This is a genomic window from Enterococcus sp. AZ120 (assembly GCF_050546165.1).
GTDB classification, from domain to species: Bacteria; Bacillota; Bacilli; order Lactobacillales; family Enterococcaceae; genus Enterococcus; species Enterococcus faecalis.
In genome coordinates, this window is the sequence record NZ_CP172950.1 from 1755242 (window position 1) to 1812912 (window position 57671).

Below are 57671 nucleotides of genomic sequence, written 5' to 3' on the forward strand. Positions count from 1 at the left end.
CACCAATCAATGTTCCATAAAACAATGTATAATGCAAGTTGTTAGATCGACAAATATTATCGATATACACTAATATTTCAACAGCCTTCGCCTGAACCTCTTTTAACGTAAGTTTTTGCATGATATTACTCTCCTACTTATATAATAATCAATTGTATAGTAGAAAAAATGAGCATCATTGCTCATTTCCTCTAATCAAATCATTTTCCATGTCAGTGCGATACTGAATCTTACCCAAGTACAACCAAAAAATAACTGTTGCAAAACGTCTTGTTAAAATGACTTCTGTTATTAGTAATCCAGAAATTAAAATTACCAACACAATTTGGTTATCTAATACAAAATCCATATAATCTTTAATTCGAACGTTAAATAATAATTTAGCAGAATTAAACATTTTAGATAACAGAAAGATTAGAAATATAATTGTGCCTGAAATTCCTGTAGCTGCTAATAAATAGAAGAAAAAACTATGCGGTGTTTGAGCAGTTTTAGCAATATGCGTTTGTGGTAATTTATCTTTGGCTATATCTACGAAGCCTTTTGGAGAAGTCCCAAAAATAGGATTCAATTTCATTAAGTCTATCGCACTTTTCCAAAGAGCAAATCGACTATTTGAAATATCGCCTTTCCCTTCAACATCTGGTCTCTTAGTGGTAATTTTCTCATTTTCAAGAATTTCGTTTTCTTTATTATCTAAAGCTTTTGGTACTTCAATATTCACTGAATTTGCAGCAACGATATACCCTTTTTCTATTAACTGTAAGCCCCCGAAAACAATAGCGCCACAGAAAAAAGAAACTAGTACAGCTTGTACAGCTTTTTTTATAATCGTTTTAGAAGTATTTTTTTGAAAGAGCCAATTTGTAAAGAACATACCGAAGATCACCATTGAAATCAACTGGATGACTCCTGATCTTGATCCAGACAACGCTACATAACTAAATTGCAGAAAAATTACCATGGCACAGGCCGTTTTTAACCATTTATTATTGGTATTAATAAAATTCCGAACTGCAACCAAAATACAAACTAAAGAAATGGTACATGCATAATTAGGCTCCACAAAAACACCATATAATCGGTTTTCAAAAAAACCGATTCTCATTCCGTAATACAAAGACTCCACTGGTTTTGAAAAGCTGATTCGCGCAAAAAATAAGTATAACCCAACGATTACTAATGCGGTCCAAACAATTAAAAGTACATACTCAAAAGCTTTAAAAACAGATTTATCATTCGAACGCCCTACTTCGTAAACGGAAAAGAAAAAGATACATTGCCAAATGATCAACTTAATGTTCTCTGAAAAAGCATACGTATGATTAATAAATGTTGTTAAAAATAAAATTCCTATAAAAGCAATTAGCCAGTATTCTATTCTTCTTTGTTTTTTTTCTATAAAAATTGGCAAGAAGTGACATATGAAGTAAACACCTGACAATAGCATAATTATCAAGGTAAATAATGAATCTATTTTTGTAGGTAAAGTCGAATAAATGCTAACCATTCGACAAATTAGAACTAACTCAAAAAAAACAATATATGGTATAGCTATCCTTTTTTCTATTTTTTGCATCTGCTGTGATAAATTAATAATCATCATATCCTCCAATTATTTAAAACAACTTTTAGATTACAACTTGTTAATCTATTGTTTTTTCTATATATTTTCTTTTCAATTTAATTGGTATTTTATAAAAAGGAAGACCAAACATAAGTAAAATCATTGATAGTTTACGACTTTTTGTAAAAACTTTATTTTTCATAATAAAAATAAAGTTTTTCCGAAGATAGCGAACAATTTGTTTCGTTTCTTTTTTCTTCGGAGCATTACTAATCAAAATTTTATCTAACACTAAAAAATTTGCAAAACAAACTCTTTGATGGGCAGCTTCTTCTATAACTGCTCCCTTGCCTTTCAATTTAAGTTCATTTTTCTCCCAAGCTTCTATAAACTCAAATTGTTTATCTGAAAACGTTTCTGTATTAATGCTACCCATTCGATGATAATAGTAATATTTTTGCGTTGAATCAATAGAGACTTTCTGACATTTAGATAACAAATCTACTATAATAAATGAATCTTCATGATACTTTCCTTTAGGATATCTTAAATCCTCAAAGAGTTTTCGTTTATATAATTTATTTACAGCATGTACGGAAATAATGTTTCCTTGTAAAATTAACAATAATGCTTCTTCTCTAGAAAAAGTTCCCTGTATTAAACTTTTTACAACAGGTTCTTTCCCCTCATAGACATCATAAATACCACAGATTGATAAATCGGCATCTTCTTTTACGATATTTGTATATAATAACTCATACATATCATCCGCAATGTAATCATCACTATCTACGAAACCTAAATACTCACCTGTCGCTATCTCAATTCCAGCATTGCGAGCATCGCTTAGCCCACCATTTTCTTTATGGATAACTTTTACCCGTTGATCTTGTTCAGCAAACTGATCACACATTGCTCCAGAACTGTCTGGAGAGCCATCGTCCACCAGAATTAATTCAAAGTCAGTAAACGTTTGAGCTAAAATAGAGCGTACACATTTTTCTAAATATTTTTCTACATTGTATACAGGAACAATAATACTAATTTTGGGCATATCAATTTCCGCTACCTTCTAAAATTTTAATTGTATGTTTTAATGGTTCTTCCATACTGTCGTACAGTGGCCGCCAACCTAATGCATAGATTTTTTGATTGTCTAGTAGTGCTTTTGTTGCTTTAGAAAACCCTTGTTTTTCTTGGGCGGTGGCTTCTCCATGAATCACTTTTGTTCCAGCCACATTGGCTAATGTTTCCGCAAAAGTACGTAACGTAATATCGCAATGTTCGTTTGAAACATTGTAAGCTTCCCCTTTTTGCCCTTTAACTAATAAAAACAGAAGAGCAGATACAATATCTGCAACATATGCATAAGAATATAGTTGGGTCCCTGCACTTTTTAACACAATGTTTTCTTTATGGACTGCATTCATAATAAATTGAGAAGAAGCTTTACTATCCGAAAGTAACATCGTAGGCCCGAAAGTACGACTAATTCTTGGAATAACAACATCAATACCATATTTCTGAATATAGGCTTGACATAATGATTCACTTGCTCTTTTTCCTTCGGGATAACCGGCCCGTAGCGTGTTACAGTCAATATAGCCGCAATAGTCTTCCGTAAATTTATCAAGATCTCCACGATTTTCTCCATAGATTTCAACAGTTGATAAAAATAACACTTTTTCACTATTCGCTTTGACCGCATAATCTAAAATATGCTGCGTACCAGCAATATTGGTCATAATCGTTCCAATTGGATCACTGGCATATGATTTAGGATGTGTATTACTAGCACAATGCAACACATAGTCACAAGCTTCTGCTATCTGAATTTCTTCTGTGACATCTCCGATAACTATATGGAATAACGGATCTTCTAGATAACTAGTAAATCGCTCTTCTAAACGCGACAATGTTCGTCCCATCGCCCAGATCGAAATATTCGCATTTCTCGTTTTATTTTGGTACATAAGCACATCAATTAAAAAGGTCCCAATCATGCCTGAAGCACCAGTTATAAAAACAGATTTATTAGTTACTTTCGTCCAATCTGGTGTCTTCTCTAAAACTCGTTCAACGTCTGATAAATAATTATCGTCTGTAAATAACATGGTATCCCCTCCACTACTCTTCTTTCATTTTCAAGAAGCCTTTAAATAACTGTAAGTCATCTTGTGTGGTTAACTTAATGTTTTTATCTGAGCCTAAAGCAAAATACAATGTTTCGCCTAAATCCACCATCATAGTATTCGTATATGACGATTCAGAAATACCAATATTCTCACGGAATGCTTTTTCGTAAGCCCAAGTTAATTTTTCAAATTTATAGGCTTGTGGCGTTGACACGCGACGTAATGTTTCACGATTAATATATTGTCGAGTTGTTTCCTCAGTTTCTTTTACAAAAATTTGTTCATTATATGGCAACGAAGTCACTGCATTGCCGTATTCTTGACACTTAACAATTACATCAGATAAAACTAATTCATCAACTAATGGACGAATTCCGTCATGGATAACAATAGTATCTTCTGGGTTTGAATGTTCTTTTAAGAAATTAACCCCATTGTTAATTGATTCTTGACCAGAATTTCCCCCTGGGATAATCCATTGTAATTTGTCAATATGGTACTCTTTTGCATAGGCATCTAGTGTTTGTTCCCAACCTTTTTTACACACAACTAAGATTCGATCAATGAGTGGATGCTTTTGAAAAGATTCCAATGTGTAGATAATTATCGGTTTTTCCTCTACCATAATAAATTGTTTAGGAATCTCCTGCCCCATTCGTTTACCGACCCCACCGGCAATAATTAAAGCTGTAATCATTTGATACAAAATCCTTTCTTTAACTAGTCAACAACTAGTTTTATTTCAATTTTGTTTAACTTATATATTCATCAACACAGCCAAAACTGCATTCAATCTTTTACATTTTCTCATAACTAACAGTAAGTTTCAATAATTTATCGTAGACCTTAATCGAACTGTAAATATTGTCCTTTTCAAAAATAATATTTATTAAATAAAGGACACCTAACTAAATCGTTAGAGTGTCCTTTTTAAGTTACTTAACTAATTCACTTTTTGTACATAACGTTTATTCGAAGTGATATACCCTTGTGATGTTTTTAATCTTGGATAACCATTTTTACTATATTCAATTCCTTGCACTCTAATAGTAGTTCCTTTTTTTACTGGAGATCCAGGTGTTTTAAATTCTAAATCAGTATAATAACGATCATTGACAAGCATTACAATTTTTACTGGATTTTCTGTATAGTAGTTGTCAATATTACTGATTGCTGCTGAAACGATATCTTTTCTTGCCGTTAAATATCCTTTTCTTGTTACCAAGCGGGGATATCCATTAGATGAATATTCAATTCCTTGCACTTCTACTAGTGTGTTCTTTTTCACTGCGGCACCTTTGCTTGTAAAGTCAGCGTTGTTATAAAATGTTTCATCTTTCATTACTACTACTCGACCTGGATTAGCTGTGTAATACTTATCAATATTACTGATTGCTGCTAAAACGATATCTTTTCTCGCTGTCAAATATCCTTGAGGTGTTACCAAACGAGGGTACCCAGTTGATGAATATTCAATTCCTTGCACTTCTACTAGTGTATTCTTTTTCACTGCGGCACCTTTGCTTGTAAAATCGGCGTTGTTATAAAATGTTTCATCTTTCATTACTACTACTCGACCTGGATTAGCTGTGTAATACTTATCAATATTACTGATTGCTGCTAAAACGATATCTTTTCTCGCTGTCAAATATCCTTGAGGTGTTACCAAACGAGGGTACCCAGTTGATGAATATTCAATTCCTTGCACTTCTACTAGTGTATTCTTTTTCACTGCGGCACCTTTGCTTGTAAAGTCGGCATTGTTATAAAATGTTTCATCTTTCATTACTACTACTCGACCTGGATTAGCTGTGTAATACTTATCAATATTACTGATTGCCGCTAAAACGATATCTTTTCTTGCCGTTAAATATCCTTGAGGTGTTACCAAACGGGGGTACCCAGTTGATGAGTACTCAATCCCTTGCACTTCTACTAGTGTATTCTTTTTCACTGCGGCACCTTTGCTTGTAAAGTCGGCGTTGTTATAAAATGTTTCATCTTTCATTACTACTACTCGACCTGGATTAGTTGTGTAATACTTACTTAAGTCAGGCCCACTACTATTACCCATATTTAAAAAATTACTATAGGTCATGGAAATATCAAACGGACGCCCTTCATAATTAGCTAAACCAGGGAAATACATTTGCGAAGACCATTGCCAAGCACCATGGTCATTATTCCACTGCATGGAACTATCTGGAGTATATGGATATTGCGCTACCCATACTCTGTCTCTTCCGAAGGCGGAGGTGTCGATATAGCCATTTGTTAACCACCATTTGCCAACATACAACGCATCATTTTTATACCCTAGTGCCTTTAATTGCTGGTTAAACGCAACAGAATTAGCATGGGCGTTTCGCCCATTGTTTGTAAGCGTTGGATCTTCCGCATCATTAAACATTATGGTATTTTTATCTAAGCCAGAGTTAGCCGCCGCCTGAGCAAAATATCTTGCTTCATCTTGTGCTGTCGCAGCAGAGACATACATACTATAGTGATATGCTGAAACTTTTAAGCCCGCAGCTTTGGCATTTCTAATTTGGCCCGCAGCATATGGATTAACATACCAAGTTCCTTCTGTCAATTTAACCGAGACACCTGTTACACCATAGCTTTTAATTTTTTGATATTCAGCTACTGAAATGTCTCCATTCCAACTAGAAACGTCAATAAAATTCTTGCCAGGCAAATTAGGATCATTCGCATAGACGTTCGCAACTGTTGCTCGCGCTACCCTAGAAGAAATGCCGTTTTTCATAGCATATGTTCCTTTTTTATGGTTCGTTCCTTCACGTGCTGCTTCTTGATAATCCGCTTCATCTTGGTCAATGGTCTTTTTTTCTACTTCAGAGCTTTGTGAGGCTTCTGTTTTACTATCTGTTGTGTTTGTTTCTGAAACAGAAGAATGTTCTTCCGTTGTACTATTTGTTGAAGAATCAAGAGACTCTTCTTTTGTGCTTGAAGTAGAACTATCTCTTTCAGAGGTATTTTCTTCTGTAACAGAAGATGTATCCTCCGTTGAATTAGTCGTTGTTTCTGACGTAGCTTGAGTGACCAAGCCAGTCTCCCCCGTTGTTTCTGTTTTTACAAGCTCTTCTCCTGATGCAATCACACTAAAACTATTTAATAATACGGTACAAATTAACATACCTGAAATGATTTTTTTCATGAAACTCTCCTTATATATTAATAATATGTATCTTTCTTAAACACTTGCCATTCGCTCTCGAAAATGTGTATCCTATAACCTTCAACTAATTGTTTTCACATTTTAAAACTAACACCAATTATTATCTCATACCTTTATTTCAAATTCAATTACGCTTTTTTAACATTCCTATATCAATTTTTTACTTTTAAATGGTAAAAAGATGAAAACAGATCTTTAATCGATTGTTTTCATCTTTTATTTATTTTTTAAGATATTCTGTGTACGATTTTTTAGTATCAACAATTAGTGCTTCATGATGGGGTTGGCGATCTTCCTCTGGTGGCAATTGCATATAATCCCCAAAAACCTCTGTTAAGTAGCGATTGTAGCCCACTGGTATTGGCATTTTTGTATCTTCAAACGGAACAAAAATAGCAGATTTAAAATCTTCCAAATGATAAATATTACCCATGTAACGTGGTCCGACACATAATTCTGTAACATAAGGAGTGGAGCCGAAGGAATACTTAGTCATTCTTTTTTCAGCAAAGCGCCAAATATGATAGCGAACCTTTTTCGATGGAAAGATATTCAATAATACCCGACTCCCCGTTGCTAAAATGCCACCATGTTTTTCTGGTACCACTTGTGAACAGAATAAAGCATAAATTAATGCCCAAATTTTTTGTTTCTTCCTTTGAAAATTTCCTTTTGGCGCACCATCTAAAGGAAAAATATCGATAGGAATACCATGAGGAATCGCTAATCCATCTTGATAGGTTTTAATAAACGTTGTCTGTGCATCCCTAATTGTCATAAATGAATTATGATCATTATAAGTTTTTGAAGCAACTAACAATGGATAACGTTCTGTATCCGCATATTTAGGCCAAAGCACTTTTAATTTTTCATAATCTGGTCTTGGCATAAAGAAATCTAAGTCATCATCCCATGGAATAAAACCTTGACTGCGGATTGCTCCAATACAACCGCCTCCACAAAAATAACAGGTTAGATTATGTTCTTCACAAAAAGCCACAAAATATTTTGACATGCGTAAAACGACTTGTTGAATTTCTACTAATTGCGTCTGTGTTGTTTGTTCCACTTTTCCTTTTCCTCCCTATTCATTCTTTGCATATTTAAATGTTGTATAGAATAAAAAACGCATTAAGTAGAATGAACTTTTAATAACTGAAAACTGTTCATTTTGACGCAAAATTTTCCAAACCCAACTGATTGTATTCCATTTGTTAGAAGATGTAGAGGTGGTTAGCTTACGATAAATGGCTAATTTTTCGTTAATAAAATAGACCGTATTTATTTCTTTCAAAATGTTTAACCAAGTAGCATAGTCTTCATGTTTTAAATCCGGCATTAAATGGCGTTTAAGCAGATTAGATTCGACTACGACTGTTAAGCAGCCGATAGTATTTGTTTTTAAAAGATCTTGATAGGTTTGTGGTCCCTCACTAAAATTACGCTCATGAGTAATGTTGCCATTTTCATTACATACAAAATAAGAACTACATGTAAATAAAAGTTTTTTTTCTTCCATCCACTTGATTTGAACTTCTAATTTATTAGGAAGCCATAAATCATCACTATCTAAAAAGGCAATATATTGTCCCTTTGAAGCTTCAATTCCTTTATTTCTGGTCTTTGCAATGCCCATGTTCTGTTCATTTTTCAGTAAAAAGATTCTTGAATCTTTTTCCATAAAGGCAAGTGCAATATCAATAGAATCATCTTTACTTCCATCATCAATGAGTAATAATTCCCAATTCTGATAGGTTTGTTCCAGAACGCTTTCAATAGATTTTGATAAAAATTTGCCAGCATTGTACATGGGCATAATAATTGAAACAAGTGCTGTTTCCATTTGTTCACTCCTCGTTGCATTTTATGTAAGAATGTAACAGTTTATATTATCGCATAGCTCTTTTATTATTTCAACGTTCCTTGTTTCCAAAAAAAGTTTGAGACATAAGCTTAAATAACTTATGTCTCAAACTTTTAACGGTAAATTCTAATAGCATTCTCTTTACAATAATCCATCGTCAATTCTTCACGTTCTTCAGACTCATCCAATCCTCTTGATGATACTTTATCAAAGAGAATTTTGATGGTTTGAAGCAGAATTTTCATATCCAACAGTAATGAATAATTCTTGATGTACAGTAAATCAAAGTTCAATTTACTATTGTAGTCAGAAGCATACTTCCCATAAACTTGGGCATAGCCGGTAATCCCCGCACGTACATTGTGACGTAAATAGTAATTCGGGTTTTCCTGATTAAATTGATCAACAAAGAATGGTCGTTCAGGACGTGGTCCGACAATGGACATATCCCCGCGAATAACATTGATTAGTTGTGGCAACTCATCAATACGTAAAGCGCGCAAGTATTTACCAACTGTAGTGACGCGACTGTCGTTACTTGTAGATAAGACTGGACCTGATTTTGCTTCCGCTGTTGCCGACATCGTTCTAAATTTTAAAATCGAGAACTCACGTTGATCTAATGTAATCCGAGTTTGTTTGTAAATCACTGGTCCCGGTGAAGTTGCTTTGACTAAAATCGCTGCAATAAGCATTAAGGGTGAGGTAATCACAAATAGGCAAACAGAGACTAAAATATCGAATAAACGTTTAATAAAATTCTCTTCTGGTTGGATTTCAAAATTTGAGACTTCGATAATACTTTCATCTTCAAAGTTCATCATGTTTGGTTTTAACATAATTAGATTTTCAAAACTTGTATCTAAAAAGATTTTTTTCTTGTGTTTGACAATTAATTGATACAATTTTACTTTTTCGTTCTCATCAACATTACTTGAAATATAAACAATATCGATTTCATCGATAATTTTTTTTAAGTTTTCATAGTAATTGCTGACAACAACGCTCGTTACTTTATGCTTGTTATTTTTATCAGACATAAAGTTTTGAATTGACCGCATAACTTGATTTTCTTTACCTAGTAAAACAACTTTTCGCTCATTGCTGACCTTTAAGTAAAGATAATAAACAAGAATTCGCCAAAGACTTAGAACAATAATTCCGATTATAAAGGAATATCCTAAAACAGAACGCGGGAACGTAAACCAACGTCCGGCAAATGTCACAATCATAATCGTTAAAGTCATTAAAATTTGACCAATCACCGTGACAAAAATGATGTCACTAATTTTGCGATTATAAAAAATATACGCACCTAACAACAAATTCAAAAAGATAAAAAAGATTGAAATGTAAATTGCAGATTTTTCATAAGCCACAAAGTTAAATGAAGGAATTTCTCGGCCAAATTTCACCATAAACCCTAAGATGATTGATAAATTATAGAGCAAAACGTCTGCTAAAATAATTACAATTCGTCTTGCATTACTCCATTCACTTTTTGATGTCATTAAAAACTTCCTCTCTTCACTTCCAGTAATTACATTATTTGTAATAACATGCAACCCCTATATTACCATAATGTCAGCGGACAAGAAAGTTCTATAGGATGAAAATTATCTGCGATGTCTTTGGACACGACTTAATTCTTCAGGTTGGTCCCAGCCCTCTTCGTCAACAGGTGCTATCGGGCGCTCTTCATTGCTAACAGGACTTGTTTGTTTCACTCGTTTTCTTCTTTTAGGTGTCGTTGGTCTTTCATGTCTTCCTCGTTTTTTCTCTGGCCGGAAGTAGAAGGCTAGCCCAAGGAAACTATAAACTATCGGCATCCAATGAGGCGCTAATAAAATATCTTCCATAAATGAATGAATCCAGATTAAAAGGAAGCCTAAAAGTAAACTAACTTGCAAACGATCCAATGTTTTTTTACGGAAACCAATCAATAAAATCATACTGACTAAAAAACCAAATAAAATCAGATAGCCGATGACACCAAAATTACTTAACGTAAATAGAAAAGCATTATGTGTCCCCAGCGGTTTCCATGAGGCCACAAAAGGCTCCATACCGACTTTAATATGTTGAGGATCAGATAACCATTTAGCAAAAAACTCATGCCAAATTCGTTCTCTTCCTGTAAATAAATCAACAGTATCCGATTCCGCACATAAGTAAAATAACAATGGTCCCAATGCAGCTACTCCGACAAAACCAAACAGCCAAACTTTCGAACGTTGCAAGAAACGTTTTGGTAAAAGATTATCCACCAGAATAAAACCAACTAAAATGGCAAAAGAGGTTTTTGATTGACTGACCCATGTACCTAAAACACCACCAATGTATACAGGTAAAAGCAGCAGGTTAAAAACCTTATTTCTATATGCTTTGATCAAACTACTGGCCATCATTGTTGAAAACATCAACGTTGCACCAATCGTATTGGTATTAATCCAAATACTTTCTAGTTTATTTGATTCTTTAAAAATTTCGTCTGCTGGAATCAACTGAGGCAACTCCACGGACATCCGATACAAAGTCGCACTCAAAGCAACTAAAGAGACAATTAATAAAAATGTTTGATCCAAACGATCAAAGACACAAACTTTAAAACAAAGGACCAACAAAATAATTAAAGGAATCATTGTATCTGTTTGCATTGTGCTATGACGGATTGATTCCGTAAAGTGAAACAAGAGCCAGGTGGCTAGTGCCAACGCTACGGTCAGCCAGTCAATAAATTTTAATTTTGTACAATTTAATAGCAGTACAAGTATTACTGCTATTAATAATAAAATTGAACTATTGGCATACATATATTTTGTGACTGGCGCATCAATTCCTACGACCCACATCGTATACGAGCCGATCATTGTTACTAATAAAATAAGTCGACCGATTCTATTCAATACTTTTCCCATATTCAAACCTCATTCCATGAATGAATCACTAGTCGTTTATTCGATAAATATATGCCCCGTTCTGATCAGGTCCATATAATTTTTCAAAATGAATCGTTGGTGTGTCTAACGGTTCTAATGGTTTATAAACGACCGCATATTTAATCCCATATTCTTTTAATTTTTCTGGAGATAAACGAGCAATAATCGCATCTTTTTGCATCAACTCTAAAACAGGGGTCTGATTTCCTACTTCAACATTGATGTGCGCATAGCGATTATAAATAAATGTGTCTTTTCCTTTTGGATCTAATGGTTTCCAAGCCTCTAAGTCAGGTGTAAAAGCAACACCGTTAAATGTATGCACACCTAACATTGGCAAATAGCCATACATCAAGCGTTCGCCCACCCACAATTGGTTGGGGTCTTTTTTGTTAATTTCTTCCACTTCTACCGCTAATTTTTTTCCATAGACAGCAGAAACGCCACGAGAAATTGGATTTACAAAGGCTCCAGAAACCATAATGATTCCTAATAAGACAAGGACAAATAACGTGCGCCAACGTTTAAATAAAGCAACAATTAAAACGGTAGCGACAACTAAGACACCAATGATGTCCATTCGTGTAACATATAACCGTAAATTGCCCGTATATAAAACAAAGAAATACAGAACAACATTTAATCCTAGCGCCCCTAACCAGGCCATCATTGGAATTTTTGCTTGGCGATTCCATAAATAATCGATGAACCATAAACTCAATAACACAGCGGCAAACCCGAAGGATAACATCGCCCGTTGTTCTGGCACATAAGACCACAATGTCAACTTAGCAAAAATTGTTGGAAATTGAACGCTCATCCAAACTAAGTTAAATAAACAATACACGAATAAGACAAAACCGTAAATGTTTTCTTTGATTTTTTTATAAAAAATAAATGGTGAGAGCGGCAAAATAACAAAAAATAATTGATAAAAACTACTGATTTCCGAATTATTTGAATATGGAACATCTTGAAACGGCATTTTCCAATTTGTTAAAAATAACAAAATATCGCGTTTAGGCATATCGCCACCTAAACTTACCCGTTTTCCTGGATAAGCGGTATCCATTACTGCTTTTAAGGAATCCAATGAGCCATATAGCGATCCGCCAACAATAATCGCCGTCATCAAGAGTGCCCCACCTATCAGGACCCCATCCCACTTATCCAACTTAATTTTTTTACGAAATTCTAAAAAGAATAAAATTAAAAATAATAAAATCAAATAACCAAGTGGTACTTGTAACGCAGGATAAATAACTAAAACAAATCCTGAGGCCATAATAACAGCCGTTATCGCACAAATGACACGACGTCGAACACTACTATGATAATAGAAATAATTATAAATTCCCACTAAAAAACCTAAGCCAAAAAATACTAAATCTCCAACTGGCGAGACAAACCACCATTGAAGGGCCGAAGAGAACGGAATCCAAACACTTGCTAACAAAGCTAAATATTTATTCCGCCGTGTGACGATCAAACCAATTTCAAAAGAAAATAAAATTAAGCCAATTAATTTAAGATTCCAATACCATGATAAGCCATATTCTTTGCCTAATAGTACATAGCCCCACGTAAAAGGTTTCGCTAACGTGGCCAAATTCCACGCTGGTGAATTATAGCCTACCACCATGTCTTGCCCATTTAACGTAATCACATCATTATGTGTTTTCAAACCTGTTTGTGTTTGTGAGAGGCTAAAGGGGGTTTGAACGAGCCATTCATCCGAGCGAACACCTCTTGGTTCACCAGCAATTAATGAACTTTTTTGGCCATCCGCATATTCAGAAACATACGCATCCCACATGTTTAATGAACTACCATGGACTTTAAAGGCGACCAGTAAAATAAAAATGACTGCCGCTAGCAGATAGCGCCAGCGTAACAAATGATCAACCAAGCGAGCGCTCTGCTCAGCTTGGTTGCGTAATGGTTGTTTTTCTTTTCTTGTAGTTAGTTGTTGTTCCATCTTTTCGCTCCATTTCGTCATCCGCAATTGCATCTAGTCAATTCGTAATGAAAAGTTGGGAATATCCCTTGTCAGATTAGGATTATAAAATGGATCATTTTCAATTAAAGGTCCCCATTTTTCTTCCATCATCACTTTTTCTTGTTCAAAACGTTTTTTCTTTTTGCCTTTATCATCATATCCACGAGTTTGAGATTCAAAATGATAAAGCTCTGCTTCATGAAGCCAGACATTGTCACGTCCTAAAGCTTGGACTTTCAAGCATAAATCAACATCATTGAAAGCTACGGTAAACGCTTCTTCAAAACCACCAACTGCATCAAAATCTGCTTTTTTCATAAGTAAGCATGCGGCAGTTACTGCTGAATAATTAACATTAATAGCTAACCGACCAAAATAGCCTAAGTCACCATGGGGATAACCATAATGACCATGTCCAGCGACACCACCTAATCCTAAAATAACGCCTGCGTGTTGGACCGTATTATTTGGATACAATAATTTCGCACCTACACAGCCAATCCGTTCTTGCTGAGCAAATGAAACCATCAAGGTTAACCAATTCTCTGTAATCACTTCGGTATCATTATTTAAAAATAATAAATACTCTCCGTGCGCTTTTTTCGCTGCACGATTGTTAATAGTTGAGAAATTGAATGGAATATCGATTGATTCAACGAAAAAGCGGCCAGGTAATTGTTGTTCAAATTCTGCATATAATTCGTGCATTTTTGGATCTGTACTTCCATTATCAGCCATAATAATCTCGTAATTTTGGTAGGTTGTTTTTTCAATAATCGATGAAACACAACGTTGTACGTCTTTATAGCCATTTTTAGTTGGAATAATAATTGAGACTAACTTGTCGGATTTAATGTCATAATAAACATCGTATAAGCCATTCGCCGCCCCATGCGTTGCATGACCATTAATTCCTCGACGAACGAGCGCATCTTGCACGGCTCTTAGCCCCGCTTCAAAAGCATAACCTTTGGAGCCCTGATCCACTGCTGTTGAGGTTGGCAGCATCCGCCAATAGTAAAGAACTTTTGGAATATGTTTGATGCGTTCTTTTGTCGTTTTTTCAGTAAATCTTAAGACTAAATCGTAGTCTTGAGAACCTTCGTAACCTTTTCGAAAGCCGCCAATTTCTTCTAGAATACTCCGACGATACACGCCTAAATGCGAAATGTAATTGGTTCCTAAAAGTAAATCAGGTGACCAATCTGGTTTAAAGGCTGGATCAGAACGATTTCCATCCATGTCAATCTTATCTTCATCACTATAAATTAAATCCAGTTCTGGGTTTTCATTCAGCACTTTAACCACTTCATAAAAAGCATTGATCGCTAATTCATCATCGTTGTCTAGTAAGGCGACAAATTCTCCGGTAGCAATCGCTAAAGCAGAGTTGGTTGCTTCGGAAATATGACCATTTTGTTCACGAAAGACGACCCGAATTCGCTCATCCAATTGCTGGTACTCTGTTAAAATCTTTTTGACATTAGGATCTGTTGAGGCGTCATCGGCCATACATAATTCCCAGTTAGTATAGACTTGATTCAAAATAGAATCAATGCACAACCGAAGCCATTTTTCTTCAACATTATACACTGGCATCGCAATGGAAATTTTAGGCTGATAATGAAATGTTGCGATTTCTTGTGTCATCGCTTCTATGTCTAGTACTTCATTTCTAGCTAACCAGTTAGGATACGAAGCTTGATTTCTTAGTTTCTCAATTTTCGCTCGTTGAATGGTATGAGAAATACCATTTTTAGCCATATACTTAAATCCTTTTTTGGCTTTTATCCAAAGACGAGTCACTTTATCTTCTGTCCCTGGAATCACTGGATATTTTTTATTCAAGGGAAAATCCACCGTTACAACATGTGCTGATGATTGAAAATGAAAAGGGAGTACTTTTTTTTGTTTAATTCCTTCAAGTGTAACAACAAAGCCAGCTTCAATCGCAGGCTCTGTTTGATAAATTTGATTAACATCTTCACGTAAAACGCGCTGAATGTTATAAGCGGACACTTGGTTTTCATTATTAATTGTGAAAGTTGGGCTTTCTTTAGTGATTGTATCCAACGCCCAACCTGTAATGGTTAAATTATTTGTTGTTTTGTCGCGATAGATACTATCAAAGATCACCTTAATGTCTTCATTCATGTGCATTCTCCTTATAGATGTTTCGGATTTCGGTAGGGATCAACTAAAGCTTCCGCGGTCCATTTTTCCGCAAGTTCTTTATAAGATCCTTTTTTATCATGGTTTTGCATTTTTTCGTCTGCTTTCAAAATTGCATAGGACACATATACATTTCGTTTACCAGCGCTAGCAAATTGTAACGATAAATCGACACCCATCCACTCTTTTCCTAAGTTTTCGTTAATTCCTTCTAAATTTAGGTAAAGTTGTTTGTTGAATAGTAAGCAGTCTTCAGTTGCTGCTTGAATATTTCTTGGTAAAGCAATTCTGTAATAGTAACCTAAGCTTTTACCAGGGGTGCCTTTTTCGGGATAAAGTAATCGACCTTTGTCTGTATCAACTGATACTCCCACCGTTTCCACGCGATAGCGTGCGTCAACTACGCGGCCAGTCACTAAACCAGAGGTCTCTTGTTGACCAATGTTCATTAACTCTTTTAACCAATCATTTTTCGTTGGTACCAATCCAGCATTTAATAAAGCCACATATTCTCCCTTAGCAGCTTGAATCATGCCATGACGAGTTTCTGTTGAAACATAACGAAGACGGTCATTTTGGATATTTATTTGATTCTCGAAGCGTGCAGGCAATAGAATTTCATAATTTGTATAGGCAGTTTTTTCTAATAATTGACGTAAGTAACTACTCATATTCTCTGTATCATTCGTAATAATCAATGATACCATCGGCACATGATCATAAAGATAGTTAATTTTATAGGAACCATAAAATTCGGCAATCTCTACTTGTGCTTTTAAGCCACGGCGTTCCGTTGCCGCTTGGACCGCTTTTTGACCAGCTACATAGGCGTAACCTTTGCTTTCAGGGTTTAGAGCAGTCGATGATTCAATGGCACGCCAATGATACATCATACCAGGAATATGCTTGATTTTCGTTGCTTGTTCCGTTGCTCGCAATACGAAATCATAGTCTTGAGCGCCGTTATATGCTGAATTCAATCCGCCTACTTTTTCTAATAAATCACGTTTCACAACAACAAAGTGTGTAATGTAATTATGGTTTAAAATCAGTTCTGGATTCCAGTCCGATTTGTAAAACGCGTTGAAGCGACGACCATTTTCTGTAATTTTATCTTCATCAGTATAAAGAAAATCAATCGTTGGGTCTGTATTTAAAGCTTTGACCACTTCATATAATGCTTGTGGCGCTAATTCATCATCGTTATCCATGAAACCAACAAAATCGCCAGTAGCAATCGACAAAGCTGAGTTAGTGGCTTCTGAAATATGTCCGTTTTCTTCGCGATAAATAACTTTGATTCGTTGATCTAGTTCTTTATATTTTTCTAGCATGGGCTTAATATGTTCGCTTGGCGATGCATCATCTGCTAAACATAACTCCCAATTTTCATAGTACTGATTTTGTAAAGAAGAGACACATGCTGCAAGCCATTTTTCTTCGACATTATAAACAGGCACAGCGACAGAAATTTTAGGCTGAAATTGGAACGTTTTAATTTCCGCTAAAACTGCCTCCACGTCAACAGGGGCTTCTGCTTTTTCTTGTCGTTTAAAGTACCACTTCACTGAGCCCATCAAACCACGTGTCTGAATCGAACGCCATGCTCGATCAAATTTCGTACCTGGTTGAACCATGTTTGGACGCTCTACCACGTATTGAACCTTCTGACCTGATTTGGTGTCAATGTTTAGCGTGTAGGCTGGTAAATCTTCTGGATCTTTAATCGTAATGACAAAACCATAATCTTGATCGCCTTCTAATTCAAACATATCAATAACATCCCGACGGTATTCTGTTTCCACCGTATAAGTGACTGATTCACTAGCTTCTGCAATGCTGAATCTTAGCGGATAATTTGTTTGTTTGTCATACGCCCACCCTCTGATAACAGAAACGTTATTTTCTACATCGCGAGCAATATCGTCGATGGTTAAATTAATCATTTTATCAAATTTAGTTAACGTGATTCGTTTATATTTTCCAGTAGGCATAGGGGCAGTCTCCGTCTGTTTATTCATTTCTTCTAAAAATTGATTTCTTTCATCTAACAGTGCATGAATAAAGGTATTTTCACGTTCTGAATAGTTGCCTTCAAAGAAATAATCAATGGCTACTGTCAGGTCTTTGCCTGCCATTTGTGCATCGGTTACTTCGATTACAGGGACTTGCGTATCTAAGAAATAATAGACATTCTCTTGTACCAGAAAAGCATTCGTGGCTGCGACTGGGACTGTCTCCCCGTCTATCGTCATGGATAATTTGATAATTGTCCCCGTTAAACTTGGGAATAATTTTATCAGTTGGACGTCTTCTGGTATCTTCAGTTGGAACTGTTTTGTTTCAGGTTTTTGTAAATCAACTGGTTGATCCAACTCAGTCTCTTTTTCTTCGCCGCAATTAATTAAAATATGAACGTTTTTTTCATTGTATGAATTTACTGGTGTCACTCGCTCTGGCTGTTCTACTGGTTCAGCAGTCAAGGCAAAAAAGTACTGATACACTTCGCCAAAGGGACGCGCTTTAAAAGCTGCTTGTACTTCTACAGGTAACGCTTCATACGTCGTAGGAATTTCGTTGTAGCCAACTTGATTAAATGTAAAATCTTCTTTGGCAATGTATAAACCAACTTCTGCAAAAACTTTTTCAAATCCTTCTTGTAAATAGAATGATTTATGCGTAGCATCCAACAGCCCAGTTTCATTCCACGTTAAACGATTATTAAATAAATCAATTAAGACAGAATTATGCGCCAAATTAGGGAAAGTGATTAAGATTTGACCACCTGGTTTTAAAAACGGTTTGACTTTTGCTAAGGCGCTTTGAGGATTCATTAAATGTTCCAACACATCTGCAAAAACGATATAATCAAACGTCTTACCAGCAAAGTATTCGACCCAATCATTTTCATCAATATTGCCATAAAAGGCATCTGTTGAAAATTGACTGACATGATCATAAAGTTCTTTGTCTAATTCAACAATTGAGACCCGGCACTTTTTTTCTTCCATCAAATAGCTAGTCATTCGCCCATTACCTGGACCAAATTCCAAGACATCACTATTTTCTTTGATTTGTGCTACGATTTTCCCAACACTGGTACTCTCGTCTGTTTCCATTTCAAAATCATACTTCATCTTTTGTCGTATCCTTCCATTTATGATCTAAGATGACAATTCCTTCTCCGGCATAACGACCGGTAATAAACATCGTCACGTATTTTGTTTTGTAGACTAATGGGACTGTTGCATGTTCCTCAAAGAAAGCAATATCAAAATAATATTCACCTGTTAATAATGACATTTTTTCATATTCTAAATAAAAAACATTCCGTCCTTTTTTCCAAGGAATTTGCACGCCATCTAACAACGTATTTAAGCCACAGACATAATGATTGTCCACTGTTCGAATAGCGACCCCACAAACAGGCTTCTTAATTTGGTCGTTTTTGACAGTATATTCAATTTTTACAATCACTTTTTCATCTTGCGTTACCATTTCTAAGGGTTCATAATCCGCGTTTAAAAGTTCCGCATGATCCACTTCAATAATATCTGGTGTTGGGGTTTCATCTTTCATGGTCGCTTCGCGGTCAACCGTTTTAATTGATTTCTTTTTCAAAAAGTTTTCGTAGTTGGTCGTCACGTCCATCGTATCTCCATATTCAACGACTTTCCCGTGTTGCAACCAAAAAGTTCTGTCACAAAAACGACGAATGGAGTTTACATCGTGAGAAACAAATAAAATTGTTTTACCAGAATTTTTAATTTCTGTAAATTTTTCCATACATTTTAATTGAAACTCTAAATCCCCGACAGCCAACGCTTCATCGACAATTAAAATATCGGGATCCACGTTAATGGCTACCGCAAAAGCCAAGCGGACAAACATACCACTAGAGTACGTTTTAACTGGTTGATACAAATGATCGCCGATGTCAGCAAAATCAATGACATCTTGGACACGCTCTTCCATCTCTTCTCGGGAAAAACCCAAGACCATTCCATTTAAGAAAATATTTTCATATCCTGAATATTCAGGGTTAAAACCTGAACCTAATTCAAGCAACGCTGAAATTTTCCCATTAATCACCATGGACCCGGAGGTTGGCGTTAATACTCCTGTAATAATTTTTAACATGGTTGATTTTCCAGAACCATTTTCGCCGACAAAGCCAATCATCTCGCCTTTTTTAATTTGCATCGTGACATCGTCTAACGCATAAAACAAATCGTGGTAAGATTTTTTAGTTGGACTAAGCGCTTCTTTAAACCGATCGGACGGCTTTTTATACATGTTGTATGTTTTGGTAATATGTTGGATATCGATTGCATATTCTGACATGTCGTTCTCTCCTTATAGTACATCTGAAAAATGTGGTTTTAAGCGTCTAAACACGGTTGAGCCAATTAATAGTAAAACAATAGTAACTCCCCAGAAATATAAGCTATATTGCCAATGTTCCCAGAACCATGCACCGCCTAAATAAGATTCGCGGTATCCTTGAACAATATAATATAATGGATTGATTTTTAAGATTGTCGCAATCATTCCAGTTGGTTGCCATAAAATTGGCAATGTCCACATAACTGTTTGCATAATGATATTGATAAATTGCATAATATCAGGTAAAAATGGTTGTGTTGAAGCAGTAATCCACGTAATTGCTGTTAAAAAGACTAATAAACAAGCTAAGTAGTAAATTAATTGCAAACTGTACAGACTTGGGTAATAACCGTTAGCTGTAGTAATTACAAAACCAATTAGAATGAAAAACAAGTGGGTGTACAAGTTCGATAAAATTTTAGACGTTGGTAAAATTTGTACATTAAACACGACTTTTTTAACTAAATAACTATATTCACGAAACACATTCGTGGCTGATAATAACGAATCTGAAAAGAAGAACCAAGGTACCATCCCTGTTACTAAATAGACAATGAACGGCATATTGTCGCCAGCTCTAGAACGAAGGCCTACAGAAAAGACAAACCAATACGTCAAAACAGTTACTAATGGCGTTAAAAACGCCCAGACAATTCCTAGTGCTGAACCAGCATACTTGGCCTTAAAATCATTAAATGAAAATTGTAATAACAATTTTTTGTTCTGAAAAATATTCTTGAAAATTGAAAATGTTTCTTTAAACATATACTTATTCCTTCCGTAATAAACTATTTTTATCTAAAATTTTTGGATACAAAAATGCCATTTTAAACAACATTTCTATTTTATCGATAAACGCCTAGCTTTTCAATAGTAGACCCCTTTTTATAAAGAAAAATTTAACTGATTTCACTATATTAAAAAATCTTGTCCAATTTTTAGGAGATTATGCTACAATAATGGAGGTCTTGCATTTTTTTGCACGGAAACTATTTTTGAGAGAAGGGAAATTATGGTTCTTTTTATTATTTACGTATTTCTGTCTTCTGCTGGTCTGGTCTTATTTAAACTAGGTTCTAGCAGTTTGAACATCCAACTCCAACAAACAATCTTTTCAATGAATATCTCACTTATATCTTTATTGGGTTTATTTTGTTATTTAATTAGTTTTATTTTATGGATGTTAATTATTAGTCGTTCCGATGTTTCTTACATTGTTCCTTTAGGCGTTGCCTGTACAAACATCGCTATTTTAATTGCTTCAAATCTTATTCTAAAAGAGACAATCACAACGAATGCCCTTATCGGTGCTGTGGTTATTATTGTCGGCATTGTGATTATGAATCTTAAATAAAACAACAAAGACCTTAAACTCCAACTTAAGGTCTTTGTTGTTTTATTTAATATAGATTTTTAAGCCAATAAAACTGTCTCAGTTCACTTAATTTAATGATAATATAACTAAAAACAATTAACAAAAAAACTTGTACAACATATGTTTTAAAGTTATCGTACGTTAACTTTTGAATCCCTAATTGACTAGCTGCATAAAATAGTAAATATTTTATCGGATTTTGCGCTAAATAAATAATAATACTAGATTTTCTTAAAAAGTCACTTCCAGGAATACGTATATTTTCTAAATTAAAACTTAAAATAACCACTAACACAGCAACTATTGGTAACGTAAAATAATTTTGTGCATCATAAAAAACACCTAATTGTTGCGCAAATTTCACTTCCTTTAGTCCTACATAAGAAAAAATAACAATACCTAAAACTAAGAATAAATTATTTAAAGGCTTTTCAAATACATAGTTTGCTAAAAAATAGCCTATAATCACATAACAAATCGTAGAAATCATCGAAAAAGATATAGAACCATAAAAAGGCACTTGTTTAATCCATTCAATGTCAAAGTACCACTTACCATAAGTAGAAGTAAATACTCCTATCAGAAAGCTAACAATTCCAATTGTTAATAATACTTTCTCACCAAAATAACTTCGGATGTAATAAATAATAAATACACTCATTACTAATGCGATTAAATACCAAGAAACACCTATTCTGGGGACATAGCCTAATAATATGCTCAGTATAAATGATATTTTTCCTCTTAAATCCATTTCCCCTTTAACAAAATTCATAATAGATACGATAAAGAAGGGAATGTAAAAGATCAACCACGAAAGATATACTTTTAAGATTCTTTTTATATAATTGAATAGTATTTTTTTATCTTTTTTTTTTTCTCTAAAAGAAATTTTTTTAAACAAAAAATATCCAGATACTATGAAAAAAAAACGGAACAGAAAAGCGGGCTAATATTTTCAAATCACTACCCAAAATAGATTTAGAGGGAAAGGTATGAATTCCAACTACACTTAATGCAGCAATAAATTTGAAGGCATCCAATACATCATTGTTTTTAGTCATTTTTCCCCTCTCTATTCTCCCATTTTTCTTCAGATTTCATGATAGATAATTCTTGCAATAATGTTTTAATGCGATTTTCGTGTTTTGAAATCAACACAGAATTTTTAATTTCCATGATTAACAGGACAATCACCGCAGCTGATAATAAGAAGTTTGATGTTGTTTCAAACCCAAAGGCCATTGCTAACCATTCTGCCACATGCGGGAAAACAGCAAAAATAATTAAGACAATTGAGATTAATAACCAAATCAAAGCATTTTTTAGGAGAAAAATATTTTTATTAATCCCTCGAATAATGTATAAGAAAAAGCCAATTGCAAATAAAAATAAAGCTAGCCATAACACGGTTGGTAGCATTAATCTCCCTCCTTCATAAAGGCAGCAATCAGAATTGCTGAGCCGACTTCCAGCATATACTTCACAGAAGCCAAGGCACGAATCGAAGAAACACCACCAAGCCGTTCCATCATATTGACAGGTCTTTCAACAATCACAAAACGTTTTTTAATTAAGTGAACAATCGATTCTGGCTCAGGATAATTTGTCGGATAACGCTTTGCAAAAAAAGCAATCACTTTCCGATTTCCCGCTCGATAACCAGAAGTCACATCATAAATTGTTTTACCAGAAGCCATTCGAATACAAAAGGATAACAAATGAATACCAAAACGGCGCATTTTCGTACTTTGAAAAGCCGCTTCGTTTCCAGGAATGAAACGAGAGCCAATCGAAAAATCACATTTACCCTCTGCTAATGGTTCCAGTAAAATAGGTAAACTATTGATATCATGTTGACCATCACCATCAAACTGAACCGCCACATCATACTCATTTTCTAAGGCATATTTATAGCCAGTCTGTACCGCCCCGCCAATACCTAAATTCAACACTAAATGAATGGCATTAATTTGGTTGACTTCTAAAATTTGTTTGGTTCCATCTGTCGAGCCATCATTAATTACCACATAATCCAATTCATGTTGAAAATGCGTAACTTCCTGTTTAAATGTTTCAATGGAAGCAATCGTCCGCAAAATGTTTTCTTCCTCATTGTAAGCAGGAATGATTAAAAGTACCTTCATAAAGAGAAACACCTTTCCACTTTTTCTCTAACAAAACCCCTCACTTACACAAAACAATTTATTGTTGAACATTTTCTAACATTTGTGCTAAGGCTTCTTGCCAAGTAGGAATTTTAAAGCCTAACGCTTCTGTTTTACTTAAATCCATGACAGAATATTGTGGTCTTTGCGCCTTTTGTGGAAATTGAGTTGAATCCACTGGCAGTACTTCCACTTCAGTATCTTTTAAAATTTCTTTAGCAAACTGATACCAGCTACAGCTGTTTTCATTAGACAAATGATAAACACCAAATGGCGCTTTTTCTGCAATAACAAATGCCATAAATTCGGCTAACGTTCTTGTCCAAGTTGGGCGGCCAAACTGATCGTCCACTACCGTTAGTTGGTCTCTTGTTTCCGCTAATTTTTGCATGGTAAAGACAAAGTTATGACCGTATTGACCAAATACCCATGATGTTCGAATAATATAATAGTCGTCCAGGATTTCTTGGACCGCTTGTTCACCTAATAACTTCGTCCGACCATACTCATTTAAAGGATTCGGTTGATCATCAATCGCATAGACGCCTTCTTTTTTAGTTCCATCAAAAATATAATCTGTACTTACGTAAACAAGTGTCGCCCCCACTGCTTTAGCAGCTTCTGCAACATGACGTGTGCCATCTACATTCACTTTTTCATCTAATTCCTTGCCTTCGTCTTCTGCTTTATCAACAGCTGTATAAGCAGCACAATGATAAATGACGCTTGGTTGAATTTCTTTCACTTTTGCCAACGTACTATCCGCATCAGTAATATCTAATTCTGTGGAATCCGTTGAAACATACTCAATTCCTTGTTCGTCTAATAGGTGACGTAATTCTGTGCCCAATTGGCCATTTCCACCAGTAATTAAAATCATTTTTTTCGCTCCTTCTTGAAAAAAAGGCAGGGCAAAGTAGCTTTTGTACTTTGCCATCGCCTTTCGACTGTTATCTCACATGTCAGAAAAAATTACTGACCATTTTGTGCATATTTTGCTTCAACAGCTTCTTTATCTGCACGCCACCAGTCTTCATTTTCTGTATACCACTTGATTGTTTCTGCCAAGCCTTCACGGAAATTCGTGAATTCTGGTTCCCAACCTAATTCTTCGCGTAATCTGGTTGAATCAATCGCATAACGTAAGTCATGTCCTGCACGATCGTTGACATGCTCATAGGCATCAACAGGTTGTCCCATTAATTCTAAAATTAATTCCATCACTGTTTTATTGTCTTCTTCACCATCGGCTCCAATTAAATACGTTTCGCCAATTTGTCCTTTTGTTAAAATTGCCCAAACAGCCGAAGAATGGTCGTTTGTATGAATCCAGTCACGAACATTTTTACCAGCACCATAAAGTTTTGGTGTAATGCCACTTAAGACATTGGTAATTTGACGAGGAATAAATTTTTCAATATGTTGATATGGACCATAGTTATTTGAACAGTTTGAAATTGTTGCTTGTAAGTTGAAAGAACGAACCCACGCTTTGACTAACAAGTCAGATCCTGCTTTTGTTGAAGAATAAGGACTTGAAGGATTGTAAGGCGTTTCGGCAGTGAATTTTTCCCCTTCGCCTTCTCCATGTCCTGGTAAATCTTCTCTTAAAGGTAAATCGCCATAAACTTCATCAGTCGATACATGGTGGTAACGAACATTGTTTTTACGGCAAGCTTCGATCAATGTGTACGTCCCAATCAGATTGGTTTGTACAAATGGGAATGGGTCGTTTAATGAGTTGTCGTTATGCGATTCAGCAGCATAGTGAACGACCGCATCTGTTTCAGCGACTAAACGATTAACTAATTCAGCATCAGCGATATCTCCTACGACTAATTCCACACGATCACTTGGTAGACCTTCAAGATTTTTTTCATTTCCTGCATACGTTAATTTATCTAATACAGTTACATGAACTTCTGGATGATTCTTTACAACATAATGAACAAAATTTGAGCCGATAAAACCAGCTCCACCTGTTACGATGATTTTTTTCATAATTGAAACTCTCCTACTTTTTTCTTAAATTTCGCCATAGATAAACGGATTTTCCGCTTCAAATTCTTTTAAGGTTGGATGTTTTTGATCCTTTTCTGACGTAATCGCTTTTTCTGGCGCAATTGGCCAATCAATAGCTAACGCTGGATCGTTAAAAGCAATACCGCCGTCTGCTGCCGCATTGTAGTAATTGTCACACTTGTACATAAAGTTCACGTTCGGTGTCAAAGTGACAAAACCATGAGCAAAACCTTTTGGTACTAAAAGCTGACGGTGATTATGTTCTGATAAAATATAGCCTTCCCATTGACCATAGGTTGGACTCCCTTTACGAATATCAACAATCACATCTAATACCGCACCTGTTACAACGCGAATTAGTTTTGTTTGCGCAGCTTCGCCTTTTTGAAAATGCAATCCACGCAAGACACCTGCTTCTGTTGATAATGAATGATTATCTTGGACAAAATCAAAGTCTAATCCATGTTCTGCAAATTTAGCTTTGGAATAACTTTCTGTAAAAAAGCCACGATGATCACCGAAAACATCCATTTCGATAATTTTGACATCTTGTAATTTTGTATCAATAACTTTCACGTTTCTTCGCTCCTATTCTGCTGCTAAACGTAGCAAGTATTGGCCGTAGCCATTTTTCTTCAATGGTTGTGCCAATTCTACCAATTGTTCTTTTGTAATATAGCCCATTCGATAAGCAATTTCTTCCAAACAAGCGACTTTTAAATTTTGACGTTTTTCAATTGTTTCAATAAATGTTGACGCTTCTAATAAGGATTCGTGTGTGCCTGTATCTAACCAAGCAAAGCCACGGCCCATTACCTCAACAGAAAGTTTATTTTTTTCAAGGTAGACTTTATTAACGTCTGTTATTTCTAATTCCCCACGTTCTGACGGTTTGATCCCTTTCGCAATTTCAACCACTTCATTGTCGTAAAAATACAAACCTGTCACTGCGTAATTTGACTTCGGTTGTGCTGGTTTTTCTTCAATAGAAAGCGCCCGCATCTCTTCATCAAATTCTACCACGCCGAAACGCTCTGGATCATTTACATGGTAACCAAAGACTGTTGCCCCTGACTCTTTAGAAGCCGCTCGTTGCAACATTTTTGATAAGCCGCCACCATAATAAATATTGTCCCCTAAAACTAAGCAGACACTGTCATCACCAATAAATTCTTCACCAATAATAAATGCTTGCGCCAAACCATCTGGGCTTTCTTGTACCGCGTATTCGATATGAATGCCTAAATCATGGCCATCGCCGAATAAGCTTTCAAAACGTGGTGTATCTTCTGGTGTAGAGATAATCAAAATTTCATTAATTCCCGCCAACATTAACGTTGACATTGGGTAATAAATCATTGGTTTGTCGTAAATTGGCATTAATTGTTTTGATGTTGCTTTTGTTAACGGATATAAGCGTGTCCCGCTTCCGCCTGCTAAAATAATTCCTTTCATGAACAATCTCCTTAAATACTTCTATTTTTAGTTTCTATAAAACCAAATATCCTTCCCTATTATCGCATTAAGCATAGGGTTTGTCATGTTTTTTACGTAAATTTTACAAATCTGTAAAAGTTTAGCGCTGTTCCTTTAAACGCTGATGTAAAGCTTTTAATAAATTCACACGCCAATTTAATTTTTGTTGGAAACTTGTTTTGGTAATAATAGGGCTGACATTCGCTCCATGTCTTCGGTAAAGCACTAATGGTTCTTTAATGAGACCCGTTTGCTTTTTCCGTGCAGCTAATAAGCCAATCCACATATCATGCATAGGAACTTCTGGCGGAATGGGTAAAATGACGTTTTTCATCTCTTGACGAAAGGCCATACCTGCCCCAATATAGCCACTTTTTATCGCATTTCGCCAAAACCCTGGTTTGACTTTTCGAAACTTAAAATAAGAGGGATTGGTAACTTGTAAATCCGCATCAACAATTTTCAAGTCACTAATAACTACTTGGATGTCAGGGTGCGTTTCAAAATATTCTGTCACCGTCGTTACTTTATTTGGCAACCAAACGTCATCTTGATCTGCTAAAAATATTACTTCGCCTTTCGTATGCGTAAGCGCAAATGCAAAATTAGCAATCACTCCTTGCCCTGGACCTTGTAACAATTGAATTTGGGGATAATTCGCTGCATACGTTCTCAAAATTTCCAACGTATGATCAGTAGAACCATCATCTGAAATAATTAGTTCATCTTCTTCACTGACTTGTAAAAGAATACTATCTAATTGTTCCGCGAGATATTTTTCTCCATTATATGTCGCAATACAAACTGAGATCATAGATTATCCTTTCATTAACTTGAGAAATTCTGCCAATGTTTGCCGCCAAATTTGGCGATTTTTGACAGTTAAAAATTGCTTACTACTGCGTAAAAATAAATGGCGTCGATGATGGGAAAACTTTTCTTGATCATATCGACGATAAAATAACGTTTCTGCTTCAATAATAGAGCGATAACGTTGAGGACTCATTGTACGATAATCTAAAACAGACAATTCTTGTTTTAGGTGGATTGGTAAGACTTCAATCTTTTTATTGGCTTGATTCAATTGATAAAAGAACCAATGATCTAAATAGTCCAAAGGAAATTCTTCCGAAAATCCTTCCAACCAGCGCAGTGTTTCTGCCGTAATGACTGTACCAGAATTGATAGCCATCAACGGTTGGTTGGCTATCCCTGCTGTTGGCTTTGCTCCTTTAAGTCCAACATATTGATCACTATAAACTGGCGAAATTTGTTGTCCATTTGCTTCTACAATTGGAACATAGACTGCCACAGTCGGATCTAACGGCATGATGATCAACGTATCAAAATAAGAAGCTGGCACTTCTGTGTCTTGGTCAAGGAGCAACAATAATTCACATTGATTCGTTTGACTAAAAGCAATCGCTTCATTATAAGCGGTCGCTAGGCCTGGATTATCAGGATTATGTCGATAAGTAACATTTTGTTGTAAAAATAATGCATCTTCTTGAGGAAGTGGGCTGTTGTCATAAATAAATAAGTGCAATTCGGGGTGATTTACCACTTCTTTTAATAACAAATAATTCGGCGTATCAGCCATTTTCATTTGATATAAGACGATGACTACCGCTAATCTTTGACTCATTAAAAGAACCTCCAGCCCCATTTGTTAAAAAATTTCCCCATTGATTGCATAAAGATTTTAAACAATTTTCGACTTTTATGGGCGCCCTTTTCATACATGTGAACAACCGTTTCAAAAGGCGTATAGAGAATCCGATAGCCTGCTTTGCCAAAACGTAAACATAAATCGTTGTCTTCAAAGTACATGAAGAAACGTTCATCGAACCCACCAATTTCAACGAATTTTTCACGATCAATCAACATAAAACAGCCTGAGCCCATTTTAATATCCGTTGTTTCTGTATCCGACAAATCGCGACATTCATAAATACTCAAACGTTTATCAAAAATTTTCTTTACAAATTGAAAGGGAATAAAACGTAACATATAATCGAAAACATCTAATTTTTGACGAACTAAATATTGCGTCGTGCCATCTTCATTTAACACTTTAGGGCTAACGACTGCAATGTTCTTATCTATTTTGATACGGTCTAATAGACGATCAAGCACGTCTTTAGTAACCAAAACATCGGGATTAAAAATAATTGCATACTTTGTCGAAGCATTGAATAACACTTGATTATGACCATGACCAAACCCTTGATTTTCTTCAGCGCGATGGATAGTAATAAATGGTTCATATGTTGTTAATTTTTCAAGATACGCTGTTTCAGAATGATTGTCATAGATATGAATATCATAGATACTATCAGTACCCAGTTCGGCTTTTAATTGGTCTAGTACATTAAAAATGTAACGACTATTATAAGTGACAATCGAGATTGTTACCATTTCTTGCATGCTCATTTCTCCTTACTACTGAAACATCGTCTTAAAAAAAAAGCATATGTTTCACACATATACTTTTTTAAGTTTAATGGAATTATATCATAGGTTTACGCTCTCGCAAAGCAACCTAAAGATTTCTTTACTTTCTCTTAGAATGCTTGCCAAGTCGCTTTTTCATTTGCTCCTGACGATATTCACGATTCCCTAAAATCCGTAACAAATACATCAACGGTTGATGTCCTTCGCCAACTAGACCGATTAGTTCAATGAATAGTTCTAAGCCAATTAAACAAAAGACAATTAATAAAATTGATGCTACTGTACTTGAATAGCTGAACAATAAAGAGACAAAGGAAAAAACTAACGCTAATGCATAAATAGTCATGACCGCCCCTTTATGGGTAAAACCTAAAGATAACAAGCGGTGATGCAAATGCATTTTATCTGCTGAGGAAATGGGCTTCTTGTTCAATAGCCGTCGAATAATTGCATAAACCGTATCCGTAATTGGCACACCTAAAATCACCATTGGCGTAATTACCGTAATAAACGTAGCATTTTTCAATCCCTGTAACGACATTACTGCAATCATAAACCCGAGGAATAACGCCCCGGTATCTCCTAGAAATATTTTAGCCGGATAAAAATTGTATGGGAAAAATCCCGCAATGCTCGCAACTAAAATAAAAATAACAATTGGGATATAGACCGTTTTAGCATGTAGGAAAAAATACCCTGTAATACCAATCGTGGTTAATCCAATAATGGATACGCCTGATGCTAAACCATCCAAACCATCAATTAAATTTACTGCATTCGTAATCGCTAAAATCCACAATAAAGTTAGTGGTAAACTAAACCAGCGCAAATCAATCATTCCAACAACTGGCAACGTCACAAAATCTATCCGAATTCCAGCAACAAAATAAATAACTAATGCTGCTAACAAAATACCGATTGTTTTTTTCATTGGAGTAATCTCTTTAATATCATCAATGAGGCCTGTCAAAACAACCATTCCACCAGCCAAAATAATCGGCCAAATATAATCTTGTGGGATAATCGAACGAAAAATCAATAAACATGAACTAGCAAAAGCAATGTAGATTGCAAGTCCTCCTGCTGTAGGCATATTTTTGGTATTGATTCGTCGCTCTCCTGGTGCATCGTAGGCGCCAATCCGAAACGCTAGAAGCTTAACAAGTGGTGTTAATAGCAAAGATAAGATAAATGTCATAAATAAACGTATCAAAACTTCATAAATAAATAGTGACATAGTCGAACCCACTTTCTTCTCGTTCAGGGTATATTATACCGTAAACTGAAGCATTTACAAGCTGAAACATGTGTTCTGGCAACGGTTTAGACTTTTTTAAAGAAATCCATTTATTTTTTCTTTTTAAACCATCTAAACAAGCGTTGTTCAAAACTTGGTTGTTTTTTTTCTTTATCTCCAGATAAGTATTCATCGACGACAGCGTTGACAATTGCTCCTAAAATAATAATCGTGGCAGCAAAATTCAGCCATAACATCAAGATGATAAAACTCCCAATGATTTGATAACTTGCGATTCTAGAACTAAAATATTTTACGTACAAACCAAAAATTTGTGATAATAGCATCCAACCGACTGTCGAAAAAATAGCCCCTGGCAAAATAGAACGTAACGATAATTTCCGATTAGGAACGACCGCATAAATCAAACACATAATCACTAATAAAACAACGGTCGTTAACGGCCATTTTAACGCTTGGAAAGTATCGATCACAGACGTTGAGTAATGGAAAATTGGTTGCAGTAATTCAATAATGTACTGACCCAGACCTAAAATTACTACTACACCAACAATCGCTACCATAAATAATAAAATAACTAAAAATGAGACCACTCTTACGAGAATAAAATTTTTCCTTTGTTCGACACCAAAAGCTTTATTCATCGCATTTTGTAGTGCATTAATACTTTGACTGGCACTCCAAAATGCTGCTAAAGCGGAAACAGAAAGCAACCCGCCTGAACGTTGAGTCAGTAGTGAACGAATCGCTGGTTCTAAGTTCTTATAAACATCTTTCGGAATCGCCTCTGCAATATAAGGCAACACAGAATTAGGGTCGATTCTTAAATAAGGTAAGACATTACCTACCGCAATCAGTAATGGAAACAGCGAGAGTAATAAATAATAGGCAACAACCACTGAGCTGTTGCCTATTTCGGCTGTGACCATGTGACTTTGCGTTGTCTCAATAAAACGCATCAAAGATTGATTCTTTTTGATGTTGTCGAGAAACTTCATCACACACTCTCCTTATTAATAAGTCAATTCTTCGCCTTGTGACGTTAAGATTCTTGGACCTTCTTTCGTAATCGCTAATGAATGTTCATATTGACAGCTTAGACCGCCATCTTCAGTATAAGCAGTCCAACCATTTGGGTCCATTTTCATGCGCCAAGTTCCTGTGTTAACCATTGGCTCAATGGTAATAACCATTCCCTCTTTTAAACGTAGTCCTTTACCTGCTTCACCATAGTGAGGAATCATTGGACTTTCATGGATAGTTGGGCCAATGCCGTGACCTACAAAATCGCGAACTACCCCGTAGCCTTCTCCTTCTACATAGGTTTGAATTGCATGACCAATGTCGCCAATTCTATTTCCTACTTGTGCTTGTTCAATCCCAAGATATAGCGCTTTTTTGGTTACTTCCATCAAGCGGTCAATTTCAGGTGTTGATTCACCCACGACATAAGACCAGCATGAATCAGAGATTGCGCCCTTTAAGTCGACACACATATCTACTTTGATTAGGTCGCCATCTTTTAATACTTTTTTACGAGGAAATCCGTGGCAAATTTCATCGTTGATACTACAACAAGTAGCATATTTGTAACCTTCATAGCCAATTTGAGCCGCCACGCCACCATGACTTTCAATAAAGTCTCTCACAAATACTTCAATATCCCAGCTTGTAATGCCAGGTTTAATAAACGTTCGTAAATGACGGTGAACATCCGCTAATAATTCTCCTGATTCATCCATCATTTCAATTTCTCGTGGTGATTTTAATGTAATCATACTATCTCTCCTAAACTTGTTTCATTCAAATTATTTTATCACATTTTTGGCAAAAAAGATTGTTCAAACACCAATTTTCAAAAAGTCCCTTAATAAAAGTACTCGCTAGTCTTTTATAAGAAATGCGCATCTGCTATAATAAGTGACAGAATTGTACGAGGGGGAAGAAAGTTTATGACGTTAGCTAAAATTGTGTATGCAAGCATGACTGGGAATACAGAAGAAATTGCCGACATTGTTGCAGAAGCATTTGAAGATTTAGAATTAGAGGTTGAAATTGATGAGTGTACGCAAGTCGATGCCGCTGATTTTGAAGAGGCCGATATCTGTGTAGTAGCTACATATACGTATGGCGATGGCGATTTACCTGATGAAATTGTCGACTTTTATGAAGACTTACAAGAGATTGATTTATCAGGAAAAATCTTCGGCGTTTGTGGTTCAGGAGACACGTTTTATGATGATTTTTGTAAATCGGTGGACGACTTCGAAGCAGTCTTTACTCAAATTGGGGCAAAAAAAGGCGCCGACAGCGTTAAAGTTGATTTAGCCGCTGAAGAAGACGACATCCAACGTTTAGAAGAATTTGCGAAAAAATTAGCAACTGCCGCAGAATAACTACGTTGAAATAAATAAAAAAACACCAGAGAAAAATGGGAACTAGCCATTTTTCTCTGGTGTTTTGATATTCCTAATTTAAAAATAAAATACTGTAATTTAAAGCTGCCGCAAAAGTAACCCAAAGAATATAAGGAATCATCAACCAGCCACGCGTTATTAATTTATAACGCAAGTAGTCCCACTGTTGAACTATTAATAATAGCCATAACAATGAGATATCAATCACAGATAATAAATTATTTTGTAAAGAAAAAAAGAAAAATGTCCAGAAAAAGTTCGCAATAAATTGTAAAATAAATAGCGTAATCATGCGTTTTTTCTGTTGTTTATTTGGATGAACTAAGATGAAATAAAAAGTAATGCCCATAAAAATATACAACACCAACCACACCGGTCCAAATAACCAGCCTGGCGGAGCAAAACTTGGTAATCTCAACGCTTGATAATATTCTCTCGCATTTACTGAAAATAAGCCCGATAAGAGCCCTAGTCCGGTAATTCCTACAATACTTAGCCATAAACGTTTATCTTTCACTCGGTTCATGTTTTTTGCCCCTTTCTATTTCTCTTCTTTACTGTAGCATGGTTGCGAATAATCTACCATTAATACACTTAACAAAAAAAGACCGTTCTTTTAAGAAACAGTCTTTTGCTGTAACCTCACAGAAGTTATCAGCATGAGGTTACACTTTTTTTTTTAATTTTTATAGGTCAATATCAATTGGTTCATCTCGTTCAAGAATTGCTTCAATACTATCTTTCATTAAATGAATGATTTGTTCTTCTGAAGGATGGATAATTCCAGAAGTCATCAATGCAGCCACACCAGTAGCGACCACCCATGTTCCCATGTGTAAAGAGTCAATTTGAACATCGTTTAAATTAGCATACTCAGGATCAGCTTTTACCGCTTCAGTAAAATAGTGATAAGAGAATTCTTGCATTTTTTTGCCGCCGCCATATTCTTCTAAATAAAGCGCACGGTATAACTTACTTTCACTTGTCGCAAAATGAATATAGTTTAAAGCCAAATCAACAATTGTATTCCCGGTATGTTTTACTGGAAAGACTTCTTTCGCTAAGTATTTATGAATTTTTTGGAATAAAGCATCGCGTAAATCATCCATGTTTTTAAATTCCAAATAAATCGGTTGGGTGGAACATTTCATTTTATTAGCAATATTACGTGCAGTGAACTTCGAAAATCCTTCAGTGGCGACTACTTCATAGGCAGCTGTTAAAATCTGCTCTTTCGTAATGGTTTTTTTTCTTGCCATAATTCCCTATCCCCTTTATTCATTCATATACAACGCTTCCAAATAAATGCTTATGGTTATTGTAACACGATTTTTCTATTATGCAAAATTAGAACAACTCTTTGTACAAAAGTTCACTGAGCGGGAGCACGACAACTTTTACCCCAACTTAAAATAACAGTTGATAAAGGCTTTATTTCGTTGAGTTCCCTGCTCTTCCGTGTTATGATATGAGCAGTCATTACCCATCAAAATGAAGGAGGAATCACGAATGACCTTAGAGAATTTTAATGAAAATCTAAAGAAATATGCACGTTTAATTGCTGAAACGGGTGTCAATGTTCAGGACAATCATACGGTTGTTTTACAAATCAGTGTTGATCAAGCGCCCCTTGCCCGCTTAATTACGGAAGAAGCTTATCGCTTAGGTGCGGCCGAAGTAATTGTTCAATGGAGCGACGAAACCATTCAACGTGAATTTTTAGCTCATGCTGCAACTGATCGTATTGAAAATGTTCCTCAATATAAAATTGATCAAACCGATGATTGGATTGCCAAAGGCGCAAGCCGAATTAGCGTGGTTTCTTCTAATCCTGATGCATTAGCTGGCGTGGATGCACAACGTGTAGCAGCTTTCCAAGCGGCTAATGGGAAAGCATTGGTCAATCTACGAAAAGCAACGCAAGCCAACAAAGTAAGTTGGACTGTTGTAGCTGCTGCTAGTGAAGGCTGGGCAGCTAAAGTCTTTCCAGAATTAGCAACAAGTGAAGAACAAGTTGATGCACTTTGGAATGAAATTTTCAAAACAACACGAATTTATGAAGAAAACCCAGTCATTGCTTGGGATATCCATGATAAAAAATTACAAGAAAAAGCGGCTGAATTAAACGAACAACAATTTACTGCTTTACACTACACAGCTCCTGGGACAGATTTAACGATTGGTTTGCCTAAAAACCATTTATGGGAAGGCGCTGGTAGTTATAACGCTCGTGGGGAAGAATTCATGGCTAATATGCCAACAGAAGAAGTTTTCACCGCCCCAGATAGTCGCCGCGTTGATGGTTATGTTTCTAGTACAAAACCACTAAGTTATGCTGGCACAATCATTTCGGGAATGAAATTTACATTTAAAGACGGAAAAGTTGTTGACTTCTCAGCTGAACAAGGCGAAGAAGCATTGAAAAATCTCTTAGCTATTGATGAAGGTGCCAAACACCTAGGGGAAGTTGCTTTAGTACCAGACCCTTCACCAATTTCACAATCCGGTTTGATTTTTTATAATACATTGTTTGATGAAAATGCCTCTAATCATTTAGCCTTTGGTTCGGCCTATGCCTTCAACTTACAAGGCGGCACGGAGATGAGCGAAGAAGAATTAGCTGAAGCTGGTTTAAATCGTAGCCAAACACATGTGGACTTTATGGTAGGATCTGACAAAATGAATATTGACGGCATTAAGGAAGACGGGACGATTGTTCCAGTTTTTAGAAATGGCGATTGGGCATAGTCCTACCAAATGTTGAAACCAAAGTTTTTAGCTCCAAAAAATAAGAAGAAACTGCTTTTATTCAGTAGATTCTTTTAAAATTTAGAAAGTGAGGCCTAAGTTGCAGCGATTTAGGCCTCACTTTCTTATGCTAAAAAATCAATTGCATTCGAAGGACCTTTAACGTTATAATCAAATTGAAAGCGGATTCTTTTACACGATATAAGTTTACTTTTAAATAAAAGAATTTTTTTCAAAAAAGTAGAATTGGAGAATTAACATGGGATTATTTGATGGATTATTAGGGAATGCAACACAAAATAACAATGAAACAGCTGAAAAAGAATTACGGGATGTTTTAATCCCTAACGAAAAAGTAGATATGGCCTTCACTTTAGTAAGAGATTTAATTGTCTTTACAGATAAACGCTTAATTTTAGTCGATAAACAAGGAATTACAGGTAAAAAAGTTGATTATAAATCGATTCCCTACAAATCTATTTCACGCTTTTCTGTTGAAACTAGTGGACATTTCGACCTAGATGCAGAACTAAAGATATGGATTTCAAGTGCTGAGTTACCTTCAGTAAGTCTTCAATTTAGAAAAGATAAAGATATTGTTGCTATTCAACAAGCTTTAGCAGCTGCTGTGTTATCTTGAATCCACAAAAAAAGACAGGAAAGCGACCAACTTTCCTGTCTTTTTAATTTTAGATAAAATAAAAAAGGCTTCTCAGCCTTGATACGTTCCTTATTCAATCAGACACATGGCGGCACTTGCTTAGTGCTGCTTCCTTCCGGATCTGACACAATTCACTAGCCCGCCATTGTCCTAGCCTTTCGGCAAAACCTAGTATAACGTATTTTTATTCTTTTGACTAGTCTTTCTTTTGATTTTTTAAAAGTTTCTCTTCTTTTTTCTTTGCCCGTAACTTTTTAAAGAACTGAACTAGCAATAAGCGACACTCTTCTTCTAAAACGCCTGCTTCGACATAGGCCACATGATTGAAGCGTTCATCTTCTAATAAATTCATCAATGTGCCAGCAGTGCCTGCTTTAGGATCAGTTGCGCCATAATAAACTTCTGGAATTCGTGCTAAAAGCATCGCCCCACTACACATTGGACAAGGTTCTAAAGTTACAAATAATTGGGTTTCTTCTAGACGCCAATTTTCTATCCCGCGACACGCTTCCTGGATTGCATACATTTCTGCATGCGCCGTTGCTTCTTGCCGTGCTTCTCTCAGATTATGCCCGCGGCCAATAATTTCCCCTTGCCGAACTATCACAGCTCCAATAGGCACCTCAGCCAAACCTTCTGCTTTTTTCGCTTCTGCAATGGCTTCTCGCATAAAAAATTCTTTTTCTTCTTGTGTTAACGTTGTTTCTTTTTTTCCCAATTAATTTCCACCTTTCGGCTTTTTCCCACTAAACTTCTGTCTTGCTTCATGGTACAATAAATCAGTGAGGTGTGTCTATGATTATTGAAAATTTATCTCAGCTTTATCCCAAAGGCTATTTATCAAAAACAATTGGTTCCGAAGCCACCTATTCAATTCCTGTTGACGACCAATTTTTCATTGTGAATAAAGCTTTCTTAAGTATTAAAGAACAGCATTTGTTGGAAGCGCTTTTCCCGATTTCTGAAAACCCAACAATTACTGGTAACCATCCTTGGTTCAGTTACTTATTTCAACAGGCAAAATTACCTGCCGAAGGGACCTTTCGTATGTTGCAAATTCAAACGAATGTCACAAAAGAATTACAAGCTGAATGGCAATTTAATTTAACAAAGATGTTTCCTGATACAGTTGATTGTTTCAGTCCAAGTAATAATATGTATATTTTAGTTGAAGAACAGTCAAAAAATACCTTTCAACAAGAAGAAATTCAAGGGATCTTTTTAACATTAGATACAGACTTTGATTGCACTAGTGCTGTATTTGTTGGCAATTTTTATTCCTCTGAAGACATTCTCCGGCGTTGTTTCCATGAAGAACAACGTATTTTTTCAGAAGAACTTAATTCCTCTAGTCGGACGACTGTTTTTAGTTTAACTGATGTTGCCCTCCACTATTTTACCAAAGAAGCCATGAGCCAAAATGTACTTGTTGAGTATTATCGTCGTTTATTAAATAAAGACACCGATATTCAGCCAATCATCAGCGCTTTGTGGAAAAATCAAGGCAATATCAGCTCCACTGCAAAAGATTTATTTATGCATCGAAATACTTTACACTATCGGTTGGAAAAGTTTTTTGAACAAACTGGCTTATCTTTAAAAAAAATGGATGATTTAATCTTTTGTTATTTGTTATTAAGAAAGTAGTACGTCCATTTTTTTCTCGTATGTTTTTTATTCCCAATTAGAAAGTAGGCGTTCCAATGAAAATTACCGCATATGTCGCTAGTGCATTTAGTAAAAACCACGAAGGTGGCAACAAAGCAGGCGTTGTTTTTATGACACAGCTCTTAACGAGAACCCAAAAAATGGCCATCGCCAAAGAACTAGGATTTGCAGAAACTGCTTTTATTTCAGACTCAAAGATTGCTGATTTCCGCCTTGAATATTTTACACCAAAAGAAGAAGTCGACTTATGTGGTCACGCGACAATTGGCGCTTTCACCATCATGAAGCACTTAAATAAATTATTGCAAACAGAATATACAATCGAAACGAACAGCGGTTTGCTCGCAATCACGGCGAACGGTGAACAACTATTTATGGAACAAACTGTCCCAACTTTTTATGATACGCTCACTTTAGAAGAATTGAGCGGCTGCTTTGATTTAAACGCAGTGGCAACTGCTTTTCCTATCCAGATTGTGTCAACGGGCCTAAAAGATATTTTGGTTCCCATTAAAAATGCGCAATTATTACAGGATTTACAACCAAACTTTGAAAAAATTAAGTTACTTAGTCAAAAGTATGGAGTTATTGGGATGCATCTTTTTGCTTTGTCTGAAGAAAATATCATTTGTAGGAATTTTGCACCCCTTTATGACATCGATGAAGAAGCCGCTACTGGTACATCAAATGGTGCGTTAGCTTGTTATCTGTACCATCACCAAATTTTACAAAAAACCAATTACACCTTTGCCCAAGGTTATACCTTAAACGCTCCTTCAGAAGTCTTAGTGCGTTTGAACACTACATCCCAAAAGACAATTGATCAAGTTCTAGTTGGTGGCAGAGGCTATTATGTTGAAACAAAAGAATTATTTTTATAAAAAAAAGATGGCCTAGGCCATCTTTTTTACTTCATTGCATCTTCAATAAATGTGAAAAAGCGTTCTTTTAAAGAATCTGTATTGTCTTTAACTTTTTCGCCATATTCAGCTAATTTTGAACCGCCATCTTTCACACGATCAACAACATTTAAAACAGAATCTAATTCATCATCGGATAAATCATCGACAATCGATAATAATTTTTGGTTTCCATCAAATTTATCGTCTACAAACTTTTTAACTTTATAACGATTGGAAACATGAGATACCTTCTTAATAATTTTTTCAGAAGCGATGACTGCAACAGAGACACTTGCAACTGCAGCAATGCTTAAACCGATACCAATTTTTGTTGATGCTTTCATTTCCTTCAGCTCCTCTGTTATTTTCTACTTTAATCATAACATATTATTACTTTTATGCGTAATAGAAAGACCTTTACTAGCACTTAGTCTCGTCGGTTATTGCCACCAAATAAAATAACCAAACGTAAAAGTTGTAAAAAGGTCGAAAGCGCCGCTGCTACGTAGGTAAGTGCAGCTGCAAAAAGAACTTTTCTGGCCATTGGGACTTCTTCTTCTGTTAATAACCCACCTTCAGAAAGAATACTTAACGCACGTCTAGACGCATTAAACTCCACCGGTAAAGTCACCAATTGAAAAATCAAGGCTAATGAAAAAGCCAAAATTCCAATGTTGATTAATGTTTGATTCCAACTAAATAAAACACCAATCAAAATTAGTGGAAAGGAAATGGTTGAACCGATGTTGGCAACTGGAACAATAGCTGCACGAAGACGTAAAGGCACATAGTTCGTATGATCTTGTACCGCATGTCCGCATTCATGAGCCGCCACGCCAATAGCCGCGACCGATGTCGATTGAGCAGTGGCTTCGGATAAGCTCAACATTTTGTTTCCAGAATTATAATTGTCGGTTAAATCACCAGCGATTTGCTGAACTCCAACATCATTAATTTGTTCTTTTTGTAAAATATATTGTGCTGCCTGCGTGCCTGTAACATGTTTACTGCTTCGTACTTGATCATATTTACGAAAGGTACTGTTAACATATGCGGAGGCCGCACCAGAAATCGCAATTCCGATAATTACCAATATATAGGTTGGATCGATTCCAAAATAAAAGGGCATCATTGTCCTCTACCTCCATCTTTTTTTCTTTATTGTAGCATGATAGTGAAAAAAAGGGAGCGACAAACGTTGTCTTTTGTTTAAAAAAATGATGAATTTTTCAAGAAAGTGCCGAAACTAACAAAATTGTCACTCAATTAACGGAAAAAAATATGGCAAATTTCCTAAAAAAAAGGCATACTATTCCTTGAGGTGAGGAAAATGAAAACATTACTAAAAATATTAATTCCCATAGTCATTTTAGCCGGTGGTAGCTGGGGCGTTTATAATTACTATTACGGTGGAGAAGCCTATTATACACAAATCACAACATCTGGTGAAAAGAAAGATGAAAAAACAAATTCTGGTGAAGCAATGACCATTTATTACTATCAACAACCTGCGTTTAATAAAAACGGTGAAGAAAAAACCGTGGAATTAAACGAATCCCGTGATCAACCTTTGCGTATGAAAGCCTATCTAAAATTGAAAGTTAATCCCCGTAAAGGCGTGATCAGCTGGAATGAAGTGACAGAAAAAGAAGTCCCTGAAAAAGCTTTAGAAAAATTAAAATAAAGAAAAAACCGTTGGCAAGCGACCAACGGTTTTTTCTTTATAATTGATTACTAATTTTTTCGATATTTTTTAGCATAATGGACACTGTGCCATCTGGATTATTAACAAATTCAATTAAATCGCCATTGCGGTAAACATCTAACGGAACAATTAATTCAATACCGTTATCCATTTTTAACTTCTGTTTGCCAAATTTCTTTTCAGAAATTTCGCGAGATTCTCTGACTGGCGGTGTTTTGTCGACAAACTTCGACTCATTCACTTCTTCTTGGTAAGCTAATTTAGCTGATACATTTTCTTTAAATACTTGCTCAGCAATCTGCTCATTGTCAATCGTTCCCGTTTCCTCAATGCTATCATATACCGCTTCTTTTACAGAAGCCATTAGTTCAAACTCATCTTCGTTAAATTTCTTTCCAATGCGTTTGACTGCTTTTTTAATTTCTTTGATATTTTCTTCCATGGAAGGTGCCGCTTGCGTCTCAATCACTTTTTCAGAGAAATACCAGATTTTTTCTCCTGAAAATTCATATCTTTTCTCTAGTAATTCAAACGCTAATGTATCTAAGTCAACTGTAATTCCTTCATCTGGTTTTTGTGATTTTGAAGACAAAATTGCTCGATTGATAATCAGTTTGTTATAAACGGATTCTTCTTCATAGTCGACGTAATGCGTGTAACTTTCTTTATAGTTTAATTTAATCATTGCGACATGTAACACCGTATCTAATTCATATAAAATGAACAAAATATCAGCACTAGGCGCATCTTCGCTTCCTGAATAAACATCATACCAATGTTGGGTAACTTCTTGGCTTTTCTTTACAAAATCACTAGGAATCCCACGTAACGTGTCAACAAAGGAACTATTTTCCGCCAATGTTCCAGTCTTTGTTTGTGCAGTCGAAAGTTTTGAAATTTTTGCAGTTAAATACGTTCGAATATACTCAGTCGTTAAATCTAGTTCCTTTTCAGAAAAAACCGGCGTCCCAGTTTCTCGATCAATAATGTGTAAAATTGCTTTTTTTAAATAAATATCCATTTTTACGCTCTCCTTTTCTCAACCTTTTTAGTCTAACTGAAAGAGAGAAAAAAGCCAATAGTTTCTATAAAAAGAAGAAGAATTCGTAGACAAATGTCTACGAATTCTTCTTAACTTCAAAAAGCGATTACCCTTCTTCGCTGTATAACATCCCTGTTGCTTCATCAACTGGATCGACTTTATTAAAGATGCCTTTCTTTCTGAAAATATAAGTTAAGCCCATTGGTACGATAATGGCAATCACCATTGCGCCTAAAAACGGCAAGTAATATTGTGGCACAATAGATAAAATTCCTGGCAAGCCACCGACGCCGATACTTGTCGCACGAACGCCCATTAAAGTGGCAAACATTCCGGCCATTGCTGAACCAATCATGCCCGCAACAAATGGATAAACATATTTTAAGTTGATCCCAAACATCGCTGGTTCAGTCACACCTAGGTAACAAGAAATCATTGCTGGAATCGAAACTTGTTCTTCTTTTTTGTTTCCACGATGCATAAAGATAACCGCTAAAACTGCTGAACCTTGTGCAATATTTGATAAAGCAATCATTGGCCATAAGTTGGTTGACTGAAAGTCAGCAATCAACTGTAAATCAATAGCATTACTCATATGATGCAACCCAGTGATAACTAATGGTGCGTACATAAAGCCAAAGACGGCGCCAAATAACCAATTAAATGTTGACGTTAATCCTGCATTCACAATATCAGAAACCCAACTACCAATCGTCCAACCGATTGGTCCTAAAATGACATGTGCAGCCAATACTGTCGGTACTAAAGCAAACAATGGGACAAAAATCATTGAAATTGCTTGAGGAATCACTTTTCTAAAGAAAATTTCAAGATAGGCAAGCAAGAAGCCGGCTAACATAGCTGGGATAACTTGCGCTTGATAACCAATCATGTTAACTTGAGCAAACCCAAAATCCCAGAAAGGAATTTCTGCTGCTTTAGTCGTCGCAACTGAATAAGCATTCAGAAGTTGTGGTGAGACTAATGTAATCCCTAGGACAATCCCCAAGATTTGTGTGGTTCCCATTTTCTTCGTAATACTCCACGTAATCCCAACTGGCAAGAAGTGGAAAATTGCTTCGCCGATTAACCATAAGAATGAATTGACTCCATTCCAAAATTGAGAAACTTCCACGATTGTTTGACCATCAAGAAAGCCAAATGGAACCCCTTCCAAAATATTGCGGAACCCTAAAATCAATCCCCCGATAACAAGTGCAGGAATCAATGGTGTAAAAATCTCAGCTAAAACAGAAACAACTCGTTGAACAGGACTCAAATTACTTTTGGCAGCTGCTTTCCCTTCTTCTTTTGAAACCCCTTCTAAACCGGAAATTGCAGAAAAATCATTATAAAATTGTGGGACTTCATTCCCAATAATTACTTGAAACTGTCCAGCATTTGTAAAGGTTCCTTTTACAGAAGGAATATCTTCAATCACAGGTACATCCGCTTTTTTTGGATCTTTTAATACAAAACGCATTCGAGTTGCACAATGAGAAACAGCTGAAATATTTTCTTTGCCTCCTACTGCTTTCAACAACTGTTGTGCATCGCTTTGAAACTTACCCATTTTACATTCTCCTCTCAAACTTGTATATACAATTAAGTTGTATATACATCATACTCGATTATTCTTTTTTTGGCAAGCGCTTTCTTTCGAAAAAATAATTTTATTTTTTTACAAATCCCTTGTCTTTTCTTAAAGAGTCAAACAGAACGCTTTTTTAGCTGCTTCTTTATTGCTATACTACAGAGGGAAAAAACGAAAAGGAGTATGAAAAATGTTTTTTAAAGAAATTCATCATGTGGCAATCAATGCCTCAAATTATCAAGCAACTAAAAATTTTTATGTCGAAAAGTTGGGCTTTGAAGTTCTTCGCGAAAATCATCGTCCCGAAAAAAACGATATTAAATTAGATTTAAAATTAGGCAGCCAAGAATTGGAAATTTTTATTTCTGATCAATTTCCCGCTCGCCCCTCTTATCCTGAAGCTTTAGGATTACGTCATTTAGCTTTTAAAGTTGAACATATTGAAGAAGTGATTGCTTTTTTAAATGAGCAAGGAATTGAAACAGAACCGCTACGAGTAGATGATTTTACGGGTGAAAAAATGACCTTCTTTTTTGATCCAGATGGACTACCTTTAGAACTTCATGAATAATAAATAAAGGAGAGAAACAAAATGAAAGATACCTTTCGCTTAGAAAACCAGACGATTTATTTTGGTACAGAACGGGCAATTTCAGCCAGCCCTCAAACGATTTGGCGCTACCTGACTGAGACAGACAAGCTAAAACAATGGTTTCCAGAATTAGAAATTGGTGAATTAGGTGTTAACGGGTTTTGGCGGTTTATTCTGCCCGATTTTGAAGAAACAATGCCTTTCACTGATTATGCAGAGGAAAAATATCTGGGCGTGACTTGGGATACTGGTATCATCTATTTTGACTTAAAAGAACAAGCACCTCATCAGACCCTGTTAGTCTTTTCAGAATCTCTCCCAGAAAATTTTACAACACCTCGCCATAAAGATATCGCTGGTTGGTCAATTGTTCTCAATCGCTTGAAGCAAGTAGTTGAAACTCCTGATGCAGCACCAGAAAAAATAGATTTTCCGCAAATAGAAAATCATTACTTGGAAAAATTAACGAATTTAGAAAATTAAAAAGTGTGGCACAACGGGTAAATCACCCTCTGTGCCACACTTTTTAAAAACGTAAAATACGCTGATAAACAAATAAACCTAAATCAATTAAGCAAACAACAAAAATTGCCAATAATACAAAAGAGACCCGCAACTCTGCGGCGTACATCCCTCGTAAACTAATTGTTGCCAAACATAACCCAAAAATCGTTGCCATTGTCACTTGTAACACGGTTCCTGGTTTTAGGGCATAAACAAAAATGCCAATCAAACTAGAAACAATGAGGTGTGTCAGTGGCAATTGAAGCCAATTGACAACAAACAGACTAAGGAAACATCCTAAAAGAGTCCCCCAAAAACGTGTCTTAATACGCGTGTTCATTTCTGCTTTCACTGGATGCAAGAGTAGAAAAACATTCATCGGAATCCAAATTATTTTAATGCCTCCTACACTCCACATTAAAATAAAACTCAGCGTGATGGTGAAACTCATACGAATAGCTAAACGAAATCGTTGCACCCTTTCGTCAGGACTTTCTAAAAATTGTTTGAAACTTGTAATCCCAAAAAAAGTCTGTTGTAAGTCGTGCCAGAAATTAATAACTGCCAATTTTTGTTGCTTCATATTTAATTGAATGCTTTTAAAAAAACGAACATGGCCCCTACTCTTTAAGCTAGTTAGCTGACGTAATCCTGTTTGCCACCAAGCGTTTAATGTTAAAGCCAATAAAAAAAGACCAATTAAAAAGGCCACAACTTGAGATTGCATCAAAAATGTATTTCCTTTAACCTGGATTAACTGACAAAACGTAAACATCATCAAATAACTATGATACCGCATCGGTGTCGCAGATGAATAAAATAAATAAACAATTAAAAATGTCACACTACTATTTAAAATAATAGACCAGCTAAAGGAACTACTAGCTATAAATGCTAAAAAACTGATCACAAATTGCCTGATACTCATTTTGAGCAGCGCTACAAACGAATAATCTTTTTTATAGTTAATTTTAAACATAATAGTAAATACAGGCACCATAATTAAATAGCTTGGGGAAAATAAAAAATCCAATGTATAAAAACTAACCAAAAAAAAGGCGATGACTGGGAAAATAGCCCAAACATACGCAAAAAATTGCTGACTTTTTGTACTAAAAAAATAAATAACAATCACTCCAATATCGATTCCTTATCCATTGTAACATGCTTGTCAATTCCCTCTTCAAATTGAATATACCAATTCGTTAAAAATAAATAAAAAAGCGAATAAATACGCTTTCATTTCTTGTTTTTTGTGCTATAATCAGCCTATATGATATATCATTTAAAACAAAGGAGCTACTTTCATGAATATTCAAGCGATTGATACGCGACACGGAACTGCCAACCAACATAGTTTTTCAAATGGAAATTGTCTACCCTATACTGGCGTGCCATTTGGGATGAACTTTTACGCCCCGCAAACAACTGACCAAAAAGGCAGCTGGTGGTTTCATCCAGAAGATCGAACATTTCAAGGCTATCGAGTAACGCATCAACCAAGTCCTTGGATGGGTGATTTTAGCCATTTATTAATGACCCCTGTCAGTGGTTCATTGTCGGAACTTTCTTTATTCCATGCCCAAAGTTCTTATCGTCCAGAAGAAAGCCTTTTTTCTCCTGTCGAAATTAACTTAACTCAATTACGCTATCAAATAACTTCTCAATTAATCCCAAGCATGTATGGTGGTATCTTAACCATTGATTATCAACAAAAAGATAATCACTTACTACTAACTCTGCCTGGACGTTATCAAGTAAAACAATTAAATGACCATCAAGTGGCTGTAAAAGTCATCAACTATTCTGGTTGTGAAGATCCAGATTTTAGTTTTTATTTCGTGCTTCATTTTGAACAGCCTTTAACCAAATGGTTTGCCCCTTCTTCAGGTGAAGATGGCAAAATCCTTCTTTCTTTTGGAAATATTGCTCAACAAGTTGTTCATTTTAGTAGTTCATTTATTTCTGAAAAACAAGCGCAGTTAAATTTAGCGCGAGAAATCTCTTTGCGTTCTACTGAGATGCTACAACAAGGAATCGCAGATTGGCATAATTATTTCGATCGCCTTAAAGTAACGCATGAAAATCCTGAACATACTAAAACGTTTTATCATACACTGTATCGAACATTTCTATTTCCGCAAACCTTTTATGAATTGGACGAAAATCAGCAGCCGATTCATTATGATACGTTCTCGCAAACGGTTCGTCCTGGTGTACTATATACCAATAATGGCTTTTGGGATACTTATAAAACGGTCTACCCATTGTTCTCACTAATTGCTCAAGAAAAATACGAAGAGATGCTAGAAGGCTTTTTAAATAGTTACAACGAAACAGGTTTCTTGCCAAAATGGTTATCTCCAGATGAGCGTGGTTTAATGCCCGGCACCTTGATTGACGCTGTCATTGCTGATGCCGCCGTGAAAAAGATTTGTCCTGACTTGATGCCTCAGTTCCTAGAAGCGATGAAAAAAGGCGCTACACAACAAAGCGAACGAGAAAATTATGGACGTCAAGGAACTCTGGATTATCTAAAATATGGCTATGTTCCTTCAACCTATCATGAATCTGTCAATCATACCTTAGACTATGCGTACAGTGATTTCTGTATTTCGCAAGTTGCAAAAACATTGAATGATTCAGAGACCGCAACGTTTTATCGTCAACAAGCCTTGAATTATCAACAACTTTTTAATCCTGAAACTGGCTTTATGCAAGCCAAGGATACTGAAGGCAATTTCCGTCCTGACTTTTTAGATATTCGTTGGGGCAAAGATTACGCCGAAGGAAGTGCTTGGCAATCAAGTTTTGCGGTTTATCAAGATTTTGCAGGTTTGATTAAGCTATATGGTAGCGAGTTAGCTTTCGAAAAAAAATTAATTCAGCTATGCAATCAAGCGCCTAACTTTAACGTTGAAGGCTATGGTTTTGAAATTCATGAAATGAGTGAAATGGCGGCAATTGATTTTGGTCAATTAGCCATCTCAAATCAACCAAGTTTCCATTATCCGTTTCTATTCAGCTACATCGGCAAACCAGAGATGGCTCAACCACTTTTAAAACAACTAATGCAAACATTTGATGCTTCACCAACTGGCTATCCAGGTGATGAAGACAATGGTAGCATGTCTGCTTGGTATATTTTTAATAGCTTAGGCTTTTATCCCGTCACACCAGGAACTGGTGAATATGTAATCGGGATGCCTTTAGTCCAGACGGCGGAAGTAAAACTATCAAATGGTAAACAGTTAACCATTCAGACATCACCAAACAAAGTCCAACAACAATTTATTCATGAAATTCAGTTAAACCAAGAAAAACATACTGCGCCTTATTTTACTCATCAAGAACTATTAAATGGCGGGACTTTAGATTATCAATTAGGGATCGTCCCGAATCCACAAAACACAGCAGAACGACCGTTTTCATTAAGTACGGAAAAATAATAAAAAGAAAGATGTTCATAAAAATTGAACATCTTTCTTTTTATTCTTCGACACCTGCGTAATTTGATTGGTATTGCTCTCGAAATTCTTTTGGCGTAATTCCATTTAATTTTTTAAACATTTTTGAAAAATAGTTGGTATTGTTAAATCCTACTTTTTCTGAAATTTCGTTGATTGTATCATCCGTGTACAATAATAATTTCTGGGCATGCTTGGTACGCACTTGATTCAAATATTGAGAAAAACTCCGCTTGGTTTCTTTTTTAAAAATTTGGCCTAAATAACTAGGGTTCAAATGAAGCTCATCCGCCACCGTTTTTAAGTTTAATTCTTCTAAATAGCCTTGTTCAATTCTTTCTACAGCTTGGCTAACACTTTCTGAATATTTTTTTATTTTAGGTTTATTTTTCACTTCTGCCAAGACTTGCTGCATTAACGCATACAGTGTATTAAGATTGTTGCTGGCTCGAATTTCTTCCACGATTTTTTCATAGTTTTCTTCTAACACAGTTGGATACTGACGGGAAATATCTGAAAAAAGTAAGAAGACTACATAGCGTACATATTCTGGCGTAGCGTGTTGTTGACTTAACTGATTGAAAATAGCATCTAATTCCCGTTGAATGGTCTGCATATCCCCAATCATCAAGGCTTGGTTAAACGCTAGGAAAGTAAAATCTTCTGCCGAACGATTCATTTGTTCTTTTTGATTATTTGGCAGAAATTCTTGATAAAACGTTTCAATTGCTTGCAACTGTTTTACTTTCTCATAACTTTCATAAACCGTTTCCCATTCATTGACAGATTCCCCTACAAAAATCTGACCTTGACCAGCTAGAATCGCTTCAATTTCACGAATAAATAAGAACGCTTCTTGTCTGGCCCCTTTATAGATAAGTAACAATTGGTGGTACGTACTCATCCAACTTTCAATGAATAACAGTTGGCCTTTTTTCATAAATAGTTCCTTGATTGTTTCTAAAAATGACATCTCAGCTTCAACCAATAAAACGGTAAAATCACCTGGTTTTATAGTCGCAAATTGCTGCATTAACTCTTCGTATTCCCCTTCGCTGATTTCATCATTAAGCCAACGCATCAAGCCATTTTCTAGATATAGACGCACGCGGGCATGGGATTTTTTTTGTTGGTCCAATTCTATTTTAATTCTCTGGATATTGGCTAATAGTTCTTGTTTATTGACTGGTTTCAAAAGATAATCTTGGACCTGCAAAGCCATGCCTTTTTTGACGTAATCAAACTCTTGATAACCTGATAAAATTAAACTAATAAATTGATGTCCTTTTTTCTTTGCTTGCTCAATTAATTCGATCCCGCTCATTTCTGGCATCGTAATATCTGTTAATAAAACATCAATGGATTCTGTTTCTAAAAAAGCCAATGCTTCTTGCGCACTACGCGCTGTTTTAACAATTTCAAAGCCTAACTCTTGCCAAGGAATAATCCATTTTAAGCCTTCTAAAATCATATATTCATCATCAACAAACATCACTCGATACATCTTTTCACCCCTTATGCTACAAACGAAAGACGAATTGTCGTCCCTTCTCCTTCTTTCCCTTCAATGGTTAAACCATAACTCTCCCCAAAAAAGCGTTGTAAACGTTCATGAACATTTCTTAACCCAATGGATTGTTCCGTGTCTATTTCTGTTTGATTTAAACGTTCGCGAATTTCCTCTAACCGATTGGCGGTGATTCCTTTTCCATTATCCACAACAGCCACAATAATTTTTTCGCCTTCTCGGTAGGCGTGGACCTTAATAGCATTGTCTTGTCGTTGATAGTCAATTCCATGCACAAAATAATTTTCGACAAGCGGCTGAATGATAAACTTAGGAATTTCAACATCAGCAATTGTTTCTTCTATTTCGAACTTATAGGCAAATTGGTCGGGATAACGCATTTGATACAAATACACATACTTTTCGCAAAATGAGATTTCCTCTGCCAAGGTCGTGGTTTTTTCTTGGTTAATATTATTCCTAAGTAGCGTTGAAAAAGCATAGACAACATCAGCTAGTTCTTCTTGTTGCCGACTCAAAGCATACATGCGAATATATTCCAACGTATTATAAAGAAAATGAGGATTAATTTGCGACTGTAACGCTCTCATGTGGGCATCACGTTGCTTAATTTCTAAAGTATAAATATCGTGAATGTATTGATCTAAACTGTCTACCATAAAATTAATCGCGGAAGCAATATCATTCAACTCTTCCTGAACTTGATTCGTGTCAATTCGTTCTTTTAAATTGCCATCGCCAATGGCTCGTGTCGCTTCTAAAATTAATTGGACTTGTTGAGAATAGCGTTTAAACAGGCGGTTTAAGCCCACTAATAAAATAACAATCAAAAGTAACCCAATCCCTAAAATGGCTGCATAATTCATAAACAATTGTTGAAATAAGACTCGGCGGCTTGTTAATAAGAGAATGGTACTCCGGCCACTGCTTTCTATTTCCGTAATATCGTAGCGATTATGAAAAACCTGTTGAATGTCACTATCGGTGTGCATTCTTTTATCTAGTTGCCGCTCTTCTTCTTTGGTAAATTGTGCTTTTTCAGAAAAAATTTGATTTCCAGCACTATCATAGATAAACGCATTAATACCTGATTTTTTCAATAAGTCTGCTTGGTTGCCTAGCAACTCTTGACTTGAAAACACAGTGTACAACTCTCCCAGCGGTTGTCCTGTATAAGGATCGGAGATAATTCGCATTAGTTGAAAGCCATGTTTTTTAATTGATGACATATCCATTTTTTTCCCATTTGTAGCTGTGCGATTGGCGAACAAAACCTGATCAAATTCATCTAAGCGAATAATCACTTCTTCTAAGTCAGGAAAGGTGCTAAATAATGTACTTAAATTATTTCCAAAGTGGGTACTGACCCGATCTTCCGACCATTGGCTGTAAGTATAGTCAAAATACTCAGGAGGAGAAAGTTCCATATATTTTCGCATGTTTTCAATTTTACTTGCAGAGCCAGCTAATTCATTAATCATATTCGTCGCCGCATTATTTTTATTCGTTACATAGCTGTCAATTTGGGAAACGGCGTTATTTTTTTGTGAATCAATTGATAAGTTAATTGTATAAGTAACATAAACGCACAAAGCAGCCACCGTTAACAAAATAATACTTGTTAACAGTAGACTGTATTTTTGTACTAATCGATTTAATAAATATTTTTTTTTAAACAGTTTTTTGAAGATTCGCTTCATTTTGTTCCAACTTTCCATCAATAAACTGGCGATTTTTACGCGTGACATAGGCACACCACATCATAATTAAGGCAAACGAAGCAAATAGTAGCAGTCCTTTCATTTTCCAAGTTAAAGCAACGATACTAATTACACCGAATAAGACTTTAAAAAATACACCGAGGTTTAAAAAGATACTGATAAATGAAAGCTTCATTAAATCAATAGTTGAGATAAAATAGCTTCCTTCATATAGTAGCATATAAATGTAAAAAATAACGAGTATTAGGGAAACAAAAAATAAAATAAATGTAATAATTAACCACATTATTCCGGTAAATTGAACGGCTAAATAAATATTATAAAAAACAAATCCTAAAGTGAAGAGAAAAAGTAGAAAATAACAGTTACTTCTTTTAAAATGTGCTTTCCATGATTCAAATGCTCGTTTAACGGTGATTGCTTGATAATTCATGCCCTCTTCCAAAATGAAATCAGTCATCATTTGGAGTGCTGGACCAACACCAAAAATAATCCCTCCAGCTAAACTAAATAAAACAAACAGTAAATTTAGTTTGATTACTGTCCAGGAAAGGTAAAACAACCGTTGAATCCCTGTACTTTCCATCTTCCTCTTCCTTTCTATTATGTAAAAGGCTGAGCCAAAAGCGCTCAGCTAATGCCTCAGCCTCCTGTGATTATTTTTGAGATTGGATATATTCGTCTAATTGTGTTTGCATTTCTTTTTGAACTTTATCCCAGCCAGCTGTTTTTAGGTCATCCATTAATTTTGGAAGTGTTTCTTCTGGATCAACAGTTCCTGTATTTAAGCTTGCTGCGTAGCGGTTCATAACTGTAGCAACGTTAGTGATTTCAGTTTTCACTTTATCATTTACAAAAGTAAAACCAAGAATTGGTGAATCTTTTGCTTCTTCGATGCTCTTATCACGTTCTTTAACCATTTCTTCAGTGACAGATTCTTCTGGCCAAATGATTAAGTTGTTTCCTGTGTTCCAAGCACTCAAATGAGTTGTTGGTGTGTAATCTTTCAATAATTTCACGCGATCATCGCCAACTTTTTCATATTGTTTGCCTTCTTCACCATAAACAAGTCCGTTTAACAATTCTGGATTGCTGTTTAATAAACCTAACAATTCAACAGATTTTTCTTTGTTTTTAGACGTGTTTGCAACAACATAGTTAGCCATTTGCGCTTGTGATGTTGTTTTTAATGGTTCTGTTAGTGGACGAGAAACAAGTGGTTTGCCAGCAGCTTGTGTTAAGATTGTATCACCATAATCCATAGGCCCTTGTGTTTCTTGACGCATAAACCAAGTATTGGTATTTAAGTCATATGGTGTTGTACTTGTAGCAGCATCTGTTGGAATCAAGCCATCTTTATACCATTGATGTAAGACTTTTAAGTTATTAATCATGTCTTTGTCGGCATATTGGTTAATAATTTTTGGTGAGCCAGTATCAGTTGTTTTCACTGCAAATGGATATTGGTTACCAATAGGGAAGTCATAATTACCTGTTGCAAAGAATGTTTGGCCGATAGCAAAAGCAGCAATATTTGGTTCTTTTTTATGGAATTCTTTTAGAACTTCGGTTGCACTTTCATAACTACCATCAACTTTACTAATATCTAAATTGTATTTATCGACATATTCTTTATTAAAAGTTAAAACTTGTTGACCGTAAGAGTTACCTAAAATTGGGAACGCATACAGTTTTCCATTGATCGTATTTCCTTTAATATAGTTATCTGGTAATTGATCATAGGCTTCTTTCGCATATTTAGGTGCTAAATCAGTTAAATCAGCATAGGCGCCTTTTTGTGCATTCGTTGCATAATTTTGTGCTAATGAAATATCATAGCTTTCACCAGAAGCAACGATTGTTGACATTTTTTGGTCCCAATCGCCCCAACCAACAAATTCCATTTTTAATTTTGCCCCAATTTTTTTCTCGATAATTTTATTCGCATTATCGATTAATTGGTCATAATTATCTGGTTTGTCCCCAACACGATACATTAATAACGTTGGTGTACTATCATCACCTTTTGACGCTGCATCTTTTGAAGATTTACCGCACGCGCTTAATCCTACAGCTAAAGCTGCTGCGCCAGCTACGGCTAATCCTTTTTGCCATTTTTTCATTCCTTATTTCCTCCTGTACAATTTTATTCTTTCACGCCGCCGATTGTTAAACCACCCACGAAATATTTTTGGAAAAATGGGTAAGTTAACGCAATTGGTAACGTAGATAAGACAACAATCGCCATTCGAGCCGATTCACTTGGTAGAACGCCTAACCCTTCTTGTGCTGCTGCACCCATATCCGTACTTCTTGATAAGAACTCTAAGTTGTTTTGAATTTTCATCAATAAATACTGTAATGGTACCAAGGTATCTTTTTGAATGTAAAGTAACGCATTGAACCAATCGTTCCAATAACCCAAAGCCGCAAACAAACTAATTGTGGCAATCCCTGGAACGGCTAGTGGTAACACAATGCTGACAAAAATGCGCATTTCACTTGCGCCATCAATACGTGCTGATTCAATAATACTGTCAGGCACGGTTTTCTTGAAAAACGTTCGCATCACTAAAATATTAAATGGTCCTAAAGCTAAAGGCAAAATTAACGCCCAAATTGTATCTTTCAATTGCAATAAGTTTGTCATTACTAAATAGTTCGCAACCATCCCTGGTGAAAATAACATTGTAATTAAAGCAAACAATGTAAAGAATTTTTTAAATGGAAAGTTGGAACGAGAAATGACATAGGCATATAATGACGTCATTGTTGCATTGACAATCGTCCCTGTCACCGTAATGAAGACCGTTACCCCTAAGGCATGAATAATGCGTTGACTCATTGCCCCTTGGAAAATGTAACGATAGGCCTCCAATGAAAATTCTTTTGGCCAAAACCGGTAGCCGTTTGCTGCTAATGATCCTTCACTTGTCAATGAAATCATAATAACAAAGAAAAACGGAACCACACAGGAAATAGCAAAAATCGCAATGACAATATTGAAAATCAAATTCGCTGTCGGGTTGAAGGATCGAACGTTAACGCTAGTGACTTTTTTCTTTTTCATAATCCTTCCTCCTAAAATAGTGCTGAATCTGGTTCAATTCGACGAACAACTAAATTCGCAATTAATAACAAACATGCCCCAACGACAGATTGATATAACGCTGCAGCTGCCGTCATGCCTACATCACCAGTAGCCGTTAAGCCATTGTAAATATAGGTATCTAACACACTTGTCACGTTGTAAAGCGCACCTGAATTTCTTGGTACGATGTAGAACAAACCAAAGTCTGCTCTGAAGATACCGCCGATGTTTAAAATTAATAAAACAGACATCATTGGTAAAATTTGTGGAATCGTAACATTTTTTATTTGTTGCCATTTGTTGGCACCATCTACCATCGCTGCTTCATAGTATGTCGGATCAATCCCCATCACAGAAGCATAGTAGATAATACTGTTGTAGCCTAGACTCTTCCAAACATTTAGGAAGACAAAAATTACTGGCCACCAACGTGGATCTGCATACCAGTTAATCATTGTGCCGCCATTACCAGTAATCCATTGATTCAAAATCCCTTTGTCTGGACTTAAAAAGGCATAAACAAAATAGTTAATAACCATCCAAGATAAGAAATATGGTAGCAATGACATCGTGTGATAAACTTTAACTAAGCGACGATTTCTTAATTCACTCATAATAATAGCAAAAGCAATCGCGAAGAATAAGTTAAAGGCTAAAAAGACGACATTGTACAAAATGGTGTTTCTAGTAATTAACCAAGCATCTTTTGACGCAAATAAAAATTTAAAGTTTTCAAAACCAACCCAAGGACTTTCTCTTAGACTAGCTAAGAAACCATCTGGTGAAATATGAAAATCTTTAAATGCGACCACATTGGCTAAGACTGGTATATAGAAGAAAAATATAAACCAGATAAATCCTGGTAACGCCATAAGGATTAAGGCCTTATAACGCCATACATTTTGAAAAAACCCGTTTTTCTTCTTCATTCGTTTCGCTCCTTTCATAAATATAATAGCGTTTTCATAATATCTTTTTAAGGAACAAATTATAGGATTTGAGAAACAAATTATAGATTTTGTGTCATTTTAAGGTAAAAATTTACCGAAATGACTGTTCTTTGTGAAAACGTTTATCTGATATTTTTTTTACAACTGTTTAAGAACCTTAAAAACAATTGGCTAAACCTCACTCATAAAGCGATTTTGCTAGCGTGTATTTGTTTTATAAAATCTGAGAACTTGATAGTTTCACAAAGGATATCCTCTAATTATTTTTGAGGAGGACTATTTTTGAATTTTATCCGTAAAAAACACTAGAGCAATTCGTTTAATTGTAGTTTATTTTTTTGCAGTTTTAATGCAAGCTGGTTCTTTATTATTATTAGCTATTTCACTACTATTGTTCTATTTGCCTTTATGCACACACAATATGTTGGATTTCTTGTTATAAATCAAAAAGAGTTGACGACATAGGTCATTTTGACTTATGTCGTCAACTCTTAAATTTTCAGCTAATTAGTCGTTCTAAAACAATCGATTTTGTTTACTCCTCTTTTTCTTTGTTTCTCTTTATAACATAGAGAATTAATACAATTAAGATCAGTCCTACACCCAGATACGCAAATATTTTTTGGACTTTTTCTCCTGTTTTTGGTAAATAGGATGATTTAGACGTTTCTTTCTTGTTTATGGCAATTTCATTTTTACTATTTTTTGTAGGTTTGTTCTGGTCTGTAACAACTTTTTTTGTTTCCTTTTTATTTTTCGCTGGTTCTTCAGGCGTAATGGGCACTTCTGGTTCTTCTGGTGGATTGATGCCATCACCTACTTTGGCTTTGTTGAGAATTGTTTCGCCCGCTTTCGCTTCTTCGTTAACGATCACTTTGAAGCGAATACTCCGCTCTTTCGTATCGGTGATACTTGGGTATTCCGCTGTGATTGTGCCATTGGCTTCTGTCAAGCTGGTTGGTTTTGGTTCATCACCGACACTTGTTAGGCTATCTTTGACATACGTCAGTCCTTTGGGTAGTTGGTCTGTGATAACTACTTTGTTTAAGACGCCATTTTCGATGGTATTGCGGAAACTGATTGTGTATTCGATCGCTTCCCCTAGTTTTGGTTTAGCGTTATTAACAGTTTTTGTTGCGGTTAATTTGCCTTCTTTTACTTGAGGTGTGATTGGTTCTTCGGGTGTAATGGGTACCTCTGGTTCTTCGGGCGGATTAACTGTGTCATCTACTTTGGCTCTGTTGAGAATTGTTTCGCCCGCTTTGGCTTCTTCGTTAACAATCACTTTGAAACGAATACTCCGCTCTTTTGTATCGGTGATACTTGGGTATTCCGCTGTGATTGTGCCATTGGCTTCTGTCAAGCTGGTTGGTTTTGGTTCATCACCGACACTTGTTAGGCTATCTTTGACATACGTCAGTCCTTTGGGTAGTTGGTCTGTGATAACTACTTTGTTTAAGACGCCATTTTCGATGGTATTGCGGAAACTGATTGTGTATTCGATCGCTTCCCCTAGTTTTGGTTTAGCGTTATTAACAGTTTTTGTTGCGGTTAGTTTGCCTGCGTTCGTTTCTGGTACCACCGGCACCTCTGGTTCTTCTGGTGGATTAACTGTGTCATCTACTTTGGCTTTGTTAAGAATTGTTTCGCCTGCTTTGGCTTCTTCGTTAACGATCACTTTGAAACGAATAATCCGCTCTTTCGTATCGGTGATACTTGGGTATTCCGCTATGATTGTGCCGTTGGTTTCTTTCAAATTAGTTGGCTTTGGTTCATCACCAACACTTGTTAGGCTATCTTTGACATATGTCAGTCCTTTTGGCAGTTGGTCTGTGATAACTACTTTGTTTAGGATGCCGTTTTCGATAGTGTTGCGGAAGCTGATGGTGTATTCGATTTCTTCCCCTAGTTTTGGTTTGGCGTTATTAACGGTTTTTGTTGCGGCTAGTTTGCCTGCGTTCGTTTCTGGTACCACAGGCACCTCTGGTTCTTCTGGTGGATTAACTGTGTCATCTACTTTGGCTTTGTTGAGAATTGTTTCGCCCGCTTTGGCTTCTTCGTTAACGA

Annotated in this window: 54 protein-coding genes and 1 other RNA gene (2 of these 55 running past the window's edge); 10 read left to right on the forward strand and 45 right to left on the reverse strand. The window is 35.8% G+C overall.

The window, feature by feature from the left end; all coding sequences use genetic code 11:
- The 15 genes from IGJ46_RS08510 to IGJ46_RS08580 all read right to left on the reverse strand — a co-directional run.
- Positions 1–121, reverse strand: the beginning of a protein-coding gene (locus tag IGJ46_RS08510; RefSeq protein ID WP_218391179.1) for a LicD family protein. 704 nt of this gene lie to the left of the window's left edge; 121 of the gene's 825 nt are visible here — the first part of the coding sequence; the start codon lies at positions 119–121; the stop codon falls past the left edge of the window.
- 54 nt (positions 122–175) lie between these two features.
- A complete protein-coding gene (locus tag IGJ46_RS08515; RefSeq protein ID WP_218391180.1) occupies positions 176–1606 on the reverse strand; it encodes an O-antigen ligase family protein in 1431 nt (476 codons plus the stop codon).
- A gap of 40 nt (positions 1607–1646) precedes the next feature.
- Complete coding sequence (locus IGJ46_RS08520) at positions 1647–2621, reverse strand: glycosyltransferase family 2 protein (RefSeq protein ID WP_033640740.1); 975 nt, start codon at positions 2619–2621, stop codon at positions 1647–1649.
- A 1-nt stretch (position 2622) separates the two neighbouring features.
- Complete coding sequence (locus IGJ46_RS08525; protein ID WP_002378507.1) at positions 2623–3681, reverse strand: NAD-dependent epimerase/dehydratase family protein; 1059 nt, start codon at positions 3679–3681, stop codon at positions 2623–2625.
- Positions 3682–3694: 13 nt separating this feature from the next.
- Positions 3695–4399, reverse strand: a complete 705-nt coding sequence (locus IGJ46_RS08530) for an IspD/TarI family cytidylyltransferase (protein ID WP_002378508.1) — start codon at positions 4397–4399, stop codon at positions 3695–3697.
- A 246-nt stretch (positions 4400–4645) separates the two neighbouring features.
- The gene (locus tag IGJ46_RS08535; RefSeq protein WP_010717824.1) at positions 4646–6880 is read right to left on the reverse strand and encodes a DUF5776 domain-containing protein; all 2235 of its coding nucleotides are present in this window, start codon (positions 6878–6880) and stop codon (positions 4646–4648) included.
- A 241-nt stretch (positions 6881–7121) separates the two neighbouring features.
- Positions 7122–7970 (reverse strand): LicD family protein, encoded by an 849-nt coding sequence (locus IGJ46_RS08540; RefSeq protein ID WP_002380524.1) that lies wholly within the window; start codon positions 7968–7970, stop codon positions 7122–7124.
- Between the two features lie 15 nt (positions 7971–7985).
- Positions 7986–8744: a glycosyltransferase family 2 protein gene (locus tag IGJ46_RS08545; protein ID WP_002356910.1), complete on the reverse strand. Its 759-nt coding sequence runs from the start codon at positions 8742–8744 to the stop codon at positions 7986–7988.
- Positions 8745–8878: 134 nt separating this feature from the next.
- Entirely contained in the window at positions 8879–10276 is a 1398-nt protein-coding gene (locus tag IGJ46_RS08550) for a sugar transferase (protein WP_002356909.1), read from the reverse strand.
- A 105-nt stretch (positions 10277–10381) separates the two neighbouring features.
- Positions 10382–11683, reverse strand: coding sequence for an EpaQ family protein (locus IGJ46_RS08555; protein WP_049087655.1), 1302 nt, complete (start codon positions 11681–11683; stop codon positions 10382–10384).
- A gap of 28 nt (positions 11684–11711) precedes the next feature.
- Entirely contained in the window at positions 11712–13715 is a 2004-nt protein-coding gene (locus tag IGJ46_RS08560; protein ID WP_002383759.1) for a DUF7657 domain-containing protein, read from the reverse strand.
- Positions 13716–15857, reverse strand: coding sequence for a glycosyltransferase family 2 protein (locus tag IGJ46_RS08565; protein WP_002394825.1), 2142 nt, complete (start codon positions 15855–15857; stop codon positions 13716–13718).
- Positions 15858–15868: 11 nt separating this feature from the next.
- The gene (locus IGJ46_RS08570) at positions 15869–19012 is read right to left on the reverse strand and encodes a glycosyltransferase (protein ID WP_218391181.1); all 3144 of its coding nucleotides are present in this window, start codon (positions 19010–19012) and stop codon (positions 15869–15871) included.
- Entirely contained in the window at positions 19002–20219 is a 1218-nt protein-coding gene (locus tag IGJ46_RS08575; protein WP_002356901.1) for an ABC transporter ATP-binding protein, read from the reverse strand. Before IGJ46_RS08575 ends, IGJ46_RS08570 begins: the two co-directional genes overlap by 11 nt.
- A gap of 12 nt (positions 20220–20231) precedes the next feature.
- Positions 20232–21026: an ABC transporter permease gene (locus tag IGJ46_RS08580; protein ID WP_002356900.1), complete on the reverse strand. Its 795-nt coding sequence runs from the start codon at positions 21024–21026 to the stop codon at positions 20232–20234.
- A gap of 247 nt (positions 21027–21273) precedes the next feature.
- Here IGJ46_RS08580 and IGJ46_RS08585 point away from each other — a divergent pair, with 247 nt between their 5' ends.
- Positions 21274–21615 (forward strand): EamA family transporter, encoded by a 342-nt coding sequence (locus IGJ46_RS08585; RefSeq protein ID WP_002356899.1) that lies wholly within the window; start codon positions 21274–21276, stop codon positions 21613–21615.
- Positions 21616–21661: 46 nt separating this feature from the next.
- Here IGJ46_RS08585 and IGJ46_RS08590 read toward each other — a convergent pair whose 3' ends face one another.
- The 14 genes from IGJ46_RS08590 to map form a co-directional block, all read right to left on the reverse strand.
- The gene (locus IGJ46_RS08590) at positions 21662–22540 is read right to left on the reverse strand and encodes an acyltransferase family protein (protein ID WP_430613752.1); all 879 of its coding nucleotides are present in this window, start codon (positions 22538–22540) and stop codon (positions 21662–21664) included.
- On the reverse strand, positions 22533–22700 hold the full coding sequence (locus tag IGJ46_RS08595; protein ID WP_256356957.1) for a hypothetical protein: 168 nt from the start codon (positions 22698–22700) through the stop codon (positions 22533–22535). The genes IGJ46_RS08590 and IGJ46_RS08595 overlap by 8 nt, the downstream gene beginning before the upstream one ends.
- Positions 22693–23058 (reverse strand): DUF2304 domain-containing protein, encoded by a 366-nt coding sequence (locus IGJ46_RS08600; RefSeq protein ID WP_218391183.1) that lies wholly within the window; start codon positions 23056–23058, stop codon positions 22693–22695. Before IGJ46_RS08600 ends, IGJ46_RS08595 begins: the two co-directional genes overlap by 8 nt.
- On the reverse strand, positions 23058–23783 hold the full coding sequence (locus IGJ46_RS08605; RefSeq protein WP_218391184.1) for a glycosyltransferase family 2 protein: 726 nt from the start codon (positions 23781–23783) through the stop codon (positions 23058–23060). Before IGJ46_RS08605 ends, IGJ46_RS08600 begins: the two co-directional genes overlap by 1 nt.
- Before the next feature lie 58 nt (positions 23784–23841).
- Positions 23842–24684, reverse strand: a complete 843-nt coding sequence (gene rfbD, locus IGJ46_RS08610) for a dTDP-4-dehydrorhamnose reductase (RefSeq protein WP_002356895.1) — start codon at positions 24682–24684, stop codon at positions 23842–23844.
- A gap of 92 nt (positions 24685–24776) precedes the next feature.
- The gene (gene rfbB, locus IGJ46_RS08615; RefSeq protein ID WP_002359895.1) at positions 24777–25805 is read right to left on the reverse strand and encodes a dTDP-glucose 4,6-dehydratase; all 1029 of its coding nucleotides are present in this window, start codon (positions 25803–25805) and stop codon (positions 24777–24779) included.
- A 24-nt stretch (positions 25806–25829) separates the two neighbouring features.
- The gene (rfbC, locus tag IGJ46_RS08620) at positions 25830–26402 is read right to left on the reverse strand and encodes a dTDP-4-dehydrorhamnose 3,5-epimerase (protein ID WP_002356893.1); all 573 of its coding nucleotides are present in this window, start codon (positions 26400–26402) and stop codon (positions 25830–25832) included.
- A gap of 12 nt (positions 26403–26414) precedes the next feature.
- On the reverse strand, positions 26415–27281 hold the full coding sequence (gene rfbA / locus IGJ46_RS08625; RefSeq protein WP_002364387.1) for a glucose-1-phosphate thymidylyltransferase RfbA: 867 nt from the start codon (positions 27279–27281) through the stop codon (positions 26415–26417).
- Between the two features lie 121 nt (positions 27282–27402).
- A complete protein-coding gene (locus tag IGJ46_RS08630) occupies positions 27403–28116 on the reverse strand; it encodes a glycosyltransferase family 2 protein (protein WP_002362119.1) in 714 nt (237 codons plus the stop codon).
- Between the two features lie 3 nt (positions 28117–28119).
- The gene (locus tag IGJ46_RS08635; protein ID WP_002376950.1) at positions 28120–28947 is read right to left on the reverse strand and encodes a glycosyltransferase; all 828 of its coding nucleotides are present in this window, start codon (positions 28945–28947) and stop codon (positions 28120–28122) included.
- A complete protein-coding gene (locus IGJ46_RS08640) occupies positions 28947–29735 on the reverse strand; it encodes a glycosyltransferase family 2 protein (RefSeq protein WP_002359892.1) in 789 nt (262 codons plus the stop codon). The genes IGJ46_RS08635 and IGJ46_RS08640 overlap by 1 nt, the downstream gene beginning before the upstream one ends.
- A gap of 121 nt (positions 29736–29856) precedes the next feature.
- Positions 29857–30993 (reverse strand): MraY family glycosyltransferase, encoded by a 1137-nt coding sequence (locus tag IGJ46_RS08645; RefSeq protein WP_002366956.1) that lies wholly within the window; start codon positions 30991–30993, stop codon positions 29857–29859.
- A gap of 110 nt (positions 30994–31103) precedes the next feature.
- The gene (locus tag IGJ46_RS08650) at positions 31104–32012 is read right to left on the reverse strand and encodes a YihY/virulence factor BrkB family protein (protein WP_002383768.1); all 909 of its coding nucleotides are present in this window, start codon (positions 32010–32012) and stop codon (positions 31104–31106) included.
- A 15-nt stretch (positions 32013–32027) separates the two neighbouring features.
- Positions 32028–32792, reverse strand: coding sequence for a type I methionyl aminopeptidase (gene map, locus IGJ46_RS08655; RefSeq protein WP_002356886.1), 765 nt, complete (start codon positions 32790–32792; stop codon positions 32028–32030).
- Between the two features lie 174 nt (positions 32793–32966).
- On the opposite strand from map, the gene IGJ46_RS08660 reads away from it, so the two are divergent.
- Positions 32967–33410, forward strand: coding sequence for a flavodoxin (locus IGJ46_RS08660; protein WP_002356885.1), 444 nt, complete (start codon positions 32967–32969; stop codon positions 33408–33410).
- Between the two features lie 73 nt (positions 33411–33483).
- Here IGJ46_RS08660 and IGJ46_RS08665 read toward each other — a convergent pair whose 3' ends face one another.
- Both IGJ46_RS08665 and IGJ46_RS08670 read right to left on the reverse strand, forming a co-directional pair.
- Positions 33484–33957: a TspO/MBR family protein gene (locus IGJ46_RS08665; protein WP_002356884.1), complete on the reverse strand. Its 474-nt coding sequence runs from the start codon at positions 33955–33957 to the stop codon at positions 33484–33486.
- A 160-nt stretch (positions 33958–34117) separates the two neighbouring features.
- On the reverse strand, positions 34118–34690 hold the full coding sequence (locus IGJ46_RS08670; protein ID WP_002356883.1) for a TetR/AcrR family transcriptional regulator: 573 nt from the start codon (positions 34688–34690) through the stop codon (positions 34118–34120).
- Positions 34691–34940: 250 nt separating this feature from the next.
- On the opposite strand from IGJ46_RS08670, the gene IGJ46_RS08675 reads away from it, so the two are divergent.
- Together IGJ46_RS08675 and IGJ46_RS08680 are read left to right on the forward strand one after the other, a co-directional pair.
- Entirely contained in the window at positions 34941–36179 is a 1239-nt protein-coding gene (locus tag IGJ46_RS08675; RefSeq protein WP_002362125.1) for an aminopeptidase, read from the forward strand.
- Between the two features lie 259 nt (positions 36180–36438).
- On the forward strand, positions 36439–36819 hold the full coding sequence (locus IGJ46_RS08680; protein WP_002356881.1) for a PH domain-containing protein: 381 nt from the start codon (positions 36439–36441) through the stop codon (positions 36817–36819).
- Between the two features lie 91 nt (positions 36820–36910).
- Here the strand turns inward: IGJ46_RS08680 and ffs are convergent.
- Positions 36911–36997, reverse strand: an RNA gene (ffs, locus tag IGJ46_RS08685) — signal recognition particle sRNA small type.
- A 39-nt stretch (positions 36998–37036) separates the two neighbouring features.
- Positions 37037–37558 carry a tRNA adenosine(34) deaminase TadA gene (tadA, locus tag IGJ46_RS08690; RefSeq protein WP_002362126.1) on the reverse strand — a complete coding sequence of 174 codons (522 nt, stop codon included), beginning with the start codon at positions 37556–37558 and terminating at the stop codon, positions 37037–37039.
- A gap of 77 nt (positions 37559–37635) precedes the next feature.
- On the opposite strand from tadA, the gene IGJ46_RS08695 reads away from it, so the two are divergent.
- A complete protein-coding gene (locus IGJ46_RS08695) occupies positions 37636–38487 on the forward strand; it encodes a PucR family transcriptional regulator (protein WP_002383772.1) in 852 nt (283 codons plus the stop codon).
- A 56-nt stretch (positions 38488–38543) separates the two neighbouring features.
- Entirely contained in the window at positions 38544–39389 is an 846-nt protein-coding gene (locus tag IGJ46_RS08700) for a PhzF family phenazine biosynthesis protein (protein WP_218391185.1), read from the forward strand.
- Positions 39390–39415: 26 nt separating this feature from the next.
- Here the strand turns inward: IGJ46_RS08700 and IGJ46_RS08705 are convergent, their stop codons facing one another.
- The gene (locus IGJ46_RS08705) at positions 39416–39754 is read right to left on the reverse strand and encodes a hypothetical protein (RefSeq protein WP_002356871.1); all 339 of its coding nucleotides are present in this window, start codon (positions 39752–39754) and stop codon (positions 39416–39418) included.
- 83 nt (positions 39755–39837) lie between these two features.
- The gene (locus IGJ46_RS08710) at positions 39838–40542 is read right to left on the reverse strand and encodes a zinc metallopeptidase (protein WP_002384290.1); all 705 of its coding nucleotides are present in this window, start codon (positions 40540–40542) and stop codon (positions 39838–39840) included.
- A 198-nt stretch (positions 40543–40740) separates the two neighbouring features.
- Between IGJ46_RS08710 and IGJ46_RS08715 the strand changes: the two genes are divergently transcribed.
- Positions 40741–41094, forward strand: a complete 354-nt coding sequence (locus tag IGJ46_RS08715) for a YxeA family protein (RefSeq protein WP_002387247.1) — start codon at positions 40741–40743, stop codon at positions 41092–41094.
- Positions 41095–41131: 37 nt separating this feature from the next.
- Here the strand turns inward: IGJ46_RS08715 and IGJ46_RS08720 are convergent, their stop codons facing one another.
- Both IGJ46_RS08720 and treP read right to left on the reverse strand, forming a co-directional pair.
- On the reverse strand, positions 41132–42136 hold the full coding sequence (locus IGJ46_RS08720; protein ID WP_002356866.1) for a nucleoid-associated protein: 1005 nt from the start codon (positions 42134–42136) through the stop codon (positions 41132–41134).
- A gap of 127 nt (positions 42137–42263) precedes the next feature.
- Entirely contained in the window at positions 42264–43730 is a 1467-nt protein-coding gene (treP, locus tag IGJ46_RS08725; RefSeq protein ID WP_002383776.1) for a PTS system trehalose-specific EIIBC component, read from the reverse strand.
- A 211-nt stretch (positions 43731–43941) separates the two neighbouring features.
- Here treP and gloA2 point away from each other — a divergent pair, with 211 nt between their 5' ends.
- Both gloA2 and IGJ46_RS08735 read left to right on the forward strand, forming a co-directional pair.
- Positions 43942–44322: an SMU1112c/YaeR family gloxylase I-like metalloprotein gene (gene gloA2 / locus IGJ46_RS08730; RefSeq protein WP_002356864.1), complete on the forward strand. Its 381-nt coding sequence runs from the start codon at positions 43942–43944 to the stop codon at positions 44320–44322.
- A gap of 21 nt (positions 44323–44343) precedes the next feature.
- A complete protein-coding gene (locus IGJ46_RS08735) occupies positions 44344–44826 on the forward strand; it encodes an SRPBCC family protein (RefSeq protein WP_002356863.1) in 483 nt (160 codons plus the stop codon).
- Positions 44827–44869: 43 nt separating this feature from the next.
- Here the strand turns inward: IGJ46_RS08735 and IGJ46_RS08740 are convergent, their stop codons facing one another.
- The gene (locus IGJ46_RS08740; RefSeq protein WP_002359884.1) at positions 44870–45982 is read right to left on the reverse strand and encodes an FUSC family protein; all 1113 of its coding nucleotides are present in this window, start codon (positions 45980–45982) and stop codon (positions 44870–44872) included.
- Between the two features lie 172 nt (positions 45983–46154).
- Between IGJ46_RS08740 and IGJ46_RS08745 the strand changes: the two genes are divergently transcribed.
- Positions 46155–48296, forward strand: a complete 2142-nt coding sequence (locus tag IGJ46_RS08745; RefSeq protein WP_002370387.1) for a GH92 family glycosyl hydrolase — start codon at positions 46155–46157, stop codon at positions 48294–48296.
- A 40-nt stretch (positions 48297–48336) separates the two neighbouring features.
- Here IGJ46_RS08745 and IGJ46_RS08750 read toward each other — a convergent pair whose 3' ends face one another.
- The 7 genes from IGJ46_RS08750 to IGJ46_RS08780 form a co-directional block, all read right to left on the reverse strand.
- A complete protein-coding gene (locus IGJ46_RS08750; RefSeq protein WP_002387242.1) occupies positions 48337–49818 on the reverse strand; it encodes a response regulator transcription factor in 1482 nt (493 codons plus the stop codon).
- Positions 49819–49829: 11 nt separating this feature from the next.
- Positions 49830–51560 carry a sensor histidine kinase gene (locus tag IGJ46_RS08755; RefSeq protein WP_002387241.1) on the reverse strand — a complete coding sequence of 577 codons (1731 nt, stop codon included), beginning with the start codon at positions 51558–51560 and terminating at the stop codon, positions 49830–49832.
- Positions 51514–52149 carry a YesL family protein gene (locus tag IGJ46_RS08760; protein ID WP_002362905.1) on the reverse strand — a complete coding sequence of 212 codons (636 nt, stop codon included), beginning with the start codon at positions 52147–52149 and terminating at the stop codon, positions 51514–51516. The genes IGJ46_RS08755 and IGJ46_RS08760 overlap by 47 nt, the downstream gene beginning before the upstream one ends.
- A 70-nt stretch (positions 52150–52219) precedes the next feature.
- Entirely contained in the window at positions 52220–53686 is a 1467-nt protein-coding gene (locus tag IGJ46_RS08765; RefSeq protein WP_002362904.1) for an ABC transporter substrate-binding protein, read from the reverse strand.
- A gap of 23 nt (positions 53687–53709) precedes the next feature.
- Positions 53710–54633 carry a carbohydrate ABC transporter permease gene (locus IGJ46_RS08770; RefSeq protein ID WP_002359877.1) on the reverse strand — a complete coding sequence of 308 codons (924 nt, stop codon included), beginning with the start codon at positions 54631–54633 and terminating at the stop codon, positions 53710–53712.
- Between the two features lie 11 nt (positions 54634–54644).
- Positions 54645–55601, reverse strand: a complete 957-nt coding sequence (locus IGJ46_RS08775) for an ABC transporter permease (protein WP_002356852.1) — start codon at positions 55599–55601, stop codon at positions 54645–54647.
- 538 nt (positions 55602–56139) lie between these two features.
- On the reverse strand, positions 56140–57671 hold the final stretch of the coding sequence (locus IGJ46_RS08780) for an isopeptide-forming domain-containing fimbrial protein (RefSeq protein WP_218391187.1). Its footprint extends 2986 nt past the window's final position; only the last 1532 of its 4518 coding nucleotides appear in the window; its start codon lies off the right edge, out of view; its stop codon occupies positions 56140–56142.

Bases quoted from the DNA above. Each gene is read 5' to 3' on its own strand.
- IGJ46_RS08720 (WP_002356866.1), bottom strand. From the start codon at position 42,136: ATGGATATTTATTTAAAAAAAGCAATTTTACACATTATTGATCGAGAA.
- rfbD (WP_002356895.1), bottom strand. From the start codon at position 24,684: ATGATTTTAATTACTGGTGGAAATGGCCAATTGGGCACAGAATTACGT.
- gloA2 (WP_002356864.1), top strand. From the start codon at position 43,942: ATGTTTTTTAAAGAAATTCATCATGTGGCAATCAATGCCTCAAATTAT.
- IGJ46_RS08775 (WP_002356852.1), bottom strand. From the start codon at position 55,601: ATGAAAGGAGCGAAACGAATGAAGAAGAAAAACGGGTTTTTTCAAAAT.
- map (WP_002356886.1), bottom strand. From the start codon at position 32,792: ATGATTACATTAAAATCACCACGAGAAATTGAAATGATGGATGAATCA.
- IGJ46_RS08535 (WP_010717824.1), bottom strand. From the start codon at position 6,880: ATGAAAAAAATCATTTCAGGTATGTTAATTTGTACCGTATTATTAAAT.
- IGJ46_RS08665 (WP_002356884.1), bottom strand. From the start codon at position 33,957: ATGAACCGAGTGAAAGATAAACGTTTATGGCTAAGTATTGTAGGAATT.
- IGJ46_RS08745 (WP_002370387.1), top strand. From the start codon at position 46,155: ATGAATATTCAAGCGATTGATACGCGACACGGAACTGCCAACCAACAT.
- IGJ46_RS08750 (WP_002387242.1), bottom strand. From the start codon at position 49,818: ATGTATCGAGTGATGTTTGTTGATGATGAATATATGATTTTAGAAGGC.
- IGJ46_RS08670 (WP_002356883.1), bottom strand. From the start codon at position 34,690: ATGGCAAGAAAAAAAACCATTACGAAAGAGCAGATTTTAACAGCTGCC.
- IGJ46_RS08605 (WP_218391184.1), bottom strand. From the start codon at position 23,783: ATGAAGGTACTTTTAATCATTCCTGCTTACAATGAGGAAGAAAACATT.
- IGJ46_RS08595 (WP_256356957.1), bottom strand. From the start codon at position 22,700: ATGACTAAAAACAATGATGTATTGGATGCCTTCAAATTTATTGCTGCA.
- IGJ46_RS08570 (WP_218391181.1), bottom strand. From the start codon at position 19,012: ATGAAGTATGATTTTGAAATGGAAACAGACGAGAGTACCAGTGTTGGG.
- IGJ46_RS08515 (WP_218391180.1), bottom strand. From the start codon at position 1,606: ATGATGATTATTAATTTATCACAGCAGATGCAAAAAATAGAAAAAAGG.
- rfbB (WP_002359895.1), bottom strand. From the start codon at position 25,805: ATGAAAAAAATCATCGTAACAGGTGGAGCTGGTTTTATCGGCTCAAAT.
- IGJ46_RS08520 (WP_033640740.1), bottom strand. From the start codon at position 2,621: ATGCCCAAAATTAGTATTATTGTTCCTGTATACAATGTAGAAAAATAT.
- IGJ46_RS08530 (WP_002378508.1), bottom strand. From the start codon at position 4,399: ATGATTACAGCTTTAATTATTGCCGGTGGGGTCGGTAAACGAATGGGG.
- IGJ46_RS08770 (WP_002359877.1), bottom strand. From the start codon at position 54,633: ATGAAAAAGAAAAAAGTCACTAGCGTTAACGTTCGATCCTTCAACCCG.
- IGJ46_RS08715 (WP_002387247.1), top strand. From the start codon at position 40,741: ATGAAAACATTACTAAAAATATTAATTCCCATAGTCATTTTAGCCGGT.
- IGJ46_RS08550 (WP_002356909.1), bottom strand. From the start codon at position 10,276: ATGACATCAAAAAGTGAATGGAGTAATGCAAGACGAATTGTAATTATT.
- IGJ46_RS08555 (WP_049087655.1), bottom strand. From the start codon at position 11,683: ATGGGAAAAGTATTGAATAGAATCGGTCGACTTATTTTATTAGTAACA.
- IGJ46_RS08560 (WP_002383759.1), bottom strand. From the start codon at position 13,715: ATGCAATTGCGGATGACGAAATGGAGCGAAAAGATGGAACAACAACTA.
- IGJ46_RS08755 (WP_002387241.1), bottom strand. From the start codon at position 51,560: ATGGAAAGTTGGAACAAAATGAAGCGAATCTTCAAAAAACTGTTTAAA.
- IGJ46_RS08765 (WP_002362904.1), bottom strand. From the start codon at position 53,686: ATGAAAAAATGGCAAAAAGGATTAGCCGTAGCTGGCGCAGCAGCTTTA.
- IGJ46_RS08630 (WP_002362119.1), bottom strand. From the start codon at position 28,116: ATGATCTCAGTTTGTATTGCGACATATAATGGAGAAAAATATCTCGCG.
- IGJ46_RS08580 (WP_002356900.1), bottom strand. From the start codon at position 21,026: ATGTTTAAAGAAACATTTTCAATTTTCAAGAATATTTTTCAGAACAAA.
- IGJ46_RS08545 (WP_002356910.1), bottom strand. From the start codon at position 8,744: ATGGAAACAGCACTTGTTTCAATTATTATGCCCATGTACAATGCTGGC.
- IGJ46_RS08760 (WP_002362905.1), bottom strand. From the start codon at position 52,149: ATGGAAAGTACAGGGATTCAACGGTTGTTTTACCTTTCCTGGACAGTA.
- IGJ46_RS08675 (WP_002362125.1), top strand. From the start codon at position 34,941: ATGACCTTAGAGAATTTTAATGAAAATCTAAAGAAATATGCACGTTTA.
- rfbA (WP_002364387.1), bottom strand. From the start codon at position 27,281: ATGAAAGGAATTATTTTAGCAGGCGGAAGCGGGACACGCTTATATCCG.
- IGJ46_RS08680 (WP_002356881.1), top strand. From the start codon at position 36,439: ATGGGATTATTTGATGGATTATTAGGGAATGCAACACAAAATAACAAT.
- IGJ46_RS08650 (WP_002383768.1), bottom strand. From the start codon at position 32,012: ATGAAGTTTCTCGACAACATCAAAAAGAATCAATCTTTGATGCGTTTT.
- IGJ46_RS08600 (WP_218391183.1), bottom strand. From the start codon at position 23,058: ATGCTACCAACCGTGTTATGGCTAGCTTTATTTTTATTTGCAATTGGC.
- IGJ46_RS08585 (WP_002356899.1), top strand. From the start codon at position 21,274: ATGGTTCTTTTTATTATTTACGTATTTCTGTCTTCTGCTGGTCTGGTC.
- IGJ46_RS08695 (WP_002383772.1), top strand. From the start codon at position 37,636: ATGATTATTGAAAATTTATCTCAGCTTTATCCCAAAGGCTATTTATCA.
- IGJ46_RS08705 (WP_002356871.1), bottom strand. From the start codon at position 39,754: ATGAAAGCATCAACAAAAATTGGTATCGGTTTAAGCATTGCTGCAGTT.
- IGJ46_RS08575 (WP_002356901.1), bottom strand. From the start codon at position 20,219: ATGTCAGAATATGCAATCGATATCCAACATATTACCAAAACATACAAC.
- IGJ46_RS08735 (WP_002356863.1), top strand. From the start codon at position 44,344: ATGAAAGATACCTTTCGCTTAGAAAACCAGACGATTTATTTTGGTACA.
- IGJ46_RS08640 (WP_002359892.1), bottom strand. From the start codon at position 29,735: ATGAGCATGCAAGAAATGGTAACAATCTCGATTGTCACTTATAATAGT.
- IGJ46_RS08645 (WP_002366956.1), bottom strand. From the start codon at position 30,993: ATGTCACTATTTATTTATGAAGTTTTGATACGTTTATTTATGACATTT.
- IGJ46_RS08660 (WP_002356885.1), top strand. From the start codon at position 32,967: ATGACGTTAGCTAAAATTGTGTATGCAAGCATGACTGGGAATACAGAA.
- IGJ46_RS08710 (WP_002384290.1), bottom strand. From the start codon at position 40,542: ATGATGCCCTTTTATTTTGGAATCGATCCAACCTATATATTGGTAATT.
- IGJ46_RS08565 (WP_002394825.1), bottom strand. From the start codon at position 15,857: ATGAATGAAGACATTAAGGTGATCTTTGATAGTATCTATCGCGACAAA.
- IGJ46_RS08635 (WP_002376950.1), bottom strand. From the start codon at position 28,947: ATGAGTCAAAGATTAGCGGTAGTCATCGTCTTATATCAAATGAAAATG.
- IGJ46_RS08525 (WP_002378507.1), bottom strand. From the start codon at position 3,681: ATGTTATTTACAGACGATAATTATTTATCAGACGTTGAACGAGTTTTA.
- treP (WP_002383776.1), bottom strand. From the start codon at position 43,730: ATGGGTAAGTTTCAAAGCGATGCACAACAGTTGTTGAAAGCAGTAGGA.
- IGJ46_RS08700 (WP_218391185.1), top strand. From the start codon at position 38,544: ATGAAAATTACCGCATATGTCGCTAGTGCATTTAGTAAAAACCACGAA.